At 67.1% G+C, this 47,243-nt stretch carries 35 protein-coding genes, 3 tRNA genes, 1 other RNA gene and 1 pseudogene; 13 read left to right on the forward strand and 27 right to left on the reverse strand.

Features of this window, described 5'->3' with window-relative positions; genetic code table 11:
• Positions 1-66: 66 nt before the first annotated feature.
• The 9 genes from O0K41_RS11640 to O0K41_RS11680 form a co-directional block, all read right to left on the reverse strand.
• Positions 67-1,431: an aminodeoxychorismate synthase component I gene (locus tag O0K41_RS11640; RefSeq protein ID WP_049451096.1), complete on the reverse strand. Its 1,365-nt coding sequence runs from the start codon at positions 1,429-1,431 to the stop codon at positions 67-69.
• Between the two features lie 190 nt (positions 1,432-1,621).
• Positions 1,622-2,884: a beta-ketoacyl-ACP synthase II gene (fabF, locus tag O0K41_RS11645; protein ID WP_164221360.1), complete on the reverse strand. Its 1,263-nt coding sequence runs from the start codon at positions 2,882-2,884 to the stop codon at positions 1,622-1,624.
• A 141-nt stretch (positions 2,885-3,025) separates the two neighbouring features.
• Complete coding sequence (gene acpP / locus O0K41_RS11650) at positions 3,026-3,265, reverse strand: acyl carrier protein (protein WP_005408313.1); 240 nt, start codon at positions 3,263-3,265, stop codon at positions 3,026-3,028.
• Between the two features lie 152 nt (positions 3,266-3,417).
• The gene (fabG, locus tag O0K41_RS11655) at positions 3,418-4,161 is read right to left on the reverse strand and encodes a 3-oxoacyl-ACP reductase FabG (RefSeq protein ID WP_088436029.1); all 744 of its coding nucleotides are present in this window, start codon (positions 4,159-4,161) and stop codon (positions 3,418-3,420) included.
• Between the two features lie 81 nt (positions 4,162-4,242).
• A complete protein-coding gene (gene fabD, locus O0K41_RS11660) occupies positions 4,243-5,187 on the reverse strand; it encodes an ACP S-malonyltransferase (protein WP_164221362.1) in 945 nt (314 codons plus the stop codon).
• A 256-nt stretch (positions 5,188-5,443) separates the two neighbouring features.
• Positions 5,444-6,226 (reverse strand): hypothetical protein, encoded by a 783-nt coding sequence (locus O0K41_RS11665; RefSeq protein WP_005408310.1) that lies wholly within the window; start codon positions 6,224-6,226, stop codon positions 5,444-5,446.
• A gap of 78 nt (positions 6,227-6,304) precedes the next feature.
• Positions 6,305-7,282 carry a beta-ketoacyl-ACP synthase III gene (locus O0K41_RS11670; RefSeq protein ID WP_005408309.1) on the reverse strand — a complete coding sequence of 326 codons (978 nt, stop codon included), beginning with the start codon at positions 7,280-7,282 and terminating at the stop codon, positions 6,305-6,307.
• A gap of 91 nt (positions 7,283-7,373) precedes the next feature.
• The gene (gene rpmF, locus O0K41_RS11675; protein ID WP_005408308.1) at positions 7,374-7,568 is read right to left on the reverse strand and encodes a 50S ribosomal protein L32; all 195 of its coding nucleotides are present in this window, start codon (positions 7,566-7,568) and stop codon (positions 7,374-7,376) included.
• 107 nt (positions 7,569-7,675) lie between these two features.
• On the reverse strand, positions 7,676-8,185 hold the full coding sequence (locus O0K41_RS11680) for a YceD family protein (protein ID WP_012479287.1): 510 nt from the start codon (positions 8,183-8,185) through the stop codon (positions 7,676-7,678).
• Positions 8,186-8,298: 113 nt separating this feature from the next.
• On the opposite strand from O0K41_RS11680, the gene O0K41_RS11685 reads away from it, so the two are divergent.
• Entirely contained in the window at positions 8,299-8,868 is a 570-nt protein-coding gene (locus O0K41_RS11685) for a Maf family nucleotide pyrophosphatase (RefSeq protein WP_049451098.1), read from the forward strand.
• A 211-nt stretch (positions 8,869-9,079) separates the two neighbouring features.
• Here the strand turns inward: O0K41_RS11685 and O0K41_RS11690 are convergent, their stop codons facing one another.
• The gene (locus O0K41_RS11690) at positions 9,080-10,921 is read right to left on the reverse strand and encodes a glycosyltransferase family 39 protein (protein WP_049451099.1); all 1,842 of its coding nucleotides are present in this window, start codon (positions 10,919-10,921) and stop codon (positions 9,080-9,082) included.
• 42 nt (positions 10,922-10,963) lie between these two features.
• On the opposite strand from O0K41_RS11690, the gene O0K41_RS11695 reads away from it, so the two are divergent.
• The 4 genes and pseudogenes from O0K41_RS11695 to O0K41_RS11710 all read left to right on the forward strand — a co-directional run bounded on the left by O0K41_RS11695 (position 10,964) and on the right by O0K41_RS11710 (position 15,290).
• Positions 10,964-11,917: an AAA family ATPase gene (locus O0K41_RS11695; RefSeq protein ID WP_005408304.1), complete on the forward strand. Its 954-nt coding sequence runs from the start codon at positions 10,964-10,966 to the stop codon at positions 11,915-11,917.
• A 2-nt stretch (positions 11,918-11,919) separates the two neighbouring features.
• Entirely contained in the window at positions 11,920-12,864 is a 945-nt protein-coding gene (locus O0K41_RS11700; protein ID WP_164221366.1) for a DUF58 domain-containing protein, read from the forward strand.
• A pseudogene (locus tag O0K41_RS11705) lies at positions 12,857-14,766 on the forward strand (DUF3488 and transglutaminase-like domain-containing protein). Before O0K41_RS11700 ends, O0K41_RS11705 begins: the two are co-directional and overlap by 8 nt.
• Positions 14,763-15,290 carry a Slp family lipoprotein gene (locus tag O0K41_RS11710; RefSeq protein ID WP_005408301.1) on the forward strand — a complete coding sequence of 176 codons (528 nt, stop codon included), beginning with the start codon at positions 14,763-14,765 and terminating at the stop codon, positions 15,288-15,290. The pseudogene O0K41_RS11705 and the gene O0K41_RS11710 overlap by 4 nt, the downstream one beginning before the upstream one ends.
• Positions 15,291-15,367: 77 nt before the next feature.
• Here O0K41_RS11710 and O0K41_RS11715 read toward each other — a convergent pair whose 3' ends face one another.
• The 4 genes from O0K41_RS11715 to dnaX form a co-directional block, all read right to left on the reverse strand.
• Complete coding sequence (locus tag O0K41_RS11715; RefSeq protein ID WP_005408300.1) at positions 15,368-15,727, reverse strand: histidine triad nucleotide-binding protein; 360 nt, start codon at positions 15,725-15,727, stop codon at positions 15,368-15,370.
• A 67-nt stretch (positions 15,728-15,794) separates the two neighbouring features.
• Positions 15,795-16,394, reverse strand: a complete 600-nt coding sequence (gene recR, locus O0K41_RS11720) for a recombination mediator RecR (protein WP_005408299.1) — start codon at positions 16,392-16,394, stop codon at positions 15,795-15,797.
• Between the two features lie 111 nt (positions 16,395-16,505).
• On the reverse strand, positions 16,506-16,826 hold the full coding sequence (locus O0K41_RS11725; RefSeq protein WP_005408298.1) for a YbaB/EbfC family nucleoid-associated protein: 321 nt from the start codon (positions 16,824-16,826) through the stop codon (positions 16,506-16,508).
• Positions 16,827-16,832: 6 nt separating this feature from the next.
• Entirely contained in the window at positions 16,833-18,866 is a 2,034-nt protein-coding gene (dnaX, locus tag O0K41_RS11730) for a DNA polymerase III subunit gamma/tau (RefSeq protein WP_049451114.1), read from the reverse strand.
• 162 nt (positions 18,867-19,028) lie between these two features.
• On the opposite strand from dnaX, the gene O0K41_RS11735 reads away from it, so the two are divergent.
• A tRNA-Ser gene (locus tag O0K41_RS11735) sits at positions 19,029-19,121 on the forward strand.
• A gap of 142 nt (positions 19,122-19,263) precedes the next feature.
• On the opposite strand, the gene O0K41_RS11740 is transcribed toward O0K41_RS11735, so the two are convergent.
• The gene (locus tag O0K41_RS11740) at positions 19,264-19,674 is read right to left on the reverse strand and encodes a DUF3592 domain-containing protein (protein ID WP_237398756.1); all 411 of its coding nucleotides are present in this window, start codon (positions 19,672-19,674) and stop codon (positions 19,264-19,266) included.
• Between the two features lie 349 nt (positions 19,675-20,023).
• Here O0K41_RS11740 and O0K41_RS11745 point away from each other — a divergent pair, with 349 nt between their 5' ends.
• Entirely contained in the window at positions 20,024-20,467 is a 444-nt protein-coding gene (locus O0K41_RS11745) for a GNAT family N-acetyltransferase (RefSeq protein ID WP_049451108.1), read from the forward strand.
• 56 nt (positions 20,468-20,523) lie between these two features.
• Here the strand turns inward: O0K41_RS11745 and O0K41_RS11750 are convergent, their stop codons facing one another.
• Both O0K41_RS11750 and sugE read right to left on the reverse strand, forming a co-directional pair.
• A complete protein-coding gene (locus tag O0K41_RS11750) occupies positions 20,524-31,428 on the reverse strand; it encodes an autotransporter-associated beta strand repeat-containing protein (protein WP_197592042.1) in 10,905 nt (3,634 codons plus the stop codon).
• Positions 31,429-31,786: 358 nt separating this feature from the next.
• Positions 31,787-32,104 (reverse strand): quaternary ammonium compound efflux SMR transporter SugE, encoded by a 318-nt coding sequence (gene sugE / locus O0K41_RS11755; protein WP_005408286.1) that lies wholly within the window; start codon positions 32,102-32,104, stop codon positions 31,787-31,789.
• Positions 32,105-32,404: 300 nt separating this feature from the next.
• On the opposite strand from sugE, the gene ffs reads away from it, so the two are divergent.
• An RNA gene (gene ffs, locus O0K41_RS11760) (signal recognition particle sRNA small type) lies at positions 32,405-32,501 on the forward strand.
• A gap of 78 nt (positions 32,502-32,579) precedes the next feature.
• Here the strand turns inward: ffs and O0K41_RS11765 are convergent.
• The 3 genes from O0K41_RS11765 to O0K41_RS11775 are packed head-to-tail and all read right to left on the reverse strand — an operon-like array spanning position 32,580 to position 34,482.
• Positions 32,580-32,969 (reverse strand): nuclear transport factor 2 family protein, encoded by a 390-nt coding sequence (locus O0K41_RS11765; RefSeq protein ID WP_164221368.1) that lies wholly within the window; start codon positions 32,967-32,969, stop codon positions 32,580-32,582.
• A complete protein-coding gene (locus O0K41_RS11770) occupies positions 32,966-33,733 on the reverse strand; it encodes an MBL fold metallo-hydrolase (protein WP_108270510.1) in 768 nt (255 codons plus the stop codon). Before O0K41_RS11770 ends, O0K41_RS11765 begins: the two co-directional genes overlap by 4 nt.
• Positions 33,733-34,482 (reverse strand): 3-deoxy-D-manno-octulosonic acid kinase, encoded by a 750-nt coding sequence (locus tag O0K41_RS11775; protein ID WP_012479275.1) that lies wholly within the window; start codon positions 34,480-34,482, stop codon positions 33,733-33,735. The genes O0K41_RS11770 and O0K41_RS11775 overlap by 1 nt, the downstream gene beginning before the upstream one ends.
• Positions 34,483-34,502: 20 nt before the next feature.
• On the opposite strand from O0K41_RS11775, the gene O0K41_RS11780 reads away from it, so the two are divergent.
• On the forward strand, positions 34,503-35,549 hold the full coding sequence (locus tag O0K41_RS11780; RefSeq protein WP_012479274.1) for a glycosyltransferase family 9 protein: 1,047 nt from the start codon (positions 34,503-34,505) through the stop codon (positions 35,547-35,549).
• A gap of 78 nt (positions 35,550-35,627) precedes the next feature.
• Here the strand turns inward: O0K41_RS11780 and O0K41_RS11785 are convergent, their stop codons facing one another.
• Positions 35,628-36,032, reverse strand: a complete 405-nt coding sequence (locus O0K41_RS11785) for a DUF6165 family protein (RefSeq protein ID WP_005408281.1) — start codon at positions 36,030-36,032, stop codon at positions 35,628-35,630.
• Between the two features lie 294 nt (positions 36,033-36,326).
• On the opposite strand from O0K41_RS11785, the gene O0K41_RS11790 reads away from it, so the two are divergent.
• A complete protein-coding gene (locus tag O0K41_RS11790; RefSeq protein ID WP_108270509.1) occupies positions 36,327-39,341 on the forward strand; it encodes an autotransporter domain-containing protein in 3,015 nt (1,004 codons plus the stop codon).
• Positions 39,342-39,938: 597 nt separating this feature from the next.
• On the opposite strand, the gene O0K41_RS11795 is transcribed toward O0K41_RS11790, so the two are convergent.
• A tRNA-Ser gene (locus O0K41_RS11795) sits at positions 39,939-40,029 on the reverse strand.
• Positions 40,030-40,194: 165 nt separating this feature from the next.
• On the opposite strand from O0K41_RS11795, the gene O0K41_RS11800 reads away from it, so the two are divergent.
• Positions 40,195-40,899: a PP2C family serine/threonine-protein phosphatase gene (locus O0K41_RS11800; RefSeq protein ID WP_005408277.1), complete on the forward strand. Its 705-nt coding sequence runs from the start codon at positions 40,195-40,197 to the stop codon at positions 40,897-40,899.
• Between the two features lie 112 nt (positions 40,900-41,011).
• On the opposite strand, the gene dnaQ is transcribed toward O0K41_RS11800, so the two are convergent.
• From dnaQ to O0K41_RS11815, 3 genes are read right to left on the reverse strand one after another with little or no spacing between them, the layout of a single operon-like run.
• Positions 41,012-41,743: a DNA polymerase III subunit epsilon gene (gene dnaQ, locus O0K41_RS11805; protein WP_005408276.1), complete on the reverse strand. Its 732-nt coding sequence runs from the start codon at positions 41,741-41,743 to the stop codon at positions 41,012-41,014.
• Positions 41,744-41,747: 4 nt separating this feature from the next.
• Complete coding sequence (rnhA, locus tag O0K41_RS11810) at positions 41,748-42,200, reverse strand: ribonuclease HI (protein WP_005408275.1); 453 nt, start codon at positions 42,198-42,200, stop codon at positions 41,748-41,750.
• A gap of 13 nt (positions 42,201-42,213) precedes the next feature.
• Complete coding sequence (locus O0K41_RS11815; RefSeq protein WP_049397081.1) at positions 42,214-42,864, reverse strand: hypothetical protein; 651 nt, start codon at positions 42,862-42,864, stop codon at positions 42,214-42,216.
• Between the two features lie 11 nt (positions 42,865-42,875).
• On the opposite strand from O0K41_RS11815, the gene gloB reads away from it, so the two are divergent.
• Together gloB and O0K41_RS11825 are read left to right on the forward strand one after the other, a co-directional pair.
• A complete protein-coding gene (gene gloB / locus O0K41_RS11820; RefSeq protein ID WP_005412427.1) occupies positions 42,876-43,640 on the forward strand; it encodes a hydroxyacylglutathione hydrolase in 765 nt (254 codons plus the stop codon).
• Positions 43,637-44,836, forward strand: coding sequence for a lytic transglycosylase domain-containing protein (locus O0K41_RS11825; RefSeq protein ID WP_043033713.1), 1,200 nt, complete (start codon positions 43,637-43,639; stop codon positions 44,834-44,836). The genes gloB and O0K41_RS11825 overlap by 4 nt, the downstream gene beginning before the upstream one ends.
• A gap of 228 nt (positions 44,837-45,064) precedes the next feature.
• On the opposite strand, the gene O0K41_RS11830 is transcribed toward O0K41_RS11825, so the two are convergent.
• Positions 45,065-47,020 carry a peptidyl-prolyl cis-trans isomerase gene (locus tag O0K41_RS11830; RefSeq protein WP_149500752.1) on the reverse strand — a complete coding sequence of 652 codons (1,956 nt, stop codon included), beginning with the start codon at positions 47,018-47,020 and terminating at the stop codon, positions 45,065-45,067.
• A gap of 146 nt (positions 47,021-47,166) precedes the next feature.
• A tRNA-Asp gene (locus O0K41_RS11835) sits at positions 47,167-47,243 on the reverse strand.

Here is a 47,243-nt window from a genome sequence, read left to right on the forward strand (position 1 = left end):
GTGCCGGCCTCTGGCCGGCAATCGCGTGGATCGTGGATGAATGAGGTTGCCGGCCAGAGGCCGGCACTACCCCTGCTGGCCCAGTGCGCGCAGCAGGCCGCGAGCCTTGGCGCGGGTCTCGTCCAGCTCCTTGTCCGGGTCCGAATCGACCACGATGCCGGCGCCGGTGCGGAAGCTCACCTCGTGGCCATCCACTTCGGCGGTACGGATCAGGATGTTCAGGTCCAGGTCGCCATCGCGGTTCAGCCAGCCGAACGCGCCGGTATAGGCACCGCGCGGCACCTGCTCCAGCTCGCTGATGATCTGCATGCAGCGCACCTTCGGGCAGCCGGTGATGGTGCCACCCGGGAACGTGGCGGCGATCACCTCGCCGGGCGTGACCTCCGGGCGCAGATGGCCGCTGACGTTGCTGACGATGTGGTGCACGTGCGCGTAGCTCTCCACGGTCATCAGCTCATCGACCACCACGGTGCCCGGCAGGCAGATGCGGCCCAGGTCGTTGCGCTCCAGGTCGATCAGCATCACGTGCTCGGCGCGCTCCTTGGGGTGGCCGACCAGTTCCTGGATGCGCGCGGCATCGTCGTCGCCTTCGAAGCGTGGACGGGTACCGGCAATCGGACGGGTCTGCGCATGGCCGGCGTGCACCGACACCAGCCGCTCCGGCGAGGAACTGACCACATGGCGGCCGTGCGCGCTGAACAGGCCGGCAAACGGCGCCGGGTTGGCACGACGCAGCTGTGCGTACAGCGCCTGCGGGCTGACCGGCGCAGCGAACTGCGCGTTCCAGCGCCGCGACAGGTTCACCTGGAACACGTCGCCGGCACGCAGGTACTCGATCACCCGGCGCACGCCATCGGTGAAACGCTGCGGCGCGTCCTCGCCGACCGCCTGCGGTGGCCGCCAGCCCTGCCCGGCTTCGGGCAGCGCGGCCGAGGCCATCGCCACCAGCGCATCCAGCAACGCCTGCTCGCCGGCTTCGGCGATGACGAAGCTGGCATCGTTGTGGTGGTCATGCAGCACCGCCGCCGGGCAGCGCAGCGCCAGCGCGGTCGGGCGACCGTCCCCGCGAGCACGCGCTGGCAGCACTGGTTCGATCTGGCTGGCCACTTCGTAATCGAGCATCAACGCCCAGCCGCCGCGGAACGGCAGGCTGTGGCTGCCGTCATGCGGCAGGCGCTCATGCTGCCAGGCGCGATCCAGTGCCTGCAGGAACGTGCCGGGCTGCACCAGGTCGTGCTGGTCGCGCACCTGGCCGTCGGCATCCAGCCGCAGGCCATCGCCCTGCGCGACCAGCAGCAGGCTCCAGCGGCCCTGGGCGGTACCCGAGGCGGTGGATTCCATCAGCAGCGGAAAGCGCGCCGGGTCGTGCTGCTGCAGGGCCAGCAGATCGATCGGGTGCGGCAGCGGGTGGATCAGCGGTGCGTGGGTCATGGCAGCCAGTTCGGGAGTTCAGATGCACGGAAGCCGCCTTGCGGCGGCTCCGTGGTGCACGGCGTTGATCCGTTTGTCGGATTGCCGATGGGTAGAGTCGACCGTCAGTCGACTGCTTTCCCATCAACGATCACCGCGGCGGATCGAAAGGCAGTCGACTAACAGTCGACTCTACAACCTACCGCACCGGTCAGACGCGCTTGAAGATCAGCGTGCCGTTGGTGCCGCCGAAGCCGAAGCCATTGGACATCACCACGTCCACCTTGGCCTGGCGTGCCTCGTTGGGCACGTAGTCCAGGTCGCAGCCTTCGCCCGGCTGCTGCAGGTTGATGGTCGGCGGGATGACGTTGTCCTGCAGCGCCATCACCGAGAAGATCGCTTCCACGCCGCCGGCAGCGCCCAGCAGGTGGCCGGTCATCGACTTGGTGGAGCTGACCATCATCTTGTAGGCGTGGTCGCCGAAGGCGGTCTTCATCGCCATGGTCTCGCCCAGGTCGCCCAGCGGCGTGGAGGTGCCGTGCGCGTTGAGGTAACCCACCTGCTCCGGGGTCACGCCAGCGTCCTTCATGGCCATGACCATGCAGCGCGCGGCGCCTTCGCCGTTCTCGCTCGGCGCGGTCATGTGGTACGCGTCGGAGCTGGCGCCGAAGCCGGCCAGTTCGCAGTAGATCTTCGCGCCACGTGCCTTGGCGTGCTCGTACTCTTCCAGGATCAGGATGCCTGCGCCGTCGCCCAGCACGAAGCCGTCACGGTCCTTGTCCCACGGGCGCGAGGCCTGTTCCGGGGCATCGTTGCGGGTGCTCATGGCCTTCATCGCGCAAAAGCCGCCCAGCGCGGTCGGCGACGAGCCACGCTCGGCACCGCCGACCACCATCACGTCGGCATCGCCATACTGGATCATGCGCATCGCGGTACCGATCGAATGGTTCGAGGTCGCGCACGCCGAGACCGCCGAGAACGACGGACCCTTCAGGCCGGTGATGATGCTCAGCTGGCCCGGCAGCATGTTGATGATGGTCTTGGGCACGTAGAAGGGCGAGATCTTCTTGCCCTCGTGGAACTCGATGGTCTGCTCTTCGATGCCAAGCAGGCCGCCGATGCCGGCGCCGACGATGGCGCCGATGCGCTCGGCATTGGCGTCGGTGATCTCCAGGCCCGAGTCGTGCAGGGCCATGAACGAGGCACCGAGGCCGTAATGGATGAACGGGTCCATCTTCTTGGCATCCTTGCCGCTGACCCGGAATTTGCCGAACAGTTCATTGTCGGCGGTGATGTCGAATCCCTTGACCTCACCTGCAATCTTGGTGGTGAACCGGTCCAGGTAGGCATCAGAAACGTTGGTCAGCGGACCGATGCCCGAACGACCATGGGTGATGCCTTCCCAGCTGCTGGCCAGATCATTGCCCAACGGCGAGACGATACCCAGGCCGGTTACGACGACGCGACGCTTCATTGCTGTTTCTCCTGACCCGGATGATTTCTGCGGGTAACTCGGTTTGCTTCGATGTGATGCCCAAACACACGGGGCCGCAACAGCGGCCCCATGGGGTGCGGTGCGCGGCGAGGATCAACCCGCGCGCACTGCCGTCTGACATCAGGCCTTGACGTGGGCCTTGACGTAGTCGATGGCGGCCTGCACGGTGCTGATCTTCTCGGCCTCTTCGTCCGGGATCTCGCACTCGAATTCTTCTTCCAGGGCCATCACCAGCTCGACGGTGTCCAGCGAGTCAGCGCCCAGGTCATCGACGAACGATGCGCTGTTGGTGACTTCTTCTTCCTTGACGCCAAGCTGTTCGACGACGATTTTCTTGACGCGTTCTTCGATGGTGCTCATGGGATCTCGCTCCAGATGGAGTTGTGGTTCAAAAGTGGTCGCCATCAAAGGCGATGGCCGTGGGATAGTGTAGTGGAAACCGGCGCGGCCTTGCATTGCAGCAAAAACCTCAGCAGATCAACCACTTGCGGCGCAATCCCTGCGCCCCTTGCTTACGGCATGTACATGCCGCCGTTCACATGGAGGGTTTCGCCGGTGATGTAACCGGCAGCCGGGCTGGCCAGGAAGGCCACCGCATGGGCGATGTCTTCCGGCGAACCCAGGCGTTCGAGGGCGATGCTGTTGATCAGCGCGGTACGCGCTTCTTCCGGCAACGCCTTGGTCATGTCGGTGTCGATGAAGCCAGGAGCGACCACATTGACGGTGACACCGCGCGAACCGATTTCCTTGGCCAGCGACTTGCTGAAGCCGATGATGCCGGCCTTGGCGGCCGCGTAGTTGGCCTGGCCGGCATTGCCGGTCACGCCCACCACCGATGCGATGTTGATGATGCGGCCCTTGCGCGCCTTCATCATGCCGCGCATCACCGCCTTGCTGGTGCGGAACACGCTGGTCAGGTTGGTGTCGATGATCGACGCCCAGTCCTCATCCTTCATGCGCATCAGCAGATTGTCGCGGGTGATGCCGGCGTTGTTGACCAGGATCGAGATCGGGCCGAATTCCTTGGCGATGCCGTCCAGCACGCCGTCCAGCGCGGCAGCGTCGGTCACGTTCAGTGCGCGGCCGTGGCCACCGTGGGCGGCCAGGCGTTCACCGATCGCAGCGGCACCGGATTCGGTGGTGGCGGTACCGATCACGGTGGCGCCCTGGGCGGCCAGAAGATCGGCGATGGCGGCACCAATGCCACGGCTGGCGCCGGTGACCAGTGCGATTTCACCCTGCAGGGGCTTGCTCATGATGTTTTCCTCAGGCTGGGGCGGCCGCCGCACCCGTGCCGCTTGCAGCGGCCACCGGTACGGTCGGCAGAACAGGGGGTATCAGGCCGACCATGCCTCGCGGGCGCCTTCGAAGTCGCCCGGCGTGGCCAGTGAACGGCCATCGATGGCCTTGTCGATGCGCTTGACCAGGCCAGTCAGCACCTTGCCCGGGCCGCACTCGGCAACCTGGGTGATGCCACGGGCGGCCAACGCCTGCACGCAACCGGTCCACTGCACCGGCTGGTACAACTGCTGCACCAGTGCGGTGCGGATCGCGTCAATGCCGTCATGGACCTGGGCATCGACGTTCTGCACCACCGGCAGCTGCGGCGCGTGCCAGTTCAGGCCGGCCATCACTTCGGCGAGGCGGTTGGCGGCTTCGCGCATCAGCGGGGTGTGCGAGGGCACGCTCACGGCCAGCTTGACGGCCTTGCGCACGCCCTTCTCGGCCAGCAGCGCCAGCGCGCGGTCAACCGCATCTGCGTCGCCGCCGATCACGATCTGGCCCGGCGAATTGAAGTTGGCCGGCACCACCACCTGGCTGCCCGCGGCTTCGGCGCAGACGTCCAGCACCAGCTGGTCTTCAGCACCGAGCACGGCGGCCATGGCGCCGACACCGGCCGGTGCGGCTTCCTGCATCAGCTGGCCGCGCAGGCGCACCAGGTGCGCACCGTCATGCAGGCTCAGCGCGCCAGCGGCGACCAGGGCGGTGTACTCGCCCAGGCTGTGGCCGGCCAGCACCGACGGGCGCGGACCGCCCACGGCGTTCCAGGCGCGCCACACGCCGATGCTCGCGGCCAGCAGGGCCGGCTGGGTGTATTCGGTACGGTTGAGCATTTCCTCCGGGCCACCCTGGGACAGCGCCCACAGGTCGACGCCGGCACCATCGGATGCTTCGGTGAAGGCTTCACGCACCTGCGGGTGCAGTTCGGCCAGCTCGGCCACCATGCCCACAGACTGCGAGCCCTGGCCGGGGAAGACAAAAGCGAGGGTGGATACGGTCACGCGGTCATCCGCTTGTTGCAATCGAAGCGGGCCATGATAAGGGCGAATCCGCTGTGTCGTCTGTACGTGCGCGTATGCAGGCGTATGGAGCGCGGCCGCGGGACAACCCGGCATCCGGTGCGGTGCCCCGCCCTGGTAGAGTCGACTGTCAGTCGACTGCCCTTCGATCAGCCGCTGAAAACCCGCGCTGCGCGCGGAAGTCGACTGACAGTCGACTCTACCGCAGCACCAACCTGCCAGCAGCGCGAACCTGCCATCAGCAGAACAGCTGCAGCACGTCCAGGTCGCCGTCGGCGAGGAAGTCCACGCACAGGCCCACCAGCATCAGTACGCCCGCCGTGCTGGCGCCATGGGCGATGAAGATCGAATGCGCCAGCGCGCGCGCTGAACGGCCCAGCTTCATGCAGACCCGGGCCAGGCTGCGCAGGCGGCCGCTGACCGCGTGCACGTGTTCGCGCACAGGCGCCTGGGCCTCGCCCATCGCCTCGGCCATCATCGCCTGCAGCTGCTCGGGGCGGTCGGCGTAGTACTTGGCCACGCCGTAACCGAACATCAGCCAGTCGCGGGCCTGCGCTTCGGACAGATCCATCACTTCCAGCGGATCTTCCTCGAAGTCGATGAAGCCCACCTTCTGCCCATCCCAGGTGAGGTTGCGCGGCAGCGGCTGGCCGAAATAGGCGCCGCGCGCATGCGCTTCGGCGATGGCCTGCATGGCCGCCATCACCAGCCGGTCGCGGCCGGCCTCGTCGGCCTGGCGCAGGCAGGTATTGAACGAGCTGCCGTTGTCACCGATCACCAGCGCGGCGTGGCCGCTGCCCAGCACGTCGGGCACGTTCACGCCCTGCGCCTGCAGTTCTCCCAGGCGACGGGCTTCGGTTTCTCGCGCGGCATCACCACCACGGTGCGGCGGTGGCCGCAGGGCGTCCAGATGGAAACGGCGGGCAACGAAATTGAGCAGGCCCAGGGCCACTGCGCGGCTTCCCTTGCCGTACTGCTTCAGCCAGGCGCGCTGCCCTTCGATGACGATGGGCTCAACCATGACGTGTACTCCTTTAAACGCGTTACGGCCCCAGAGGGGCCGTAACGACAAAACTTCACATTGTCGTAACTTGCACTATCAATAGCGCAGCAGGGCCGAACCCCACGTGAAGCCGCCGCCGAAGGCTTCCAGCAGCAGCAGCTGGCCGCGCTCGACGCGGCCCGAACGCACCGCGGCGTCCAGCGCCAGCGGCACCGAGCCGGACGAGGTGTTGCCGTGCTTGTCGACAGTCACCACCACCTGGTCCATCGACATGTCCAGGCGCTTGGCGGTGGCTTCGATGATGCGCAGGTTGGCCTGGTGCGGAATCAGCCAATCCAGGTCGGACTTGTCCAGGCCATTGGCGGCCAGGGTCTCGTCCACGACCGAGTCCAGCGCCTTGACGGCGTACTTGAACACGTCGTTGCCCTTCATGTTGATGGTGCCACCACCGTTGGCGCCGTCCTTGAAGCCGGTCGAGACGCCCACCGGGTTCCACAGCAGCTCCTTCTTGCTGCCGTCGGCATGCAGGTGGGTACTGAGGATGCCGGTTTCCTCGTCGGCCTTGAGCACGACGGCGCCGGCGCCATCGCCGAACAGCACGCAGGTGGTGCGATCGTTCCAGTCGACCATGCGGGTCAGCGTTTCGGTGCCGATCACCAGCACGTGCCTGCAGTCGCCGGAACGGATGAACTTGTCGGCCACGCCCAGCGCGAACACGAAGCCCGAGCAGGCGGCGTTGACGTCAAAGGCAGGGCACCCCGCAACACCGAGCTTGGCCTGGATCAGGCACGCGGTGGAGGGGAAAATGAGATCGGGCGTGGTCGTACCGACCACGATCATGTCGAGCTGCGAAGCGTCGATACCGGCCGCTTCAAGTGCGCGCAACGCGGCCTGGTAGCCGAGGTCGCTGGTGGTTTCGCCTTCGGCCGCGATGTGCCGTTCACGAATTCCGGTGCGCGACTGGATCCACTCATCCGAGGTTTCGACCATTTTTTCCAGGTCGGCGTTGGTCAGGACTTTTTCCGGCAAATAGCTACCGGTGCCCGCGATCCTCGAATAGATCCGCTTGCTCATCATGTTTCCTGTTGCGCGGGCCGCCGATCACCGGCACGCCCGGGAAAGAAGGCAAAGGCCGCTGCCCGGGGGCAGCGGCCTTCCCGGCACATCAATCTTCTTCGACGGCCGAGGTCTTGGTCTGGATGACCTTCTTGCCGCGGTAGAAACCGTCGGCAGTGATGTGGTGACGCAGGTGCACTTCGCCGGTGGTCGGGTCGGTCGACAGCTGCTTGGCGCTCAGGGCGTCATGCGAACGGCGCTGGCCGCGGCGGGACGGGGTAACACGGGATTTCTGCACAGCCATGGGATTGCTCCAAACTCGGTTCGTTTTGCTTCGTCGTATCGTCGCGCAGGACGCCAGCGCCCAGCACACTTTCGCTTTCGCCGCAGCCGCCGACGACAATCCGGCTGCTATTGTTTCTTCAATGCCGCCAATGCCGCGAACGGATTGGCCTTCTTTGTTTCTTCTTCGCTCGGCGCCCAGTCCTTGTCGACTGCTTCACCGTCGGGCGACAGCGGTACCACCGGCACCGCCAGCACCAACTCGTCTTCGACCAGGTCCAGCGGACGCAGCTGGCCGTCTTCCGGCACCAGCAACGCCTCGTACTCCTCCGGCAGGGACGATTCCTCGTCCTCGTCGCGGATCAGGCCAAGCCTCTGGGTCACCTTCACCGGCAACAGGAATCGCTGCATGCTGCGCTGACAGGTCAGCGGCAACGCGGTGTCGATGGTCAGTTCCACATAGGATACCCGCAGGACTTCGTCGCGACCGAATTCAAGCGAGTAGGAACACTCGCCGTCGGTATCTGCGACCAGCCCCTGCAGGCGGGTCAATTCAGCCAGGGAGACCTGGCCGTCGAAGCGCCTTCGCGCTACGACCATCCGCCAAGCATCCAGCGATTCGGGCACGTTCGCGGACATAAGCCGCTGAATACTAAGGATCGGGGGGGCTGCTGTCAAATGCCCGCCATACAGCACTTGCTGCTGGCGCTGCGCACAGGCCAGACTGCCGCACCCTGCCCCGGTATTCTCGCATGTCACTGGTCCTGGCCTCCACCTCCCGCTACCGCCGCGAGTTGCTGCAGCGGCTGGGCCTGCCCTTCGACTGCGCGCGCCCGGAGGTGGATGAAACCCCTTTGAACGGTGAGACGCCGCTGGCCCTTGCAACGCGCCTTGCCACGGCCAAGGCAACCGAAGTCGCCGCCCGCCACCCCGGCGCCTGGGTGATCGGCTCGGACCAGGTGGCGGACCTGAACGGGCGGCCGCTGGGCAAACCGGGCACGGCCGGGGCGGCCTGCGCGCAGCTGGCGGCGATGTCCGGGCAGACAGTACGCTTCCATACCGCCATCAGTCTCACGCGAGACGGAGAATCATTCAGTGCCGTGGATCTGACCGAGGTCCGTTTCCGCGCGCTGGGCCATGAGGAGATCGCACGCTACGTGACCACCGAACAGCCCCTGGACTGCGCCGGCAGCTTCAAGTGCGAGGGCCTGGGCATCAGCCTGTTCGAAGCGATCGACAACCGCGACCCGACCGCGCTGATCGGCCTGCCGCTGATCGCGCTGTGCGGGTTGCTGCGCCAGGCAGGGTTCGCGGTGCCCTGAAGGCGACACACTGACTGCCGGCACCGATCGCGGAAACAGGCCGGACATGGGCCGGGTAGGACCTGAGCCGGGTAGCGTCGACTGTCAGTCGACCATCGCGCGCAGCGCGGGGTTCTGCCGGCGGCTGGAAGAGCAGTCGACTAACAGTCGACTCTACCAACATGGAGCACCCAACCAACCTGGCGCGCGACCACCTGGACCGCGCTCCGCCTCAGCGCCCGCGAACCTCGAACGGCTGCTCCTGCCATTCCTCCACGCTGCCATCGCGACCGTGCAGGCGCAGGCCCAGCCAATGCCGTCCCGGCGCCAGCGTGCTAGTGTCCAATGAAGCATCGAAGCCCACCGCCGGATGCTGCGGATCGGTGCTGTCCGGCCAGGTCTGGCGCACGTCGAATGCGCGGCCATAGCGCGCATCCCCCATCGAGCGGCCATCGACCAGCACCTCAACCCGTGCCAGGCCGACACCATCCTTGAACGCCCATCCCTTGATCGCCAGCGTGCCAGACACCTTTTCGCCGTTGGAAGGGGTATCCAGCCATGCCATTGCCGGAGTCACGCACGCCCCCGGCGCGCGCCGCGCCGGCAGCCGGAACAGCAGGAAACGCTGGAAACCATGGTCACTGCTGACCACACGCGGCGCCGGCAGCGGCCCCACCTGTCCGCAGATGGCGTGATAGCGCGCCAGCAGATCGCGATAACGCTGGTCACTGGGTGAAAGCACCAGCAGCATCGGCGTCGAGCGCTTGCCCTCATGCAGCAGTTCCCACTGCGCCAGCTGCGCGGTGCGCCCATGCTTGTCGTTGAGCGGATGCGGCAGCACTTCGATATCGCCATTGCCGAGCTGGAAGCCCAGCTCGGCCCCCACCTTGAAGTTCCCCGCCAGCACCCGCGTGCCCGCCGGCATCTGCTGCAACTCTTCGCGCACCGCCATCGCCAACGGCTGCCAGCCAGCGAAATTGCGCGGGTAGTACTTGCTGCCTGCCAGCTGCTCGCGCAACGCAGGCGTGGAGGCCATCAGGTAATAGCCGAACGCCAGCACCATGCCTGCGCCCGCCAGCCACCAGCCGGTGCGCCGCAGCCAGCGTGGCCAGCCGTTGAGCACCACCGGCACCGCCACCAGCAGGGCCAGGTAGCCCGGCAGCGGCCAATGGAAACTGATCCGCTCGACGTCGGTGAAGAAGCCCAGCAGGAAGATGCCCAGCGTGGATACGCCCCCGACCAGGCCGAAGTAGCGCCACTGCACGCGCGTGCCGCCGCCCCTGCGGGTACCGGCCAGCGCCACCTTCCACATCGCCATGCACAGGATCGGGGTGACCAGCATGGGCTGGATCACCAGGAACCACAGCCCGTTCCATTCGAACGTCCAGGGATGGCGCTCGACCACCTGGAACTTCAGGCCGGCGTCGTGGTTGTCCGCGTTCCATGCCAGCAACGGCAGCCACGCCAGCACGCCCACCGCCAGCGCGACCCATACGCGCGGATCGGCCAGCATGCGCCGCCCCTGCGGCAGCGCCAGCAACGCGATGAAGCCAACGCCGATGACACCGATGAAACGGTAGTGACTGAGCGCACCGATCGACAGGCCCAGCGCAAGCTTCATCGCCGACGATGCATCAACGTTGTGCAGCAGCCGCGCACCGGCGTGCAGGCAGATCACCGCGGCCAGTGCCATGGGCACATCCGGCACCGCCAGCAGGCCCAGCGTCGCCGACAACGGCATCAACAGCGTGAGGCTGCCCGCTTGCCAACCGGCCACATTGCCGAACCAGCGCGTGGCCGTGCGCACCACCAGCAACGGCAGCAGCGCGCCGATGGCCAGGAACGGCAGGCGCAACGCGAGCACATGCTGGCCACCGATCTCCACACCCAGGCGCGCCAACCACGCGGTCAGTCCGGGAAGGTCCGAATACGCAGCGGCCAGATGCTGGCCTTCCTGCCAATAGAACGCCTCGTCAACAAACAGTGGCAGCCGCGCAGCCACTACCAGCTTGGCCGCTGTGACCAGCGTCCATAACCAGAGAAATATTGTCCGCGCGCGCTGTTCGCCCTGCATTGCTCTATGGATAATCGAATGGATTCCAGACCTGAGACGATCATGCCAGCCTCGTCCCCCAATCCCAGCATGCTAACCGATCAACTGCGCCAGGCCCTGCGGGAGGCACAGGATCAGGTAAACGCACTGGTGCTGGGCAAGGTGCCGGAAGTCAGGCTGGCTTTCGTCGCCCTGCTTTCCGGTGGCCATCTGCTGATCGAGGATCTGCCCGGCCTGGGCAAGACCACGCTGGCGCATGCGTTGGCCAGCAGCCTGGGCCTCAGTTTCCAGCGCGTGCAGTTCACCTCCGACCTGCTGCCCGCCGATGTACTGGGCGTTTCGGTATACGAGGCCGGCAGCCGCCAGTTCCAGTTCCACCCGGGGCCGGTGTTCACCCACGTGCTGCTGGCCGATGAGATCAACCGTGCGCCGCCACGCACGCAGAGCGCGCTGCTGGAGGCGATGGCCGAACAGCAGGTCACCCTGGATGGGCAGACCCATCCCCTGCCCGATCCGTTCTTCGTGATCGCCACGCAGAACCCGGTGGATCTGTCCGGTACCTTCCCGCTGCCGGATTCGCAGCTGGATCGTTTCCTGCTGCGCCTGGCGATGGGCTACCCCAGTGCGCAGGCCGAACGCGAACTGCTGCGAGGTACAGACCGCCGCGACCTGATCGCACGTGCCGTACCGAAGCTGGATGACACCCAGGTACGCGCGCTGCGTGAAGCCGTCAGCCAGGTCCATGCCAGCGATGCACTGGTCGACTACGTGCAGGCCCTGCTGACCCGCAGCCGCCAGCACGCCGGCGTGCGCGTGGGCCTGTCACCGCGTGCCGGCCTTGCGCTGCTGCGCGCGGCCAGGGCGCATGCACTTCTGCTGGGCCGCGGCCACGTGGTGCCCGAGGACGTGCAGACCCTGTTCGTGGCGGTGGCCGGTCATCGCCTCGTGGCCGAAGCCGAGTCCAGCTCGGGGCCGGCACTGGCACGGGCCATCCTGCAGACCGTTGCGGTGGATTGAGGGTGGCCACGCGCTGGGCACGACTGCAACTGCTGGCACGCCCGCGCAGGCCTGAAGCACTGCCGCAGCGCCTGGACCGCCATCGCATCTACGTGCTGCCCACCCGTTTCGGCCTGTTCGTCGCCGCGCTGCTGGCGGCGATGCTGCTGGGCGCACTGAACTACAACAACAACCCGGCGTTGCTGCTGGCCCTGCTGCTGGCGGCAGCGGCGATCGCCAGCGCCATCGCCGCGCACCTGCAGCTGTCCGGCGTACAGATCGACGCGATCTCCGCCGAGCCGGTTCCTGCCGGGCAACCACTGCGCCTGCGCGTGGACCTGTCACTGCGTGATCCGCGCGCACGCCACGGCCTGCACCTGCAGGTGGGTGACAGCGAAGCCTGGACCTCGCTGCCTGCACACGGCCGCGGTGAAGTGGAGCTGCAGGTTCCCAGCGAACGCCGCGGCTGGCTGGAGCTCCCGCGCATCCGCCTCTCCACCACCCAGCCACTGGGCCTGGTGCGGGCATGGTCGTGGGTGTGGCCGGAACAACCGCTGCTGGTCTATCCGCAACCCGAGGCGCTGGCCCCTGCACTGCCGGAAAGCGGCAACGATCCGCTGCACACGCGCGCCCATGCCAGTGGCGAGGAACTGCATCAGCTACGGCCCTATCGTGCGGGCGATGCGCCACGCAGCATTTCGTGGAAGCACTCGGCACGCCGCGACAGCCTGCTGGTGCGCGAGTACGAAAAGCCGGTTGGCATCGAAGTCATCCTCGATTGGCGCACGCTGTCCCCGCTGGGCCATGAAGCACGCATCGCGCGTTTGGCGCGATGGGTCGACATGGCCGAGCGCGAAGGCCGCCGCTACACCCTGCTGCTGCCTGCACACCCGCCGTTCGGGCCAGGCCAGGGCGCCAGCCACCACCACCTGTGCCTGCGTGCACTGGCATTGATGCCGCATGACTGAGACCACGCCCGCGCTCGACCGCAATGCCCGCAACTGGACCCTGGCCAGCGCGGCGTTGGCGCTGTTGCCGTTGCTGCTGCAGTTGCCGCCCCTGCTGGCGGGCGTGATCGCGGCCGCAGCGCTCGTGACTGCGGTCCTGTCGTGGCGGAAGGTGCTGCCCATGCCGGTGCGCCTGCTGCTGGTGCTGGCCATGCTCGGTGCCATCGCCTGGCAGATGGGGATGGTCCGACCTGGGCGCGATACCGGTTGCGCCCTGCTGGCAGCGATGCTGGCGATCAAGTCCAGCGAACTGCGCAGCCGGCGCGATGCCCGCAGCCTGCTCGGGTTCGCGCTATTTTCCCCGTTTGCGGCGTTCCTGCTCGACCAAGGACCACTGACCACGGTGTTGGCCGCACTGGCGGGGATCAGCGCGCTGCTCGCCCTGCAACGGCTGGCCGGGGATGAAGGCCACGCCGCCTGCTGGCGATCGGCCTGCCGCTGGCATTGGCCTGCTTCTGGCTGTTCCCGCGCCTGGCCACGCCACTGTGGGGTGTTCCCGAGCGCGCCGTGGGTACGCCGGGGTTGTCCGACAGCATGGAGCCCGGCCAGTGGCTGGACCTGATGGCCGACGACAGCCCGGCGCTGCGCGTGCAGTTCTTCGGCGCGGTACCCGAGCCGATGCAACGCTACTGGCGAGGACCGGTACTGACCGCCTTCGATGGCCGGCGCTGGACACGTGACCGCGCCAGCGAGCGACGGCCGGCGGCCGTGGTCGAGGCCGGCACGCAGGGCTGGGACTACCAGATCGACTACGAACCCACCGACCGGCGCCAGCTGGTGGCACTGGACCTGCCCAGCCGCGCGCCTGCAGGCAGCACGCTGGATGCGGACATGAGCCTGAGCAGCGAGCGGTCACTGGCGTCGCTGAGCCGCTGGCGGTTGCATTCGGCGCCACCACAACGCTTCGACAGCACGCTGTCACCCTATCTGCGACGGGCCGCGCTGCAGTTGCCCAGTGGCTTCAACCCGCGCACCGCCACGTTGGCGCAGCAATGGCGGCAGCAGGCTGGCAGCGATGACGAGGCCATCGTGCGCCGCGCGCTGCAGTGGATCACCACCGACTTCTCGTACACGCTGGACACCCCTGCGGCAGGGCGCGACCCGATCGACGAGTTCCTGTTCGGCTACAAGGCCGGCTTCTGTGAACACTTCAGCTCGGCCTTCGTGGTGTTGATGCGCAACGCCGGCGTCCCGGCACGGGTGGTGACCGGCTTTGCCGGCGGCACCTACAACCGCCTTGGCGACTACTGGATCGTGCGGCGGATGGACGCCCATGCCTGGGCCGAGGTATGGCTGCCGCAGCGCGGCTGGGTACGGGTTGACCCGACCGCAGCCGTGGCACCGGAACGCATCCTGGACACACTGGACGACCGCCTGCAGGCCGGTACGGACACACCACTGCAGCAACGCTGGCAGCAGCTGGGGCAGATGGGCGACTGGCTGCGCCGCGGCTGGAACGACCTGGTGCTGTCATTCGATGCACGCCGCCAGCAGCAACTGCTCACGCCGTTCGGGCTGGATGATCTGGGCCCCACGCAACTTGTCGCTGGCTTCGTGGTGGCAACGATGCTGGCCTTGGCGTGGATGGCCTGGCTGCTGGCCCGTGGCGAGCGCGAACGCGACCCGCTGCTGCGCGCCTGGCACCGGCTCGGACGGCGCTACGCCCGCCTCGGCCTGGCCCGTGAACCGCACGAAACCGCACAGGACTGGGCCCAGCGGGTGCACCGGCAGCGCCCTGACCCGGCCCTGCTCGCACTCAGCCAGCGTTTCGCCGACGCGCGCTACGCTGGAACTTGCACCGACCTCGCTTCATTATTGCGGGACCTGCGCAGGCATCGCCCGACTTCCGGAGCCTCCCCATGAACACCAAGTTCCTTCTCACCGCTGTGGCCACGCTGGCCCTGTCGGCCTGCGCCACGGCCCCCAAGCCGCTGCAGGGACAGTTCAGCCTGGTCTCCCCGCGCGACTCGGTCGCTACCCAGCAGGTCGGCACGCCGGTCCGTTGGGGCGGTCGCATCATCGAAACCAAGCCCGGCCAGGGCGAGACCTGCTTCCAGATCATCTCGCGCCCGCTCAATGGCAGTGGCCGCCCGAACACCACCTCGTCCGACGCCAGCGACGGTCGTTTCATCGCCTGCCGTGCCGGCTTCTACGACCCGGCCGTGTTCGAAGCCGGTCGTGACGTGACCTTCATCGGCAAGATCGACGGCTACCAGAACACCCGCATCGGCGAGTACGACTACCGCCTGCCCAAGCTGTCGGCCGATGTGATCTACCTGTGGCCGGAACAGCGCCAGGTCGACGTGGTGCCCTACCCCTATGGCCCGTGGGGCCCGGGCCCGTATGGTCCGTACTGGGGCGGCTATGGTCGCTGGGGCTGGTGGTGATCGTCACCGCACAGGCATGACGGAAAAGGCCGCCCTCGGGCGGCCTTTTTCATCCGCGCATGGCGTGGACAGGGGCTTCAACGCCCAGGCGCACCGAAATGCCCCAGCGGCGCACCGGCCAGCAGGTGCATGTGGATATGGAACACGGTCTGTCCGGCATGCTCGCGGCAGTTCATCACGATACGGTAGCCGTCCTGTGCGAAGCCCTCGCGGCGCGCATACTCGGCGGCAGCCAGCGCCAGCTTGCCGATCAGGTGCGCCTGCGACGGCTGCAGGTCATCCAGGGTCGGAATGATCTCGTTCTTCGGAATGAACAGCACGTGCACCGGTGCCTGCGGTGCGATGTCCTTGAAGCCCAGCACCTCGTCATCCTCATAGACGATGGTGGCCGGGATCTCGCGACGGATGATCTTGCTGAAGAGGGTTTCGTTGCTCATGGTCGGCCTCGGCGGGGATGTCATCCGCATTGTAGGCCGGCCGCGCCGGGGGATGCCCGGCCGGCATTCAATCGCGGAATTCGCTGCGCGTTCCGAACGCGTGCGAGAGCGTGCCGCGATCGACGTATTCGAGTTCACCGCCAAGTGGCAGGCCCTGCGCCAAACGGCTCGGCTGCACCTTGCGTGCGCGCGCCAGCTGCGCCAGGTAATGCGCGGTGGCCTCGCCCTCGACAGTGGCGCTGGTGGCGATGATCAGCTCCTGCACCTCGCCTTCGGCCAACCGTCGCTCCAATTGCTCCAGGCCCAGCTCGCGCGGGCCGATGCCATCGAGCGGCGACAGCCGCCCCTGCAGCACGAAGTAGACACCGCGGAAGCCGGTGGCGTTCTCGATGGCCAGGCGGTCGGCCGGCGATTCGACCACGCACAGCTGGCTGCGCTCGCGGCTGCCGTTGGCACAGGTCGGGCACAGCTCGGTTTCGCTGAAATCGCGGCACTGCACGCAGTGGCCGATTCGCTCCACCGCCAATGCCAGTGTCTCGGCCAGACGCTGGCCACCTTCGCGCTCGCGCTCGAGCAGGTGATAGGCCATGCGCTGTGCAGTCTTCTGGCCGACGCCAGGCAGCACCCGCAATGCGTCGATCAATTGTTCAAGCAGGGGTGCGGACACGGCGGCATGCTTTCATGGCGTCGAGCACGCTCGACAGCTGTCTGTAGAGTCGAACCATGCTCGACCGAGGGTTGGAGCGGGCACCTGCAGCGGCAGGCGCCCCCTGGGAAATCAGAACGGCAGCTTCATGCCCGGCGGCAGCTGCATGCCGGCGGTGGCCGACCCCATCTTCGACTTCGACTCGGCATCGATCTTGTTCGAGGCATCATTGAAGGCGGCGGCGATCAGGTCTTCCAGCATCTCCGGGTCGCTGGTCAGCGACGGGTCGATGCGCACCTTGCGGCATTCCTTGGCACCGGTCAGGGTCACGCTGACCATGCCGCCGCCGGCGCTGCCGGTCACTTCGATCTTGGCGATTTCTTCCTGGGCCTTCTGCAGGTTTTCCTGCATTTTCTGGGCCTGCTGCATCAGTTGGGCGATGTTTCCGCGCATGGTGTCTTACTCGTCAAAAGAACGGATGGAATCGGAAACAACCCGGGCACCGTGCTGTTGGATCAGCACCTGCACTTCCGGGTCGTCCATGAAAACGGCCTCTGCCACCTGCTGCCGCTCACTACGCTGGCGGTCGGCACGCTGGTGCAGAGTCTCGGCCGGAACGTGTTCGGTTTCCACGGTCTCGACCACGATCTTCGGCGCCTGGCCGAGGGCCTTCTCCAGCATCTCGCCCAGGGCGGCCAGCGCGCGCTCCGAGCGCAGGTATTCAAATCCGGGCGAAAGGCCCAGTTTCAAGGTCCCGTGCTGGCAACTGATGAAGGCAGCGTTGGCGGCCAGCTGCCGCGACGGGCCGCTCAGGCCACTGTTGGCGACCAGATCCAGCCAGTCCTCGGCGCTGGCCAGGTCGCTCACACCTTCCAGCGGCGCATTCTCCTGCACTGGCGCCGGCTCGACCGGCGCGATGGCAATGCCTTCCGTGCGGAACGGGCGCTCGGGCGGTGCAGGCTCGCTGGGAGCCGCGACGGGAGCCGGCGGCTCATGCCAGGGCGCCACCATGGCAGCTTCCGGCCCAGCCATCTCGGCCGCCAGCGCCTCGTCACGTGCCTCGGCTTCGTCGGTGGCCCACGGCGGCAGGTCGTCGCCCACTTCTGTTTCAACGGACGGCGGCGTCGCTGCTTCGGCCTTCACCGGCGGCGGTGACACCGGCTCTTCCACCGGAACCGGCTCGGGCTCCGGCGTCGGGTCCGGTTCGGGTTGCGGGGCCGGCTCAGGTTCGGGTTCAGGTTCGCGCGGCGCGGCCTGCACCGGAGCGGCCACCTGCGCCACCACGGCCGGGCTTGCCGAAGCGGCGGCAGTCGCCGGCGTCGCTTCGTGGGTCCCCGCACCGGTGCCACCACCGGCAGCATTGCCACCCGGCGCATTGCCTGCCCCCTCCACCGACTTCGGCACCGGCGGGACCGCCGCGGCCGGGCGGAACGCCAGCATGCGCAGCACGGCCATCTCGAAGCCCGCGCGCGGGCTCGGCGCCATCGGCAGGTCACGACGGCCGTTCAAGGCCATCTGGTACCAGAGCTGCACCACTTCCGGGCGCAGGCGCTCGGCGAATGCGGCGGCATCCAGGCCTTCGGCAACGGCCGCACCCGGTACCAGCTGCTGCACCTGGATGCGGTGCAGGCCTTCGGCCAGCGCTTCCAGCACGCCACTCCAGTCCGGCGAGAATTCGGCCAGCGCGGCCACCACCTGCAGCAGGCGCGGGCCATCGCCGTCAGCCAGCGCATCGAGCATCGCCGCCACCTGGGTGCGGTCGACCGTGCCCAGCATGGTACGCACCACGTCCTCGCGCAGCGCACCGCCGGCATAGGCAATCGCCTGGTCCAGCAGCGACAGGCCATCCCGTAGGCTGCCATCAGCGGCCTTGGCCAGCTGCACGATGGCACTGCCGTCGGCCTCGATCTCCTCGGCCGCCAGGATGCGGGTCATCTGGCCCTGGATCTGGTCCTCGTCCAGGCGCTTGAGGTTGAACTGCAGGCAGCGGCTGAGCACGGTGACCGGCAGCTTCTGCGGATCGGTGGTGGCCAGCAGGAACTTCACGTGCTCCGGCGGCTCTTCCAGCGTCTTCAGCAGCGCATTGAACGCCGCCTTGGACAGCATGTGCACTTCGTCGATCAGGTAGACCTTGTACTTGCCACGCGAAGGCATGTACTGCGCGTTCTCGATCACCTCGCGCACGTCGTCCACGCCGGTGTTGGACGCGGCGTCGATTTCCAGCAGGTCGATGTAGCGGCCGGCGTCGATATCCAGGCAGGCTGCACACTGGCCGCAGGGATCGGCACTGGTGCCCTGTTCGCAGTTCAGCGACTTGGCGAAGATGCGCGCGATGGTGGTCTTGCCCACGCCGCGGGTGCCGGTGAACAGGAACGCATGGTGGACCCGGCCGCTGTCCAGCGCGTTGCTGAGCGCACGGACCACGTGTTCCTGGCCCACCAGCTCGGCAAAACGCTTTGGACGCCACTTGCGGGCAAGGACGAGATAGGACATCAGGCCACCGTTTTCCATCGGATGTTCCATTGTGCCATGCCTGTCCAGCCCCCTCGCCTCCGGCACATCTTTCGCGGGTTCCTGGCCGGGGTGCTTGTGAAGTGCCGCGCAGCCCGCTAGAATCTGCGCCCCTGCTGAGGCGTTTGCCGATGGCAGGGATCCGGAGAGGTGTCCGAGTGGTTGAAGGAGCACGCCTGGAAAGTGTGTAAGCGTCTAAACCGCGCTTCGGGGGTTCGAATCCCCCTCTCTCCGCCAGATAAATGAAGAAGCCGCCCACTGGGCGGCTTTTTTTATTTGGCTGGCGGGAAGCGCGGCAGGTACTACCGAACTGAACAGGCCCTGCCGCCAAGGGCAGGTCCAACGGTCCGCCCGCCGACAGCGCGCGATCCGCTGCGAGTCACCTGCGCCGGAGCAGTCCCCGCACGCAGACGCCGACGAACGCCAGCCCCAGCAGCATCCACACGACCGTCATTCCCCACAGCGCACCGAACGTATCCAGGACCGGCTCCAGGCGCGGTTGCGCCGGATCGTACAGCACGCGTACCGGCTGTCCAGGCTCATAGCCGAAGATCATGCCGCCCTGCGGGTAAGAGACGTGTTGGCCGGTCGCGGTGGTGAACGCAATCTGCGGATGCGATCCGCCCGCGTTCAGGCGCTCGACCTGGCCATCGACGGCATGCGCGATCTGCAGGAACTCAAGGCGATGCGTCACTTCGAAGGCGGCCACGGCAAGGATCAACAGCCCCACCGCGCCAAACAGCAGACCGCGCACGACCTGGGCAGTCCGGGAAAGAGAAGGGTCGGGCATCGCTGGGCAGCTCCGTTGCAGGCAGGAAGACGAATGGGGCCGGCGGATCCTGCCGCGCGGTCAGTCCCACGTGTCGAGAGCATAGCCCAAGAGCCGCCGCGCCCCGCTGCACGCCATCGCGCCCGCATCCGCCTCGCCACTACCCGCCACCGACGCACCCGCCTGGTGCAGGCGCCTGTGTTCCGCACAGTCATTCGAGGTGGGCGAAATCATCCGTGAGAAGATCGACTCCGCTCCATGTACCTTGGAGCACTTCGGCGGCTCCTGCGGCCTCGTCGCGCGATACCCCCTTGAGAAGGACAACGTCTGGACGGTTGAAATGCGCCCGGGCAACGCCAAGGCATTTTCCATGAACCTCCGCCTCTACCGCCCCGCCGATGCCAGCGCTTGCTTGTCGATTTTCGACAGCAACGTACCCACCTACTTCGCGCCCGAAGAGCGCAGCGACTTTGAGCGCTTCCTGCAAGAACAGGCCATGGACTGTGCATTCCAGGTCATCGAACGAGATGGCAGCATCGTGGCCTGCGGCGGCCTGTCGCGACGCGGCGACGGCAGTGCCGGTTTCTGCTGGGGCATGGTACAGCGCGCGCTGCACCAGCATGGACTGGGCCGGGAACTGGCGCTGGCACGCCTGCGCCAGGCCGAAGCGGATCCCTCGATCAAGCGCATCACGCTCAGTACCAGCCAGCACACCCAGGGCTTCTATGCTGGCCTGGGCTTCCAGGTGACGCGGATCGTTTCCAATGGCCACGGCGCCGGGATCGATGCCGTGGAGATGGAGCGGAGGGTCTAGCCCTCCGCACCGCCCTGGATCCACGCAGGCGTGGATCCAACCTCGCCCCACTCTCCTCAGAAGCCCACGCGCAGGTTGATCTGCCCGCCCACGTCGCGGCGGCCATCGCCGTGCTGGCCCTGCACGAACATCGACAGCTGGCTGTTGCGGCCGAGGCCCACCGCCACGCCCACCTGACTGACCAGCGCATTGCGTGCCATCACCGCGCTGTAGACGTCGAAGGCATTGCCGCCCACCGCGAAGCGGTTGCGGCTGGCCACATCGGTATCACCCGATGCATGCTGCCAGCCCAGGCCAACCGTCAGCTGCGCCGGGAAGCGCTCGCCGCTGCCCACATCCCAACGGCCGCGCACGCCCACGGTGCTGACATTGAGCGTGTCCTTGCCGCCTTCCAGCACCAGCGCAGCCGTGCCGCCCTGCTCCACCGCACGATCGCTGTCGACCCAGTGCCTGGTGAACTGCACATACGGCTGCAGTTGGGTCCTGCCATGGGTCCAGGTCCAGCTGCCCTCCACCTGCGCGATGGTCACATCCGAGTCCTGGCGGCTGTACAGGGTCTGGCCCAGCAGCGGCACCTCACGCGTGGTACGCGTGCGGTAGTCACCGCGCGATACGCTGCCACCGACCGCAAAGCCGTTGTTCCACTGGCCCTGCGCATACAGGCCGAACGTGTTGCCGCGCAGGCGGGCCCGCGAGCTGCGATCGTACAGGCGCGTATCCAGCCGCTCGTTGCCTGCGGCCGCACCCAGCACCACGTGTTCGCCCAGCTGCCAGTCCACGCCCGCCATCAGTGCATTGCGGTTGGAGCGGATGTCATCGCCGTTGCCGTCACCGTCCTGGCGGAACACCTTGCCGCTGCCGGCCAGCCAGGCCGAGGCACGCTCGCCACGCACGGTCGGCAGTTCGCTGCCGAGACGCTGGCGGATGCCCTCTTCCAGGTAGTTGTCGTACAGCAGCACCGCACGGCTGGCCGCATGTACCTCGCCGGACAACTGGTCGAACGCCGCACGCGCGGTACCCGCGTCATACATCAGCAGCGTGTTGTACAGGCCCAGTGCCGGACCACTCTGCGGCAGGCTGTCCAGCGCTGCAGCGGTGTTGTACTGGTTGCGCGTCTTCGCCGCCGTGGTGAATGCCGCGGTCTGCGCTACGTCGATCTGCAGGTTGGCCGTGTTGGCGGTATAGACCGGGGTGATGGTCAGGAAGGCCGACGGCGAGGTCGCCGAAGCGAACTGCCCGCTGACGCCACCACCCGCGTTGATCACGGTGTACTGCTGGCCCTGCTGGTAGCTGGTGTTCGGCGAGATGGTATTCACCTTGACGATGCTGCCACCCACGTTGGCGCTGCCGCCCACCTGTACCGTATCGCTGCCGGTGGCGCCCAGGTCGACGCCCAGCGTGCTGCCCGGCGACAACGTCAGGTTGCCGCCCACCGTGACCGTGCCGGTGCCATTGCCCGCACCACTGCCGTTGCCCGGGCCATTGCCCGGCGACAGCACGCCACCGCTGGACACCGTCACGCCGCCACCCGTGCCACCGATGGTCCCGGTACCGGACAGCGTGGTACCGCTGCCGATGGTCCACTGGCCACCGATGTTGCCGGTGACATTCAGGCCACCGCCAGTGACCTGGCCGGTGCCGCTGAAGCCGCCGCTGTTGCCGCCCAGGTTCAGGCCGCCCGGGCCTGCCTGCACGATGCTGCCACCACCGCTGATGGTGCCGCCCAGCGTGGTGGTGCCGCCGGTGTTGATGACCAGGCCACCGTTGTTGGTGATATTGCCGGTGATCGAGCCGCTGGCGCCGCCATTGCCGACCTGCACGGTGCCGCCGGCATTGATGGTGGTGCCGCCGGTGTAGGTGTTGTTGCCGGTCAGGGTGACCGTTCCGGTGCCGGCCTGGGTCAGGCCACCATTGCCGCTGATGGTGCCTCCGACGGTGGTGTTGCCGCCCACGTTGAACACCAGGCTGCCGTTGTTGCTGACGTTGCCGGCGATCGCACCGCTGGCGCCGCCATTGCCGACCTGCAACGTGCCGCCGGTATTGATGGTGGTGCCACCGGTATAGGTGTTGTTGCCGCCCAGGATCAACGTGCCGCTGCCGGCCTGGGTCAGGCCACCGCTGCCGCTGATGGCGCCACCGACCGTGGTATTGCCGGCCACGTTGAACACCAGGTTGCCGTTGTTGGTGACGTTGCCACCGATCGCGCCGGTCGCACCGCCGTTGCCGACCTGCAGCGTGCCGCCTGCATTGATCGTGGTCGGCCCGGTGTAGGTGTTGTTGCCGGTCACGGTCAGAGTGCCGCTGCCGGCCTGGGTCAGGCCGCCGCTGCCACTGATGGTGCCACCCAGCGTGGTGTTGCCGGCCACGTTGGACAGCAGCGTGCCGTTGTTGGTGACATCGCCAATGATCGAGCCGGTCGCGCCGCCATTGCCCAGCTGCAGCGTGCCGCCGGCGTTGATGGTGGTACCCCCGGTGTAGGTGTTGGTGCCGGTCAGCACCAGCGACCCACTGCCCGCCTGGGTCAGGCCACCCGTACCGCTGATGGTGCCGCCCAGCTGCGTGTTGCCGGCCACGTTGGAGATCAACGCGCCATTGTTGGTGATGTCTCCAGCGATGGCGCCGGTTGCCCCGCCGTTGCCGACCTGCAGCGTACCGCCGGTATTGATCGTGGTGCCACCGGTATAGGTGTTGTTGCCGACCAGGGTCAGCACGCCGCTGCCGGCCTGGGTCAGGCCACCGCTGCCGCTGATCGCGCCACCGACCGTGGTGTTGCCGCCCACGTTGAATACCAGGCTGCCGTTGTTGGCAACGTTGCCGGTGATCGCACCGGTCGCACCGCCATTGCCCACCTGCAGGGTGCCACCGGCATTGACGGTGGTGCCGCCGGTATAGGTGTTGTTGCCGGTCAGCACCAGCGTGCCGCTGCCGGCCTGGGTCAGGCCGCCACTGCCGCTGATGGTGCCACCGAGCGTGGTGTTGCCGGCCACGTTGGACACCAGCGCGCCGTTGTTGGTGATGTCGCCGACGATCGCACCGGTCGCACCACCGTTGCCGATCTGCAGCGCGCCGCCGGCATTGATGGTGGTCCCTCCGGTGTAGGTGTTGTTGCCGGTCAGCACCAGCGTGCCGCTGCCGGCCTGGGTCAGACCGCCATTGCCACTGACCACCGCACCCACGGTTGCCGTGGTGCCGAGGTTGTAGACCAGGCTGCCATTGTTGGTGATGTCGCCCAGCACCGAACCGGTGCTGCCACCGTTGCCGATCTGCAGGGTGCTGCCACCGTTGATGGTGGTACCGCCGGTATAGGTGTTGTCGCCGCTCAGGGTCAGCGTACCGGTACCTCCCTGCACCAGGCCGCCGGTGCCACTGAGGACGCCAGCGAACACGGTGCTGGCGTTGTTGCCGCCGGTAGTCAGCGTTGCGCCTCCCAGCGCCACCGTGCTGCCGGCCACACCGGCCAGGCCGCCGATGCTCTGGTTGCCACCGGCGCTGATATCCAGTGTGCCAGCACCGGCCAGGTTGACCGTGCTGGCACCGGACAGGCTGCCGCCGGCTGCTACCGCCAGCGTGCCGCTGTTGATGGTGGTGGTGCCGGCATAGCTGCTGGCACCGCCCAGGGTGACCGTCGCCGCGCCATCCTTCAGCAGGCCACCGGCACCGCTGATCGGTCCGTTCAAGGTCAGCGCGTTGCTGCCGACCAGAGTCAGCGTGCCGCTGGCCAGCTGCACGGTGTTGGCCAGAGTCAGCGCACTGGTGCCATCCAGGCTGGCGTTGCCGCCTACGGTCAGCGCGCCGATGCCCAGCGAACCGCCGTTGCCCAGCAGCAGGCCACCGGCATTGAGGGTCACGCCGCCCGTGAAGACGTTGACGCCAGTCAAGCCCTGGATGCCTGCGCCGTTCTTTACCAGGCCACCGGCCCCTCCGATGGTGCCGGCGAAGGTGGTATTGCCCACGCCATTGAGGGTCAGCGTGCTGCCGCCCAGCGCCACGGTCGAACCTGCCACGCCTGCCAGCGAACCGATCGCCTGCGCACCACCCGCGCTGATGTCAAAGGCGGTACCGGCATTGGCCAGGTTCACCGCACCAGTCGCCGCGAGGCTGCCACCGGCGCCGATCGCCAGCGTACCGGCGTTGATGGTGGTTCCACCGGTGAAGGTGTTGGTGCCGGTCAACGTCTGGGTACCCGAACCTTCCTTGATCAGGCCACCGGAGCCGGCCACCGAACCACTGAACGTGCCATTGGTGGCGTCTCCGATCGTCAGCGTGTTGGCGCCCAGATTCACCGTACCGTTGCCGATCAGGGTACCGAACTGCTGCGTGCCGCTGCCCGCCGACAGATCGAAGGTCGCACCCGAGGCCAGGTTGACGATGCCTGAGGAGGCCAGGCTGGCGCCAGCACCCAGTGCCAGCGTGCCGGCGTTGATGAAAGTACCGCCGGTATAGGTGTTGGCACCATTCAAGGTCAGCGTCGCGGCACCCTCCTTGGTCAGTGAGCCGGTACCACTGAGGATGCCGTTGAGGGTGAGGTTGTTGCTGCCGAGGACGGTCAACGCGTTGTTGAGGGTGAAGTTGTTGGCGAGGGTGACCGCCGTGTTCGAATCGAGCGTCGCAGCGCCTCCGACCGTCACCGCACCGGTGCCCAACGCAGCATTGTTGCCGACCACCAGGCCACCGGCGTTGAGCGCCACGCCGCCGCTGAAGGTACTGCCGCCATTGAGCGTCTGCACGCCCGCGCCGTTCTTGATCAGCCCGCCATTGCCGCTGATCGCACCGTTGAAGGTGCTGTCCACGGTGCCGCCCAGGGTCAGCGTGCTGCCGCCCAGCGCCACCGTGCTGCCGGCCACGCCGGCCAGCGAACCGATGGTCTGGTTGCCCGCGGAGATATCGAGCGTGCCAGCACCGGCCAGATTCACCGCGCCGGTCGCGGCGAGGCTGCCACCGGCACCGATCGCCAGCGTGCCGCTGTTGATGGTGGTACCACCGGTGTAGGTGTTGGCACCGCTCAGGGTTACCGTGGCCGCACCGTCCTTGATCAACCCACCTGTACCCGAGATCACACCGCCCAGCGCCAGCGCCTGGCTGCCGAGCAGGTCGAGGTTGGCACCCGCTGCCAGGCTGATGTTGTTGGCCAGGCTGGCAGCGGTCGATGCATCCAGTGTTGCGTTGCTTCCGACCGTCAACGCACCGCTGCCGAGCGCAGCATTGTTGCCGACCACCAAGCCACCGCCGTTGAGTGCAACGCCACCACTGAACAGATTGGCACCGCCCAGCGTGAGGATGCCGGCGCCATTCTTGACCAGGCCACCGGTGCCGGAAATCGCGCCATCGAAGATGCTGTTGCCAACGCCGCCCAGGGTCAGCGTCTGCGCCCCCAGGCTCACCGTCGAACCCGCCACGCCGTTCAACGCCCCGATGGTCTGGTTGGCGCCGGCAGTCGAGATATCGAAGCCCGTGCCTGCCGCAGTGAGCCTCACCGCACCGGTCGCGGCCAGACTGCCGCCGGGGCCGATCGCCAGGGTACCGGCGTTGATGAACGTGCCGCCGGTGTAGGTGTTGGCACCGGTCAGCGTCTCGATGCCGGCACCGACCTTGGTCAGGCCACCGGTGCCTGCGATCGAGCCACTGAAGGTGCCATCGGTGGCGCCGCCCACTTCGATCGAGTTGGCACCGAGGTTCACCGTACCGTTGCCGACCAGCGTGCCGAACTGCTGCGTGCCACTGCCGGCCGACAGGTCCAGCGTGGCGCCGGTGGCAAGATTGACGGTACCGCTCGCGGCCAGGCTGGCACCGGCCCCCAGCGCCAGCGTGCCGGCGTTGATGTTGGTGCCACCGGTGTAGGTGTTGGCGCCATTCAACGTCAGCGTCGCGCTGCCATTCTTGGTGAGGCTGCCGGTACCGGAAAGGACGCCGTTGAGCGTCAGTGCATTGGTCCCGATTACGGTCAGCCCGGCATTGAGCGCAATGTTGTTGGCCAGCGTTGCCAGGCCGGTGGTATCCAGCGTGGCAGCACCACCGACGGTCAATGCGCCCGTGCCCAGCGCTGCGTCATTGCCGAGCACCAGTCCGCCTGCATTGAGCGTCACGCCGCCACCGAAGGTATTGGCGCCGGACAAGGTCTGTACGCCCGCGCCCACCTTGACCAGGCCACCACCGCCGCTGATCACGCCATCGAACGCGGCGTTGCCGGCGGTACCGAAGGTCAACGAATTGCCGCCCAGCGTCAGCGTGCTGCCGCCCGCGCCGTTGAGCGCGCCGATGGTCTGGTTGCCGCCGGCACCGGAGATATCGAAGCCTGCGCCTGCGCCCAACGTGACATCACCGACTGCGGCGAGACTGCCACCCGTGCCCAACGCCAGCGTGCCGGCGTTGATGGTGGTACCGCCGGTGTAGGTGTTGGCACCGGACAGCGTCAACGTGGTGCCGCCATTCTTGATCAGGCTGCCATTGCCGCCTACCACGCCCGACAGCGTCAGCGCATTGCTGCCGGGCAGCGTGAGTGCGACGCCCGAGCCCAGCGTGACCGCATTGCCGAGCGTCACTGCAGTGCCTGCATCCAGCGTGGTGCTGGCATTGACCGCCAGCGCACCGGTACCGAGCGCACCATTCGCGCCGACCACCAGGCCACCACCGTTCAAGGTCAGGCCGCCACCGAAGGTGTTGGTGTTGTTGAGGGTCAGCAGGCCCGCACCATTCTTGACCAGGCTGCCGTTGCCGCTCAGCACGCCTCCGAATGCAACGTCACTGGTTCCGCCCAGGGTGAGCTGGGTGCCGGCACCGAAGTTCACCGCGTTGGCCAGATTCAATGCCACCGTGCTGTCCAGCGTGGTGGTGCCGCCAATACCCAGCGCACCGGTACCAAGCGCACCTGCATCGCCCAGTACCAACCCGCCCGCGTTGAGCGCAAGGCCACCACTGAACGTGTTTGCACCGGACAGCGTCTGCACGCCCGTGCCGGTCTTGACCAGGCCACCGGTTCCACCGATCACACCGGCAAAGCTGCCATTGCTGGCACCGCCAAAGGTCAGCGACTGCGCGCCCAGCGCCAGCTGGCTGCCCGCCACGCCATTCAACGCGCCGATGGTCTGTGCCGCACCGGCTGCGGAGATGTCCAGTGTCGCGCCCGCAACGGCAAGATTCACCGCACCGGCTGCGGCGAGACTGCCGCCTGCGCCCAGCGCCAGCGTGCCGGCGTTGATGGTGGTGCCTCCGTTGTAGGTATTGGCGCCCGACAACGTCAACCGCGCCGTGCCGTCCTTGATCAGCCCACCGGCACCGAATACCGGACCGGCCAGCGTCAGGTCATTGTTGCCCAGCACGGAAAGGTTGGCACCGGCAGCGAGACCGATGGTGTTGCCCAGCGCCAGCGCCGTTGTGGCCTCCAGCGAAGCGTTGCCGCCCACGTCCAGCTGGCCGGTACCCAGCGCCTGCGCATTGCCCAGCTGCAGCAGGCCCGCGTTGAGGCCGACGCCCCCGCTGAACGTATTGACGCCGTTCAACGCCAGCGTCGCCGTACCGTTCTTGACCAGGCTGCCAGTACCACTGATGAGACCGCCCAGCGACACGTTCTGGCTGCCCAGCAGATCCAGCGCCGCGCCCGCCCCAAGGTTGAGGTCGTTGGCGAGGTTCAGCGCTACTGAACTGTCCAGCGTGGCATTGGCGCCCACCGACAGTGCACCGGTGCCCAGTGCGCCGGCGTTCCCCAGGAACACGCCGCCGCCGTTGACGGTCAGCCCACCACCGAAGCTGTTGGCGCCGTTGAGGGTCAACGTGGTGGCACCATTCTTGACCAGCCTGCCGGCACCGGACACCACGCCACCCAGCGTGATCGCCTGCGAGCCCGGCAGCGACAGCGCGGCACCCGCGCCCAGGGACACATTGTTGGCCAGGTTCAGCGGGGCGCCGCCATCGAGCGAGACGCTGCCGCCAATGCCCAATACTCCCGTACCGAGTGCGCCACTGTTGCCCAGCAGCAGACTGCCGGCGTTTGCGCTCAGTCCACCGCTGAAGGTGTTGGTACCATTCAAGGTCAGTGTCGACGCGCCATTCTTGACCAGGCTGCCGGTGCCGGTGACGTTGCCGGCCAGGGCCAGGTTCTGGCTGCCCGGCAGGGTCAACGCCGCGCCGAGGTTGATCGCATTGCCCAGGTTCAGTGCAGCAGTGGCGTCCAGCGAACCGTTGCCACTGACGGTCAGCGCACCGCTTCCCAGCGCACCGGCGTTGCCCAGCACCAGGCCACCGGCGGCAAGATTCACCCCACCGCTGAAGGTGCTGGCGCTGGTCAGCGTCTGCACGCCGGTGCCCTGCTTGATCAGGCCACCGGTGCCGCCGATCACGCCGGCGAAGGTCTGGTTGGTGGCATCACCGAAGGTCAGCGTGCTGCTGCCCAGCGACAGGGTGCTGCCAGCCACGCCGGACAACGCACCGATGGTCTGGTTGCCACCCAGCGAGATATCCAGTGCGCTGCCAGCGCCGGCCAGGCTGACCGCGCCGGTCGCCGCCAGGCTGCCACCACTGGCCAATGACACCGTTCCGGCATTCACCGCCAGCCCACCGGTGAACGTGTTCGCGCCGCCCAGCGTCAGCGTGGAGGCGCCGTTCTTGACCAGGCTGCCGCTCCCGCCGATGACACCGCCCAGCGTCAGCGCATTCGAGCCCAGCACATCGAGCGAACCACCGGCGCCAAGCGTGATGCCATTGCCCACGGTGAGGCCGGCGCTGGCGTCGAGCGATACCGCACCGCCGACGTTCAGCGCCCCGGTTCCCAGTGCACCGCCGTTGCCCAGCACCAGGCTGCCGGCATTGAGCGCCAGACCGCCGCCGAACGTATTGGCGCCGTTGAGCGTCAGGGTTGCCGCGCCATTCTTGATCAGGCCACCAGCGCCACCGATCACGCCGTTGAATGTGAGCGCCTGGTTGCCCAGCAGATTCAGGCTGGCCCCGGCACCGAGGTTGACGGCATTGGTCAACGCCAACCCGGTCGTGCCATCCAGCGTGGCATTGCCGCCGACGGACAGCGTGCCGCTGCCCAACGCGGCCGCATTGCCCAGCAACAAGCCGCCGGCGTTGAGCGCAACACCGCCGCTGAGGTTGTTGACGCCGGACAGGGTCTGCACGCCGGTACCGAGCTTGATCAGGCCACCGGTGCCTGCGGCGAACGTGCCGCTGTAGCTGGTATTGCCCAGCCCACCCAGGGTCAGCGTGTGGCTGCCGAGATTGACCGAACCGCCGAGACCGGCCAGCGAGCCGATGGTCTGGTTGGTCGCCGCTGAAAGATCGAGGCTGGTACCAACGCCCAGCGTGATCGCACCGGTGGGCGACAGGCTGCCACCCGCGCCCAGCGCCAATGCGCCGCCGGCCAGATTGAAGGCGCCGGTCAGCGAATTGGCGCCATTCAAGGTCAGCGTGCCCGCGCCGTTCTTGGTCACGTTGCCGGCACCAGAAATCGAGCCACTCAATGTCAGCGCATTGCTGCCCAGCAGGTTCAGCGAGCCCCCGCCATTGACCACCAGATTGTTGCCCAGGTTGAAGCCCGCCGTCGTATCCAGCGAAGCGCTGCCACCGACGGTCAGGTTGCCGATGCCCAGTGCACCGGCATTCCCCAGTACCAGGCCGCCGGCATTGAGGTTGACGCCGCCGGAGAACAGGTTTGCGCCGCCGAGCGTGACGATGCCGGTGTTGTTGACCGTCAGCCCGCCAGTACCGGACAGCACGCCACCCAGGCTGAACGCATTGGTCCCGCCGAGGGAAAGGTTGCCGCCAAGGTTGAAGGCGTTGGTCAGGTTCAGACCGGCCGTGGAGGCGGCAATGGCACCGCCGTTGGCGGTGAACAGCCCTGTACCGAAGGAACCCGCATTATTGAAATTGACCAGGCCATCGTTGAGCGTGGTCGTGCCCGCACCCGCCCACGCACCCTGCAGGTTCCAGGTACCGCTGTTGACGGTGAGCCTCTGGAAGTTGATGTACTGGTTCCAGCCCAGCGTGGTTACCGCTCCGCCGGTACCGCTGCCCGGGACGGTGGCGCTGTTCTGCAGCACCAGGCTGTTGTTGGACGCCGAGCCACCGTCGACGATGCCGGCCGCGGCCAGATTCACCGCAAGCGCGCCGACCTGCCCGGCCACGCCGATACCGGCGGTATTGACGCTGGAACCAGACACGGCGGTGAAGGTGTTGCCGGCGACCGAACTGCCCAGGTTCACACTGCCGTTGATGGTTCCCGCGTTGAGGAAGGTATTGCCGGCCCCCGCCGTGGCCGAACCCTGGAACCCTATGCGGCCGGTAATGGTGCCGGTGTTGTTGAGAGTGGTCTGCGCACCACCGTAGCTTACGATCGATGCCGCATCGGCCGTGGTCAACAGGCCTGCACCAAAGATCGACATGTCCACATTACCGGCATTGACGATGTTGCTGACACCGCCGGAAGCGTTCTGCACCACCAGCGCCTGTCCGCCGAAACCGAGGATGGAGCCGATGTTGACCAGGCCTTTGATCGCCCCGCCTGCCTGATTGTTGACGCTGATGGTGTTTCCACCGACGGTATTGTTGCCCAGCACCATGCCCGACGCTGCCAGGCTCAGGCCACCGTTGATGGTGGGATCGACCGTGCCCTGGTTGTTCACGGTGATGCCGTTACCACTCAAATTCACTGCACTTCCGCCAACGATCGGCGGCACGCTGAGCTCGGCGCCGGTCTGGATATTCAGCGTCACGCCGTTGATGCTGTTGGTCAGCGAATTGGTATTGGAGCCGGTGGCGCAGGTCACCGTCGTACCTGCGGTAGTGCAGGCCGCAAACGCCGATCCACTGGCCAGCGTGGCCGCCAGTGCCACCGCCAGCTGATGCGCCCGCAATCGCGGCACCCGCCCTGCGCTGACCGCGCTTCCGCCGGGATTCCGGGCGACCTCCGAAGCAACCTGCATTACCCCAAGGGCACGATTGAAAACCAGACGGTAAATGCGGTTCATCGGTAAATCTCCATGAAAAGACCGGATGGCACAGCTGGCAGGTTTTTTGGAGACAATGCGGCCCACCCCGGCTCCCGATACGGAAACAAGGTTTGAAGGCATTAACTCCTGAAAATCTTCACATCTTCACGCAGTCGCACCCGGTGACAGGTACGACAGCGTGTCCCTCAAGGCGAAAACTCCCCGGTTTCGCCCGACGAATGGCGGCACTGTGCGACCGTCGGTGCCAGCGGCATGTGAATCACGCTCGTTATTTTCATGACGTACGTCAAATAAAACGGGCGGACAAAATGGTCTTGCCGAAAATGCATATACCTGCTGGAAGCGGAGATTCCTTTCCCCGCCATAAGTAAATCATTCAGCTGCTCGAGAGTTTCATCAGCACCAGGCCGGAAACGATCAGCACCGCTGCACCGATCCGCATCGGGCTGACCTGCTCGCCGAGGAACACGATGCCAACCACGAACGCACCGACCGCGCCGATGCCGGTCCAGATCGTATAGGCGGTGCCCAGCGGCAGGCTGCGCATGGCCACCGCCAGCAACCAGAAGCTGGCGATCATGCCGACGATCGTGACCACGGTGGGGGTGAGCTTGGTGAAGCCTTCGGACTGCTTCATGGACACGGCCCAGACGATTTCCAGCAGGCCGGCGAACAACAGATAGATCCAGGCCATGACGGCCCTCCTCTTGGTAGGGCCAGGCCGTCCTGGTCTTTGATTCCCGATGTGGGGGAGGCCGTTCCTCCTGGCCGGCATTCTAGCAACGGCGGGTGGCCCGGGCCGCCATGGGCGGGAACGGGTTACAGCGGATTCAGCGCGTGAAGCTGGCGTCGATGCACCTGCCTGCGCTAGACTACGCGTCTGCCATCGGCCAGCCGATGCGCAGTCCGGCTGTGGTCTCTGGCGCATCGCGCGCTGCTTCCCCTGGTCCGTGAACTGGCTGCCCTCCGGGCGGCCGACGTCTCTATGGTGGCCCCGTCGGCCCCTCGCGACGCTAGGTCGAAAACCCCGCCAGGGCCGGAAGGCAGCAACGGTATCGATCGACGCGGGCGCCGAGGTCAGCCGGCGGGGCCATCGCCTTTTCCGGCGACGCCCCGCCCCTGGCAGGTGCCACCCCTGGTTGGCGCCCTTCGCCGGACATGGCCCGGTCCTACCGTGCCTCGGGCGTGCCCTGGTGGAACAGCATGCGCCATCCATCCCCGTGCCGGCGCCACAGCGAGCTGCGCAGCACCCAGCCTTGCGGCTGGCCGTCGAGGTAATGGCGGCTGTGATAACGCACCTGGGCCAGACCGTCGGCCAGCAACCACACCGCGTACTGTTCCGATTCGATCAGCACCTGCGCGCGCTCCAACGGGATCTCCTGCAAGGCTGCATCACGGCCGTAGCATTGCCCGGAACTGCCGATCTCGCTGAAATCCTCGTCCAGCAATGCGTCAAGGCGCTCAGGATCGGCCCGCACCGCAGGCGCATGCAGCGCGCGCTCCAGCACCTCCAGTCCGGCGGCCAGCGCCGCGTCGGCGGGCAGGCCGGCACCGCTCACGGCGGATCCTGCGCCAGCACGTGCGGTGCAGTCGGGGTGGCCAGCGGCACGCACTGCCCCGGCTGCGCCACGCGGTGGCCGCGCGCGGCCAGCGCCACACCATCAGCCACGCTGGCGTAGTGGTAGAGCATCATCCGCGCCTGCAGTTCCGCGCTGTACTCGCGCTCCAGGTCGTCCACACCGGTATGCGACGGATTGCCGTGCAGGCCGCAGTCGTGGGCGATCAGTTCGTTGTCATTGGCGAAGCGGGCCAGCATCTCCGGAATCGGCCGGGTATCACCACTCCAGGTCAGCGCGCCCTGCAGGCGCAGGCCGTACGCCGTCTCCGGCCAGTGGTGGCGTACCGGGAATACTTCCAGGCGCACGCCCTCGTGCCAGAACGCCTCGCCCACCACGATCAACTGGAACGCATCCCAGAAGTTGGCACCGCCCTCGGCCAGCACGTTCGGGTAGTCACCGATGCGCTTGTGCAGCAGCGGCACCACGGTGGCAGGCACATACAGGCGCACCTTGCCGCGGCGCTGCGTACTGAAGAAGGAATCGACGAACAGCCGCTCGAAACCGGCCACGTGATCCAGGTGCACATGGGTGACGAACAGTGCCTGCGGCATGTGCCCGTAGTGCGCCTTGAACGCGGTCAGGCCTTCGCCGCCGCAGTCGATCGTCAGCCACGGCCGCCCGTCCCGCTCGATCACCGACATCGGCGACCCCAGCTCGACCGCCGACGCGTTGCCGACGCCGAGGAAACGCAACGACCAGCCCATCAGGTGCCCCGGTTCCAGGCCATGTCATAGGCGCGCCTCAGCCGCGCGTAGTCCTTCTGCACGTCTTCCACGCTGCGCTCGCCGCGCAGCTTGATCAGCGAGCGCAGCAGGCGCTTGAGGTTGCGTTCGCGCCAGGCGGTGGCCGGAATGCGGATCACTCCACGGTCGAAGTCGATCAGCCAGCCATGGCCGTTGCCATCGAACAGGATGTTGTGCGCGTTGAGGTCGGCATGGTCCAGGCCGGCACGGTGGAAGCGGGCGATCAGCCGCCCGGTCTCTTCCCAGGGCGCGCCCCGTCCGGCGACCAGCGCACGGTCGGCCAGCGAGCGCACGCCCTCGATCCGCTCCATCAGGATTGCCGCCCGGTAGCGCAGGCCTTCGCGCATGTAGTACGCGGCGATCGGCCGGGGCACCGGCAGCTTCTTCTCGCGCAGGGCGCGCATCAGGCGGAATTCGGCAAAGCTCCGGGTCCGGTCCGAGCCACGCCAGAGGTACTGGTCATGGCTGATCTTCGCTGCCAGGCCGCCGCGCAGGTAGTGGCGCAGCACGCTGGCGCCGAACGGCGCATCGATGAACCAGGCGCTGCCGCGGCCGCCCTCGCCGACCGGCCGGGCCTTGCTGCCCCAGTGCTGGGGGGAGAACAGGCCAACCTCGGCTTGCCGCAGCCGCTCGCGGTCGAACAGAATGGCCCCGATGCCGCGACCCTCGCGGCATGGCGTCAGCGCTTCATTGGCGTCGAATGCGACCATTTCATTGAGTCTAACAACACATGGCATCAGCGTCCTCCTCCTTGTGCCTCCTGCGCCTGTCCGCACTCGGCGATGTCACCCACGTGGTGCCCCTGGTGCGCACCCTGCAGGCTGCGCGTCCGGACACGCCGATCCACTGGATCATCGACAAGGTCGGCCACAAACTGCTCGATGGCCTGCCCGGCGTCACTTTCCACGCCTACGACAAGAAGAGCGGCATGGCAGGTGTCAAGGAGCTGCGCAAACAGCTGCCACCGGGGCGTTTTGAAGCGCTGCTGCAGATGCAGGTGGCGTTCCGCGCCAACCTGCTGTCGGCGTTCATTCCCGCCGAGCGACGCATCGGCTACGACCGCAGCCGTTCCAAGGACCTGCACGGGCTCTTCATCAACGAGCGCATTCCCGACCGCCCCGGCGTCCATGTGCTGGATGCCATCGGCAGCTTCTGCGAGCCGCTGGGCCTGCGCCAGACCGAGGTCAGCTGGGACCTGGCCGTGCCCCAGTCCGCATATGACTGGGCCGCTGCGCAATGGCAGGACGATGGGCGCCCGGTGCTGATGATCTCGCCCTGTTCCAGCCACGTGCGCCGCAACTGGTATGCAGACCGCTATGCAGCCGTGGCCAACCACGCCGCGCAGCGTGGTTGGCAGGTGGTGCTGTGCGGTGGCCGCAGCGAACTGGAGCGCAGCATGGCCGATGCCATCCAGGCACAACTGCTCACGCCGGCGCTGGACCTGGTCGGGAAGGACACCTTGAAGCAGCTGCCTGCCCTGCTTGCCCGCGCCAACCTGGTGATGACTCCGGACTCGGGCCCGATGCACATCGCCAACGCGATGGGCGCCAAGGTGCTGGGCCTGCATGCGGCCAGCAACCCGAACCGCAGCGGACCGTACTCGGACCGCCGCTACTGCGTGGACCGCTACGACGACGCCGCACGCAAGTACCTGGCCAAGCAGGCTGCCGATCTGAAATGGGGCACCAAGATCGAGTTCGACGATGTGATGGAACTGATCACTGTCGAAGACGGCATCGCGGCTTTCGAGCGTTACGTGGCCGATCATCTGGGGTGATGGGCCGGCCGGGCGTTGGCCTGCGCCCTGCGGTTTCATCCACGCGTGGCGTGGACCTCCCCCTTTTGGCCGCCGGGATTACGCGCGCTGCGCGTAATCCTGGTAGGACTTCTCTTCCACGTACGCCGAGCCCAGCGCCAGGTTGATCGCCTTCTTGATGCGCGCACGCTCGTCGTTGCGCAGGTAGACGCTGCGCGCCAGGTCGACGAAGCCCTGGTCGAACGCCTGCGCCTTTTCCTTCAGGCGGATGTCGTCCTCGATGTCCCACAGCTGCTCGTTGACCGCCTTCAGCTCGGCACGCAGCTTGGCGATGTCCTTCACCGCCGCCGGGTGCGCCATCCAGGTCTGCTCCAGCGCCGACAGCTCCCTGCGCACGTTGGCCAGCTTGCCCTCGTCGCTGATGCGCTCGGACTTGATCTGCAGGATCGAGATCTTGTCCAGCAGCTCGCCGAAGGACACGGGGACAAGGATTTCAGCGCTCATGGGGGAAGGCTCCAGCGGGTGATGCATACATGGTAACCCGCGCGGCGCAAACGCTGCGCCCCGGCGCCTGCATGGTCAGCCGAGCGCGATGACTGGGGGAGAACCCCCCGCAGCTGCGTTAGCGGTCTGGAGAGGCGGCCTGTCGCCCTCCTCGCCCGGCCAGTCCAACGGCCGAGCGCGCGCGACCCGCCGCCCTGCCCACGCTGCAACGTGTTGAAACCACGCCGCATCAGCGTGTTCATGCAGCGAAAAAGGGGCGGCAACCGCACTTCACTCCTTTCCGTGGAACTCCGCATGCATCGATATCCCGCCCTCCCCACCCGTCGCGCCACCGTCCTCGGCAGTGCCCTTGTTGCAGCGCTTCTCGGCATCGCTGCCTCGCCGCAGGCCCATGCCAGTGCCTTCCACGTGAATGGAGACACGCTCTACTACACCGGCAACGTGCTGGCGACCGATCCGCAGACGCTGGAGGCCTACATCCTCGCCGCGCAGGCCCGGGGTACGCCGCTGCGCCAGGTGGTGTTCCGCAACTCGCCGGGCGGGGCCGCCTCCGGTGGCGTGGGCATGGGCGCCATCATCCGCCAGCACGGGCTGGATACCGTGCTGGACGGCGGCTGCTACTCGGCCTGCGCCGACGCCTTCGTTGCCGGCGTGAAGCGCAAGGTCACGCAGTTCGGCCTGCTGCCGGCGCACGGCAACTACACGGAGACGGTGCTGGGCATCCATGGCGAATCCGGCCCGAACGGCCCTACCCCGTACCCGGGGCAGGACAAGTACATCAAGTACTACCGGGACATGTTCGGCCCGACCGACTTCGCGGTCATCGAAGCGCGCATCGTCCAGGCGCACTATGAACTGACCCAGCAGTCGGGCTTCCTGCGCTACTTCGACCCGAACGTGGCGGCCGTGGCCACGCGCTTCTGCCCGACCCGCGACCAGAGCGCGGCAGGCAACTGCACCGCGTATCCCGGTGTGACCTTCTACAGTGATCGCGTCGTCACCGAAGCCGGTTACGTCCAGACCGGCGACGTGCTTTCCATCGACAAGGACGTGAGCGGAGACCTCAATCCGAACCTGGCCGTGCGCGGGCGCTACACCAATGCGCTGGCCAACCTGCGCTACTTCCAGCAATCGACCCCGGACATCCGGCTGGACGACGCCTTCGGTGTGATCCGCATCGGCAAGGGCGGTGTCTGGTCACTGGATACCGCCTCCGCCGCCCAGTATGTGGTGGCCGATGGCGGCACCCTGCGCCTGCAGCAGAATGGCTGGATCCACCACGCCGAAGCCATCGGCGCCCGCAATGGCGGGCGCATCGAGCTGCAGCAGGGCGCACTGCGCAGCCTGACCGTGGTCGAACGCGGCGGCGTGCTGACCGGAAACGGTTCATTGAATGCCACGATCGACATCAACGAGGGCGGAACGCTCGCGCCCTCCGGCATCGTCATGCGCCCCTACTCGCTGGAAGCACTCGCGCCGGGTGGCGACGACGTGTTCACCAGCGAACGCTTCCGGATCGGCAAGGGGCGCTACATCAACCTCAATGACGGTGCGAACCTGGCCTTCCAGGTCGACAGCCAGCGCACCGCACCGGCACTGACGCTGGAAGAAGCCCGCTACTTCCTGGTCGAAGAGGACCGGCGGTCCGGTGACTACAACCTGTACGGCAACATCAACCGCGCCGTGCTGAGCATTGCCCCCAGCGCCAGGCTGACGCTGGACATCAAGCAGGCGTTCTTCCCGGCAGGCCAGCAGAACCATCTGGTCGGAACCCAGGTGGATTCCAGCGCCCTGCAGCTGCCCGTCGCCCCCTGCGGCCCGTCGAACGGTGAGTACGCCGGCTTGTGGTGCCGCACCGCGACGCCCGATACCCTGACCCGCGCAGCACCGGTGTCGGACTTCATCGAAGGGCGCTTCCAGTACGTCGAGCGCAGTGGCGAGGCCGGCAGCGCGGTGGACCTCACCGCTCCCGGCGCCGTATTCCGCCCTCGCCACAATTCACTGCTCAGCTTCACCGTCAACCAGACCGGCAGTGGCCTGTGGCTGACCGCCAATCCCTCCTTCGACGACACACGCTTGTTCGGCAATGCCCCGTCCGGGGACGGTCTGGGCATCGCACTGCAACAGGCCGCTGCGCAGCGCACCTCCTCGATGAGCGGACTGCTGGGTGCCCTGCAGTTCGCTGACCGCGATGACATCGCGCGCCAGGCGGGAGCATTGCGCGGCGACGCGCATGCCAGCCTGCGCCTGGCCGATACCGCACTGGTCGGCAGCATCGGCAACGTCGTGCAGCAGCACCAGGCAGCATCGCGCAGCGGTGGCGATGCGGACGGCCTGGCAGCACAGGCCGCGCAGACCGCCTCGGCGCAATCGGCAACGACCGGCAGTCGCCTGTTCAACCAGCTGGCGATGCACCTGGTCGCACCGGCAGATGCGGGCAGTGAGGCGGGCGACGCCGGACACAACCGCAGCTTCTGGGCGCGCGGGTTCGGCAGTCATGGCCGCATCGAGGGTGGTGCGGGCGTCGCCGGCCTGAACCACACCATCGGCGGTATCGCGCTTGGTGCCGATACCCGTCTGGCAGACGACCGCGTGACACTGGGCGTGAGCCTTGCCGCGGCCGACATGTCGACCCGGTCCAGTGAAGGTGCAGGATTCAGCGGCGATGTCCGCGCGCTGGATATCGGCGGCTACGTGGACGCGCTCTATTCGCGTGGCTACCTCTCCGCCGCCGTCCGCTACACCGATCTTCGCCACGACACCCGTCGCAGCATCGAGGGAATCGAGGGCCTGCAGGCACCGCTGCGCGCGAAGTACAGCAACGACGCGATTTCCGCGCGCGTGGAGCATGCGTTCTCGTTCACCACCGGCAACGGCCTGGTGATACAGCCGCTGCTGCCGGTGATCGACTACATGCGCACCTCGGCCACGCACTTCAACGAAGGCCAGGACGCAGCCGCACTCATCGGCCGCAGTGGCAGCCTGGAAAGCATCCGCGTAGGCGCCGGCCTGCAGTTGTTCAAGACCTTCGACGGCAACAACGGCGAGCGCATCACCCCGCGGGCCCGCGTGGTCTGGCAGAAGGAGCTGGGCGATACCCAGGCCCGCTACAGCAACGGCTTCGCCGCCGCCCCGGACCTGCTGTTCAGTGCCAGCAGCCAGCCCGTCGGTGAGCAGGTCCTGGCCTGGAACCTGGGCGTGACCAGCCGTGCCAGCAAGCGCGTGTCGGTGATGGTTGATTACGTGGGCGAGCGGCGCGACGGCCAGACCCAGAACGGCATACAGCTGGGGCTGGGCTACACGTTCTGAGCACACGCCATTCGCACAGGGCATCGGTTCCCACCCTGTGCGAATGGCCTTGCCTTCCACGCCGTGCGTGGATGCACCCAGCGGGCAACGAGCGGCGCAACGTCTCGGGCGACGCGCGAAACGCGCGTCGCGTTCCCGCGCCTGATGAAAGAAGAAAGGCTGCCTTTCGGCAGCCCTCTCCAGTCAAGGGGATGATCACCGAACTCATCCAAGCAATGACTTGCATCCGCCACACAGGGAATCGCCGGGTGGAACAAGCCCCTCTGTTGAGGGGCTGCCCCGACAGGGGCGGGGAGAGGCAGGCAAAGGGAGGGGCCCACGCGTTGCGACGCAACGTGTGGGGCGGCGCGCGAAACGCGCGTCGCGTCCCGCGCCAGATAAAAGAAAAGGGCTGCCTTTCGGCAGCCCTCTTCTATTCCCGCAGAGACAAGGAAGTCATCAATGCCGCATCCACGCCCGGAACCATCTGGAGAAGCAAGCCCCTCTGTTGAGGGGCTGCCCCGACAGGGGCGGGGAGAGGCAGGTAAAGGGAGGGGCCCACGCGTTGCCGCGCAACGTGTGGGGCGGCCCGCCTTTCGGCAGCCCTTTTCTTTTATCTGGCGGAGAGGGGGGGATTCGAACCCCCGAGGCGCTATAAACGCCTGCCTGATTTCGAGTCAGGTACATTCAACCACTCTGCCACCTCTCCGGGTGGTCCCCGGCGGACCGGGGACGCGCATCATACGAGGAAGTGAGGCCGACGACAAGTCATTCCGGCCAACGAACTGAAAATTTCCTGGGCGCATGCCTTGCCGGATGCCTGCGGCCACCCGATGATGCCTGTCTCCCCCGGCAATACCCCGCCCTGCCTACCATGATCGAATTCGGACACCTCACCCACCCCGGCATGCGCCGCGAGCTCAACGAGGACACCTACTACGGTGACAGCGAGCTGGCCCTGTGGCTGGTGGCCGACGGCATGGGCGGGCATGCCTGCGGCGAAGTGGCCAGTGCACTGGCACGCGAAACCATCGTGCGCGAGATTCGCCGCGGCGCACCGCTGGCACAGGCCATCCGCACTGCCGACGAAGAGATCATCCGCGCCTCGCGCCGGCGCAACGACACGTTGCCGATGGGCACCACCGTGGTCGCCGCGCGCGTGCAGGGCAACCGCTATGAAGTGGCCTGGGTCGGCGACAGCCGCGCCTACCTGTGGCGCGACGGCCAGCTGGCGCAGCTCAGCCAGGACCACAGCGTGGTGCAGGAACTGGTCGCGCAGGGCAACCTGACCGCCGAACAGGCGCGCGCGCATCCGCATCGCAACGTGGTCACCCAGGCACTGGGCGTGACCGATCCAGCCCACCTGAACGTGGCCACCACCAGTGGTGAGCTGCGTCCGGGCATGCAGCTGCTGCTGTGCAGTGACGGTCTCACCGAGGAAGTGGATGACCGCGGCATCGCCCGCACCCTGGCATTCGAAGATGCCAGCGCGCAGGAATGCGTGGATACGCTGGTCGCCGCCGCACTCGACGGCGGTGGCCGTGACAACATCAGCGTGATCCTGGTGCGCTGCCATTAACCGGTAGAGCCTCGCCATGCGTGGAGGCGGTAGTGCCGGCCGCTGGCCGGCTCACGCGGGGGAACCTGGTATCAGGACGATGCCGGCCAGCGGCCGGCACTACCTCGATGTATTACGCGCTGGCGGGCTCTTCCACCTTCGGGCCATCCCACAGTGCGTGGCCGGCCTTCTTGCGCAGCCGTTCCAGCCGCGCAGCGTGCGCTTCCAGCTCCGACGGCGTAGCCACCACGCGCGGACGCGGCAGCAGCTTGCTGGTATCGAAAGCCTGCAACGCCGCGCCGGCACCGCCGCCATCGTCATCGCCCAGGCCGAAGCCGATCTCTTCCTGGCCCGAGGTCAGTGCGATATAGACATCGCCCAGGATCTGCGCATCGAGCAGGCCGCCGTGCAGCGCACGGTGCGAGTTGTCCACGCCCAGCCGCTTGCACAGCGCATCCAGCGAGTTGCGCTGGCCCGGGAAGCGCTCACGCGCCATCGCCAGGGTATCAATGACCGTGCAGCGGTCGGCGATCTTTCCGTACTGCGGCCCCAGCAGCGACAACTCGTTGTCGAGGAAGCCAAGGTCGAACGCCGCGTTGTGGATGATCAGCTCGGCGCCATCGATGAACGCCAGGAACTCATCGGCGATCTGCGCGAATTCAGGCTTGTCATCGAGGAACTCCAGGGTCAGGCCGGTGACTTCCTGCGCGCCCTGTTCGAACTCGCAGTCCGGCTTGATGTACTGGTGGTAGTTGTTGCCGGTCGGGCGGCGCTTGAACAGCTCCACGCAGCCGATTTCGACGATGCGGTTGCCCTTCTTCCACTCCAGGCCGGTGGTTTCGGTATCGAGGATGATCTGACGCATGGGCTCAGTTTACCGGGCTGGCGTCGCGGATCTGGATCGCCGCGTTGCGGGCCAGGGTATCCACCCGCTCATTGTCCGGGTCGCCGGAGTGGCCCTTCACCCAACGCCAGTCGATCTGGTGCCGCAGCGTGGCCGCGTGCAGGCGCTCCCACAGCTCGCGGTTCTTCACCGGATCACCGCCAGCGGTCTTCCAGTTCTTGCGGATCCAGCCGGGCATCCACTGGGTCAGGCCCTGCCGCACGTACTGCGAGTCGGTGTAGAGCACGATGTTGCACGGCTCGGTCAGCGTCTCCAGCCCGGAAATGGCCGCCATCAGCTCCATCCGGTTGTTGGTGGTGTGCGCTTCACCGCCACTGAGCTCGCGCTCGTGGCCCTTGTAGCGCAGCAACGCAGCCCAGCCGCCGGGGCCGGGATTGCCGAGGCAGGATCCGTCGGTGTGGATTTCGATGGTTTTCAATACAGCTCCAGAATCAGGTAGCAACGGTGCCGTGCCAGCGCACCGGCAGCGGTTTCGGCCCGGGCAGGGCCAGCGTGCGTTTCTCCGCATGGAACAGGCAGGCCGCGCGCAATGGCGCCCAGCCCCCCGGGCGACGGCTGCCGGCACCGCGCCAGAGCGGGCCGAGGTAGCGCATATCGTCGCACTCCAGGCCATGGCGGCCGAGCAGCAGGCGGATCCGCTGCGGCGTGCGCACCACCAGCCCATGCTGCCGCCAGTGCGTGCGGTAGGGGCTGAACGGATTGAGGCTGCTCAGCCACAAATGGCCGCCCGGCATCAGTACGCGCTCGCACTCGTCGAGCAGCAGGTCGGCATCGCCGGTGGTGACATGCTGCAGCACGATCGCATTGACGCTCTCGTTGGCCAGGGGCAAGGGCAGCCCGCAGCGGGTATCGCCGTCATAGCCCGGTCCCGACCCCTGCCGGTACAGGCGCAGGCCACGCCCACCCAGCTGCGCATCCTCCAGCCAGGCCGCACTCGGCGCGATCCACAGCCAGGGCTGCGCGGGCAGCGCCGACAGCTGCGGAAGCAGCAACTGCCGTTCCAGAACGCGCAGCGCCGCCGCCGGCTCACTGTCGAACCACGGGGTCTGGCTCGCTTGACGGGTGCTCTGCAGCGCGGGCATGGTCCAATTCTATGCGACTGACTGCCCTGCCCGCATTTGCGGATAACTACATCTGGACGCTGATCGCCGACGATGGCACTGCCGTGGTCGTCGACCCCGGCGATGCCGCGCCAGTGCTCGCACTGGCCGATCAGGGCCTGCGCGTGGACACGATCCTGCTCACCCACCACCACGACGACCACATCGGTGGCGTGCCCGCACTGCAGGCTCGTTTTCCCGGTGTACGGGTCATCGCGCCGGTCGAAGAGCGCATCCCCACGGCCACCGAACGCGTCGGCGAAGGTGAACGCGTTCAGGCACTGGGCCGGACGTTCCACGTACTATCCGTGCCCGGGCATACCCGCAGCCACATCGCGTTTCACACTGCTGAACATCTTTTCAGCGGAGATTCGTTGTTCAGCCTGGGCTGTGGACGTCTGTTCGAAGGTACGCCGTCCCAGCTGCTGGCATCGATGCGCAAGCTGGGTACCTTGCCCGCGCAACTGCTGCTTTGTTGCGCCCACGAGTACACCGTGTCAAATGCCGTCTTCGCGCGGCATGTCGACCCCGCCAACGCTGCCCTGTGGCAGCGCCAAGAGGAGGCTTTGGCCATGCGCCGCGATGACCGTTCCACCCTGCCGGTAACCCTGGCCAACGAATTCGACTGCAATCCCTTCCTGCGTGTGCACGCGGCGCCGATCCGTGCGTCGGTCTCGGCACACCTGGGCCGTGACGTCGTTGACGACGTCGACGTGATGGCCGGTCTCCGGCACTGGAAAGACGGCTTCCGCGCATGATGCGCCGAAGTCTGCCGCTGGCCCTGGGCCTTGCCCTGGGGCTGGCCGGAACCGCGGGCGCACAGTCGCTGGGCGCCGGCATCAGCCAGAACCTGACCGCTGCCGCGGCCCTGCCGCTGGATCCGTCCGCGCTGCCAGCAGCCTCGGTGCGTAACGGCCAGGAGATCTTCACCAGCTTCCGCGACGGCCTGGCCGAACCCAGCTGCGACGCCGAGGCCACCAGCCCGCGCTGGCAGAAGCAGTTCGCCCACGCCCCATCGCGCCTGGCCAACCAGGATGACGATGCGCTGGTGCTGTTCGGCTACGTGGTCGAAGAGCTGCGCAAGGCCGACCTGCCCACCGAGTTCGCGCTGATTCCCTTCGTGGAAAGCGGCTACCGGCCCAATGCCCGCAATGGCAGCGGCCCGACCGGCCTGTGGCAGTTCATCGCCACCACCGCGCGCAACCATCGCGTGCCGATGACCAACGGCTATGACGGCCGCCTGTCGGCGGTCGATTCGACCCAGGCCGCAGTGCGCTACCTGAAGACCCTGCACGGCATGTTCGGCGGCGACTGGCGCCTGGCCACGATGGCCTACAACGCCGGCGAGTACCGCGTGCTGCAGTCCATGCGCAAGGCTGGCATGAACGCGCAGAACGCCAAGCCTTCGGCGCTGCCCGGCCTGTCGCCGGTCACCCATGCCTACGTCGAGAAGCTGCATGCCCTGGCCTGCGTGCTGGAAGACGTGGAAGACCAGCCTGGCGTGATGGCCTCGCTGGACCGCACCGTGCCGGTGCTGAAGGACCACACCCTGCCTGCGGGCACCAGCGTGCAGCAGTGGGCCGCACAGCGCGCCCTGGACCCTGCCAGGATCGCCCGCCTCAACCCGGCCCTGGCCTCCGGTGGCCGCCCCTCGGGTACCACCCGCGTGCTGGCGCCGGTCTCGGCCGCAAATGCGACGGTAGCGGAGGCAGCGACCGCGCTGGTCGCCACCACCGCACCGGTGGCGGCCGCTGTACCGACGCCGCAGGTCACCAGAACCGTCGCCGCGATCGCCGACCGTCCGCGCAGCCGCCGCCACACCGTGCGTGATGGCGAGTCGGCCTGGACCATCGCCCGCCGCTACGGCATGCCGGTGAAGGCCCTGCTGTCGCTGAACGGCCTGAGCGGCAGCAGCGTGCTGAAGCCTGGCGCGGTGCTGCGCGTCGAGGATTGAAGCAGGCGCGATTCCGGCCGCGCCCTGCCCTGCTTCCTGTAGAGCCGAGCCCATGCTCGGCTTTTTCATGCCTGCGCCCAGCGGATGCAGTCGAGCACGGCTCGACTTTACAAAAGGCGGTCGAGCAAGCTCGACCACTACCAGAGGCCAAGCGCGCCACAAACGACGCGAAGACAAAAAAAAGGCCCGGCATTGCCGGGCCTTCTTCGATCCTGCCCGCCGCGAGGCTTACAGGTTCGCTTCGGTGGTCTGGATCACGAACTTCTTGCGCATCGCCTCGACATAGGCCTTGGCCGCAGCCATGCCATCGATCTGGCTCAGCTGGTCCTTCAGCTGCTTCTGCTGCTCGGCGGTCACTTCCTTCACGTCGCCCGGGTTCACCTTGTTCACCGCGAACAGCAACGCATGGCCGTTGACATCGACCTTGCCGTAGCTCGGCTTGCCATCGGCCGGCACCGGCGCGCTGAAGATCGCGCGGTTGATTTCCGGGGTCGGCACCGGCTGGCTGCGCGGCAGGCCGGGCATCGGGCTCAGCTGCAGCTTCTCGCTGGCCGCCAGCGACTGCAGGGTGGCGCCCGCCTTCAGCTTGGCCAGCACGGCATCGGCCGCCTTGTCGCTGGCCTGGCGCTGACGGTCGGCACGGATCGCGGCGATCACCTGCTCGCGCGCCTTGTCCAGCGGCATGGCCTGTTCCGGGGTGTGCGCGGCCACGCGGATGACCACACTGTGGTTGGTCGCGCCGCCCAGCGCGATCGGGTCGCTGGCGGTCCCGTCCTGCACCAGCACGTCGGAGAAGGCGGCACGCAGCACGCCCGGGTCAGCGGCGATGCCACTGGCGGTGGCACGGGTGATCGGGCCCAGCGTCCGCAGCGGCAGGTTCACTTCCTTGGCCGCGGCAGCCAGATCGCTCGGGCTCTTGTTGATGGCGTCGACCAGACGGCCGGCCAGTTCGTTGAAGCCGCGCTCGCCGTCGGCCTTCAGCTGCTCGGCAGCCAGCGTGTCACGCACTTCCTCGAAGGACTTGCCCTGGCCGCCACGGACCGCAGCAACCTTGATGATGTGATAGCCGAACTCGGTCTTGACCGGACCAATCACGTCACCGGCCTTGGCAGCGAACAACGCATCTTCAAACGGCTTGACCATCGCGCCGCGTTCGACCCAACCCAGGTCACCACCCTGGCCCTTCGAACCCGGGTCTTCCGAGTTGGCCTTGGCCAGTGCAGCGAAGTCGGCGCCGGCGGCCTTGGCTTCGGCGGCAATCTTGTTCGCCTTGGCTTCGGCACCGTCGCCGGTGATCAGGATATGCGAGGCCTGGCGCTGCTCCGGCGTGGTGAACTTCGCCTTCTCGTCTTCATAGCGCTTGCGCAGGGTGGCTTCGTCGGCGGCGGTCGGTGCCGGCAGGTTCGCACCATTGATCTCGACGTACTCGAGCGAAACGCTCTCGGCCTGGCGGAAGTCCTTGCCATGGCTGTCGTACCACTGCTTGATCTGCGCGTCGGTCACCGGCGCGGTATCGGCCGGCACTTCCGGCAGCGCGGCCAGTTCGACATCGCGGGTCTCGCCCAGCAGCTTCAGCAGGCGCTCGGTCTCGGACTGGGTAACGAAGCCCGAGTTCTGCAGGCCCGACGGGATCACCGACTGCTGCAGGCTCTCACGCACCAGTTCCTGGAACTGGGTCGGCGTGCGCGGCGGATTGCCACCGGCAAGCGCCAGGCGGTAGTTGTTCTCGTTGAACTTGCCGTTCGAATCGAGGAAGGCCGGGATGGTGGCGATGTACTCGCGCACCGCGCCATCGCCGATCACGACACCGGCCTGCTCGCCGACCAGGCGCACGACCTGTTCGTCGATCAGCTGATCGAGCACGGCCAGCTTGTTTTCGGTGCTTTCAAACGCGCGCGGGTCGAAATTCTCGCCCTGCTGCTGGCGCTCACGCATGCGCTCCTGCTCGAAGCGGGTGCGGAAATCCTGCGCGCTGATCTCATGATGCTGCCACAGCATGCGCACCGGCCACCACGACGGTGCCGAACGCCACCAGGTCGGCGGCGCGGAAACCTTGGCCACGTTCTGTGCGCCAACGCCACCGAGGTAGCTGTTGTCGATCACGAACAGGAACGGAATCATCAGCAGCCCCAGGATCACGGTGACGATCCAGCCTGAGGTCTTGTCGCGGAGTTTCTGCAGCATGGTGAGGAATCACAAGGCCTGATTGGCGAGCCCGGCAGTGTAACCCGCTTCGTCGCAGGGACCAAAAGCAGCACCGGCGCGGCCTGCGCACCGCTTCCGACGGCACAAAGAAAAAGCCCCCGGCTTGCGCCGAGGGCTTTTAGAGTTGGCGGAGCGGACGGGACTCGAACCCGCGACCTCCGGCGTGACAGGCCAGCATTCTAACCAGCTGAACTACCGCTCC

The sequence above is a fragment of the Stenotrophomonas sp. Sm2128 genome (assembly GCF_030985535.1).
Classification (GTDB): Bacteria; Pseudomonadota; Gammaproteobacteria; order Xanthomonadales; family Xanthomonadaceae; genus Stenotrophomonas; species Stenotrophomonas maltophilia.

Bases quoted from the DNA above. Each gene is read 5' to 3' on its own strand.
- O0K41_RS11770 (WP_108270510.1), bottom strand. From the start codon at position 33,733: ATGGGCTGGTCGTTGCGTTTCCTCGGCGTCGGCAACGCGTCGGCGGTC.
- gloB (WP_005412427.1), top strand. From the start codon at position 42,876: ATGCGACTGACTGCCCTGCCCGCATTTGCGGATAACTACATCTGGACG.
- rpmF (WP_005408308.1), bottom strand. From the start codon at position 7,568: ATGGCTGTGCAGAAATCCCGTGTTACCCCGTCCCGCCGCGGCCAGCGC.
- O0K41_RS11775 (WP_012479275.1), bottom strand. From the start codon at position 34,482: ATGGTCGCATTCGACGCCAATGAAGCGCTGACGCCATGCCGCGAGGGT.
- O0K41_RS11670 (WP_005408309.1), bottom strand. From the start codon at position 7,282: ATGAGCAAGCGGATCTATTCGAGGATCGCGGGCACCGGTAGCTATTTG.
- O0K41_RS11710 (WP_005408301.1), top strand. From the start codon at position 14,763: ATGAACACCAAGTTCCTTCTCACCGCTGTGGCCACGCTGGCCCTGTCG.
- acpP (WP_005408313.1), bottom strand. From the start codon at position 3,265: ATGAGCACCATCGAAGAACGCGTCAAGAAAATCGTCGTCGAACAGCTT.
- dnaX (WP_049451114.1), bottom strand. From the start codon at position 18,866: ATGTCCTATCTCGTCCTTGCCCGCAAGTGGCGTCCAAAGCGTTTTGCC.
- O0K41_RS11695 (WP_005408304.1), top strand. From the start codon at position 10,964: ATGCCAGCCTCGTCCCCCAATCCCAGCATGCTAACCGATCAACTGCGC.
- O0K41_RS11830 (WP_149500752.1), bottom strand. From the start codon at position 47,020: ATGCTGCAGAAACTCCGCGACAAGACCTCAGGCTGGATCGTCACCGTG.
- dnaQ (WP_005408276.1), bottom strand. From the start codon at position 41,743: ATGCGTCAGATCATCCTCGATACCGAAACCACCGGCCTGGAGTGGAAG.
- O0K41_RS11785 (WP_005408281.1), bottom strand. From the start codon at position 36,032: ATGAGCGCTGAAATCCTTGTCCCCGTGTCCTTCGGCGAGCTGCTGGAC.
- O0K41_RS11800 (WP_005408277.1), top strand. From the start codon at position 40,195: ATGATCGAATTCGGACACCTCACCCACCCCGGCATGCGCCGCGAGCTC.
- O0K41_RS11715 (WP_005408300.1), bottom strand. From the start codon at position 15,727: ATGAGCAACGAAACCCTCTTCAGCAAGATCATCCGTCGCGAGATCCCG.
- O0K41_RS11780 (WP_012479274.1), top strand. From the start codon at position 34,503: ATGGCATCAGCGTCCTCCTCCTTGTGCCTCCTGCGCCTGTCCGCACTC.
- O0K41_RS11750 (WP_197592042.1), bottom strand. From the start codon at position 31,428: ATGAACCGCATTTACCGTCTGGTTTTCAATCGTGCCCTTGGGGTAATG.
- O0K41_RS11685 (WP_049451098.1), top strand. From the start codon at position 8,299: ATGTCACTGGTCCTGGCCTCCACCTCCCGCTACCGCCGCGAGTTGCTG.
- fabF (WP_164221360.1), bottom strand. From the start codon at position 2,884: ATGAAGCGTCGCGTCGTCGTAACCGGCCTGGGTATCGTCTCGCCGTTG.
- O0K41_RS11745 (WP_049451108.1), top strand. From the start codon at position 20,024: ATGAACCTCCGCCTCTACCGCCCCGCCGATGCCAGCGCTTGCTTGTCG.
- O0K41_RS11825 (WP_043033713.1), top strand. From the start codon at position 43,637: ATGATGCGCCGAAGTCTGCCGCTGGCCCTGGGCCTTGCCCTGGGGCTG.
- O0K41_RS11640 (WP_049451096.1), bottom strand. From the start codon at position 1,431: ATGACCCACGCACCGCTGATCCACCCGCTGCCGCACCCGATCGATCTG.
- O0K41_RS11725 (WP_005408298.1), bottom strand. From the start codon at position 16,826: ATGCGCGGAAACATCGCCCAACTGATGCAGCAGGCCCAGAAAATGCAG.
- O0K41_RS11815 (WP_049397081.1), bottom strand. From the start codon at position 42,864: ATGCCCGCGCTGCAGAGCACCCGTCAAGCGAGCCAGACCCCGTGGTTC.
- O0K41_RS11665 (WP_005408310.1), bottom strand. From the start codon at position 6,226: ATGGTTGAGCCCATCGTCATCGAAGGGCAGCGCGCCTGGCTGAAGCAG.
- fabG (WP_088436029.1), bottom strand. From the start codon at position 4,161: ATGAGCAAGCCCCTGCAGGGTGAAATCGCACTGGTCACCGGCGCCAGC.
- O0K41_RS11740 (WP_237398756.1), bottom strand. From the start codon at position 19,674: ATGCCCGACCCTTCTCTTTCCCGGACTGCCCAGGTCGTGCGCGGTCTG.
- O0K41_RS11790 (WP_108270509.1), top strand. From the start codon at position 36,327: ATGCATCGATATCCCGCCCTCCCCACCCGTCGCGCCACCGTCCTCGGC.
- sugE (WP_005408286.1), bottom strand. From the start codon at position 32,104: ATGGCCTGGATCTATCTGTTGTTCGCCGGCCTGCTGGAAATCGTCTGG.
- O0K41_RS11690 (WP_049451099.1), bottom strand. From the start codon at position 10,921: ATGCAGGGCGAACAGCGCGCGCGGACAATATTTCTCTGGTTATGGACG.
- O0K41_RS11680 (WP_012479287.1), bottom strand. From the start codon at position 8,185: ATGTCCGCGAACGTGCCCGAATCGCTGGATGCTTGGCGGATGGTCGTA.